General features: G+C 43.7%; 55 protein-coding genes (2 of these 55 cut by a window edge). 47 read left to right on the forward strand and 8 right to left on the reverse strand.

The genetic code is table 11. From position 1 onward, the window contains the following. The 5 genes from OCV54_RS02670 to hisF all read left to right on the forward strand — a co-directional run. On the forward strand, positions 1 to 324 hold the final stretch of the coding sequence (locus OCV54_RS02670; protein WP_055222524.1) for a DNA gyrase subunit A. The gene continues 1,953 nt to the left of window position 1, outside the view; only the last 324 of its 2,277 coding nucleotides appear in the window; the start codon falls outside the window, past its left edge; the stop codon is at positions 322 to 324. Positions 325 to 454: 130 nt separating this feature from the next. After that, entirely contained in the window at positions 455 to 721 is a 267-nt protein-coding gene (locus OCV54_RS02675) for a type II toxin-antitoxin system Phd/YefM family antitoxin (RefSeq protein WP_015534854.1), read from the forward strand. After that, a complete protein-coding gene (locus tag OCV54_RS02680; protein WP_022216562.1) occupies positions 714 to 977 on the forward strand; it encodes a Txe/YoeB family addiction module toxin in 264 nt (87 codons plus the stop codon). The genes OCV54_RS02675 and OCV54_RS02680 overlap by 8 nt, the downstream gene beginning before the upstream one ends. A 79-nt stretch (positions 978 to 1,056) precedes the next feature. Beyond that, positions 1,057 to 1,668, forward strand: a complete 612-nt coding sequence (hisH, locus tag OCV54_RS02685) for an imidazole glycerol phosphate synthase subunit HisH (RefSeq protein ID WP_055222847.1) — start codon at positions 1,057 to 1,059, stop codon at positions 1,666 to 1,668. A 3-nt stretch (positions 1,669 to 1,671) separates the two neighbouring features. Continuing rightward, positions 1,672 to 2,433, forward strand: a complete 762-nt coding sequence (gene hisF / locus OCV54_RS02690) for an imidazole glycerol phosphate synthase subunit HisF (RefSeq protein WP_055222526.1) — start codon at positions 1,672 to 1,674, stop codon at positions 2,431 to 2,433. A gap of 243 nt (positions 2,434 to 2,676) precedes the next feature. Here hisF and OCV54_RS02695 read toward each other — a convergent pair whose 3' ends face one another. Both OCV54_RS02695 and OCV54_RS02700 read right to left on the reverse strand, forming a co-directional pair. Beyond that, positions 2,677 to 3,369 (reverse strand): hypothetical protein, encoded by a 693-nt coding sequence (locus OCV54_RS02695; protein ID WP_055222528.1) that lies wholly within the window; start codon positions 3,367 to 3,369, stop codon positions 2,677 to 2,679. A gap of 3 nt (positions 3,370 to 3,372) precedes the next feature. Continuing rightward, positions 3,373 to 3,846, reverse strand: coding sequence for an RNA polymerase sigma factor (locus OCV54_RS02700; protein WP_055144614.1), 474 nt, complete (start codon positions 3,844 to 3,846; stop codon positions 3,373 to 3,375). A gap of 235 nt (positions 3,847 to 4,081) precedes the next feature. Between OCV54_RS02700 and OCV54_RS02705 the strand changes: the two genes are divergently transcribed. From OCV54_RS02705 to OCV54_RS02755, 11 genes are all read left to right on the forward strand, one after another. After that, complete coding sequence (locus OCV54_RS02705) at positions 4,082 to 5,071, forward strand: IS3 family transposase (protein WP_055222530.1); 990 nt, start codon at positions 4,082 to 4,084, stop codon at positions 5,069 to 5,071. Between the two features lie 85 nt (positions 5,072 to 5,156). Then, positions 5,157 to 6,107, forward strand: coding sequence for a DUF1848 domain-containing protein (locus tag OCV54_RS02710; protein WP_015534858.1), 951 nt, complete (start codon positions 5,157 to 5,159; stop codon positions 6,105 to 6,107). A 35-nt stretch (positions 6,108 to 6,142) separates the two neighbouring features. After that, the gene (locus OCV54_RS02715; RefSeq protein ID WP_055222532.1) at positions 6,143 to 7,144 is read left to right on the forward strand and encodes a hypothetical protein; all 1,002 of its coding nucleotides are present in this window, start codon (positions 6,143 to 6,145) and stop codon (positions 7,142 to 7,144) included. 3 nt (positions 7,145 to 7,147) lie between these two features. After that, positions 7,148 to 8,641, forward strand: a complete 1,494-nt coding sequence (locus OCV54_RS02720) for a hypothetical protein (RefSeq protein ID WP_055222534.1) — start codon at positions 7,148 to 7,150, stop codon at positions 8,639 to 8,641. A 29-nt stretch (positions 8,642 to 8,670) separates the two neighbouring features. Then, positions 8,671 to 9,693 (forward strand): hypothetical protein, encoded by a 1,023-nt coding sequence (locus OCV54_RS02725; RefSeq protein WP_055222535.1) that lies wholly within the window; start codon positions 8,671 to 8,673, stop codon positions 9,691 to 9,693. A gap of 65 nt (positions 9,694 to 9,758) precedes the next feature. Beyond that, positions 9,759 to 11,321, forward strand: a complete 1,563-nt coding sequence (locus tag OCV54_RS02730) for a hypothetical protein (protein WP_156327893.1) — start codon at positions 9,759 to 9,761, stop codon at positions 11,319 to 11,321. Between the two features lie 105 nt (positions 11,322 to 11,426). Continuing rightward, positions 11,427 to 12,797 (forward strand): AAA family ATPase, encoded by a 1,371-nt coding sequence (locus OCV54_RS02735; protein ID WP_262563257.1) that lies wholly within the window; start codon positions 11,427 to 11,429, stop codon positions 12,795 to 12,797. Between the two features lie 161 nt (positions 12,798 to 12,958). Further along, a complete protein-coding gene (locus OCV54_RS02740; protein ID WP_055222542.1) occupies positions 12,959 to 13,354 on the forward strand; it encodes a hypothetical protein in 396 nt (131 codons plus the stop codon). 109 nt (positions 13,355 to 13,463) lie between these two features. Then, positions 13,464 to 13,706 (forward strand): hypothetical protein, encoded by a 243-nt coding sequence (locus OCV54_RS02745; RefSeq protein WP_055222544.1) that lies wholly within the window; start codon positions 13,464 to 13,466, stop codon positions 13,704 to 13,706. Positions 13,707 to 13,890: 184 nt separating this feature from the next. Continuing rightward, complete coding sequence (locus tag OCV54_RS02750) at positions 13,891 to 14,775, forward strand: hypothetical protein (RefSeq protein WP_055222546.1); 885 nt, start codon at positions 13,891 to 13,893, stop codon at positions 14,773 to 14,775. A gap of 375 nt (positions 14,776 to 15,150) precedes the next feature. Beyond that, positions 15,151 to 15,546: a hypothetical protein gene (locus tag OCV54_RS02755; protein ID WP_055222548.1), complete on the forward strand. Its 396-nt coding sequence runs from the start codon at positions 15,151 to 15,153 to the stop codon at positions 15,544 to 15,546. Here OCV54_RS02755 and OCV54_RS02760 read toward each other — a convergent pair. Further along, positions 15,543 to 15,764, reverse strand: coding sequence for a helix-turn-helix domain-containing protein (locus tag OCV54_RS02760; protein ID WP_308936780.1), 222 nt, complete (start codon positions 15,762 to 15,764; stop codon positions 15,543 to 15,545). The two genes, OCV54_RS02755 and OCV54_RS02760, sit on opposite strands and share 4 nt — an antisense overlap. Positions 15,765 to 15,904: 140 nt before the next feature. On the opposite strand from OCV54_RS02760, the gene OCV54_RS02765 reads away from it, so the two are divergent. The 3 genes from OCV54_RS02765 (at position 15,905) to OCV54_RS02775 (ending at position 18,689) form a co-directional block, all read left to right on the forward strand. After that, a complete protein-coding gene (locus OCV54_RS02765) occupies positions 15,905 to 16,363 on the forward strand; it encodes a hypothetical protein (RefSeq protein ID WP_055222550.1) in 459 nt (152 codons plus the stop codon). Between the two features lie 86 nt (positions 16,364 to 16,449). Beyond that, positions 16,450 to 17,406 (forward strand): hypothetical protein, encoded by a 957-nt coding sequence (locus tag OCV54_RS02770; RefSeq protein WP_055222553.1) that lies wholly within the window; start codon positions 16,450 to 16,452, stop codon positions 17,404 to 17,406. Then, positions 17,406 to 18,689 carry a hypothetical protein gene (locus tag OCV54_RS02775; RefSeq protein ID WP_055222554.1) on the forward strand — a complete coding sequence of 428 codons (1,284 nt, stop codon included), beginning with the start codon at positions 17,406 to 17,408 and terminating at the stop codon, positions 18,687 to 18,689. Before OCV54_RS02770 ends, OCV54_RS02775 begins: the two co-directional genes overlap by 1 nt. An 87-nt stretch (positions 18,690 to 18,776) precedes the next feature. Here the strand turns inward: OCV54_RS02775 and OCV54_RS02780 are convergent, their stop codons facing one another. Next, positions 18,777 to 22,997, reverse strand: coding sequence for a 2-hydroxyacyl-CoA dehydratase (locus OCV54_RS02780; protein WP_055222556.1), 4,221 nt, complete (start codon positions 22,995 to 22,997; stop codon positions 18,777 to 18,779). Between the two features lie 214 nt (positions 22,998 to 23,211). Here OCV54_RS02780 and OCV54_RS02785 point away from each other — a divergent pair, with 214 nt between their 5' ends. From OCV54_RS02785 to OCV54_RS02810, 6 genes are all read left to right on the forward strand, one after another. Next, positions 23,212 to 23,547, forward strand: coding sequence for a LysM peptidoglycan-binding domain-containing protein (locus tag OCV54_RS02785; protein ID WP_022216550.1), 336 nt, complete (start codon positions 23,212 to 23,214; stop codon positions 23,545 to 23,547). Positions 23,548 to 23,720: 173 nt separating this feature from the next. Further along, on the forward strand, positions 23,721 to 24,566 hold the full coding sequence (locus OCV54_RS02790; protein ID WP_022216549.1) for a hypothetical protein: 846 nt from the start codon (positions 23,721 to 23,723) through the stop codon (positions 24,564 to 24,566). Between the two features lie 47 nt (positions 24,567 to 24,613). Continuing rightward, positions 24,614 to 26,041, forward strand: a complete 1,428-nt coding sequence (locus OCV54_RS02795; protein WP_055222558.1) for a hypothetical protein — start codon at positions 24,614 to 24,616, stop codon at positions 26,039 to 26,041. 24 nt (positions 26,042 to 26,065) lie between these two features. After that, a complete protein-coding gene (locus OCV54_RS02800; protein WP_015534869.1) occupies positions 26,066 to 26,389 on the forward strand; it encodes a hypothetical protein in 324 nt (107 codons plus the stop codon). Between the two features lie 32 nt (positions 26,390 to 26,421). Further along, positions 26,422 to 27,318 carry a DUF2953 domain-containing protein gene (locus OCV54_RS02805; protein ID WP_055222559.1) on the forward strand — a complete coding sequence of 299 codons (897 nt, stop codon included), beginning with the start codon at positions 26,422 to 26,424 and terminating at the stop codon, positions 27,316 to 27,318. 1 nt (position 27,319) lies between these two features. After that, positions 27,320 to 27,736: a GerW family sporulation protein gene (locus OCV54_RS02810; protein ID WP_015534871.1), complete on the forward strand. Its 417-nt coding sequence runs from the start codon at positions 27,320 to 27,322 to the stop codon at positions 27,734 to 27,736. A gap of 320 nt (positions 27,737 to 28,056) precedes the next feature. Here the strand turns inward: OCV54_RS02810 and rpmB are convergent, their stop codons facing one another. Then, positions 28,057 to 28,242 (reverse strand): 50S ribosomal protein L28, encoded by a 186-nt coding sequence (gene rpmB, locus OCV54_RS02815; protein WP_015534872.1) that lies wholly within the window; start codon positions 28,240 to 28,242, stop codon positions 28,057 to 28,059. 224 nt (positions 28,243 to 28,466) lie between these two features. On the opposite strand from rpmB, the gene OCV54_RS02820 reads away from it, so the two are divergent. The 7 genes from OCV54_RS02820 (at position 28,467) to OCV54_RS02850 (ending at position 36,173) form a co-directional block, all read left to right on the forward strand. Then, positions 28,467 to 28,826 carry an Asp23/Gls24 family envelope stress response protein gene (locus OCV54_RS02820; protein WP_015534873.1) on the forward strand — a complete coding sequence of 120 codons (360 nt, stop codon included), beginning with the start codon at positions 28,467 to 28,469 and terminating at the stop codon, positions 28,824 to 28,826. Positions 28,827 to 28,844: 18 nt separating this feature from the next. Next, on the forward strand, positions 28,845 to 30,536 hold the full coding sequence (locus tag OCV54_RS02825) for a DAK2 domain-containing protein (RefSeq protein ID WP_055222561.1): 1,692 nt from the start codon (positions 28,845 to 28,847) through the stop codon (positions 30,534 to 30,536). A 42-nt stretch (positions 30,537 to 30,578) separates the two neighbouring features. Then, positions 30,579 to 32,615, forward strand: coding sequence for an ATP-dependent DNA helicase RecG (recG, locus tag OCV54_RS02830; RefSeq protein WP_055222563.1), 2,037 nt, complete (start codon positions 30,579 to 30,581; stop codon positions 32,613 to 32,615). A 20-nt stretch (positions 32,616 to 32,635) separates the two neighbouring features. Then, the gene (locus tag OCV54_RS02835) at positions 32,636 to 34,228 is read left to right on the forward strand and encodes a cellulase family glycosylhydrolase (protein ID WP_055222565.1); all 1,593 of its coding nucleotides are present in this window, start codon (positions 32,636 to 32,638) and stop codon (positions 34,226 to 34,228) included. Between the two features lie 104 nt (positions 34,229 to 34,332). Next, on the forward strand, positions 34,333 to 34,899 hold the full coding sequence (gene rsmD / locus OCV54_RS02840; protein WP_055144569.1) for a 16S rRNA (guanine(966)-N(2))-methyltransferase RsmD: 567 nt from the start codon (positions 34,333 to 34,335) through the stop codon (positions 34,897 to 34,899). After that, entirely contained in the window at positions 34,892 to 35,380 is a 489-nt protein-coding gene (gene coaD / locus OCV54_RS02845; RefSeq protein ID WP_022216541.1) for a pantetheine-phosphate adenylyltransferase, read from the forward strand. Before rsmD ends, coaD begins: the two co-directional genes overlap by 8 nt. A gap of 46 nt (positions 35,381 to 35,426) precedes the next feature. Further along, on the forward strand, positions 35,427 to 36,173 hold the full coding sequence (locus tag OCV54_RS02850) for a V-type ATP synthase subunit E family protein (protein WP_022216540.1): 747 nt from the start codon (positions 35,427 to 35,429) through the stop codon (positions 36,171 to 36,173). A 25-nt stretch (positions 36,174 to 36,198) separates the two neighbouring features. Here OCV54_RS02850 and OCV54_RS02855 read toward each other — a convergent pair whose 3' ends face one another. Continuing rightward, positions 36,199 to 36,741 (reverse strand): hypothetical protein, encoded by a 543-nt coding sequence (locus OCV54_RS02855; protein WP_156327894.1) that lies wholly within the window; start codon positions 36,739 to 36,741, stop codon positions 36,199 to 36,201. 115 nt (positions 36,742 to 36,856) lie between these two features. On the opposite strand from OCV54_RS02855, the gene OCV54_RS02860 reads away from it, so the two are divergent. Beyond that, positions 36,857 to 37,102 carry a hypothetical protein gene (locus tag OCV54_RS02860; protein ID WP_133302885.1) on the forward strand — a complete coding sequence of 82 codons (246 nt, stop codon included), beginning with the start codon at positions 36,857 to 36,859 and terminating at the stop codon, positions 37,100 to 37,102. A gap of 63 nt (positions 37,103 to 37,165) precedes the next feature. Here OCV54_RS02860 and OCV54_RS02865 read toward each other — a convergent pair whose 3' ends face one another. Further along, positions 37,166 to 38,410, reverse strand: a complete 1,245-nt coding sequence (locus tag OCV54_RS02865; RefSeq protein WP_055222569.1) for a tRNA(Met) cytidine acetate ligase — start codon at positions 38,408 to 38,410, stop codon at positions 37,166 to 37,168. 290 nt (positions 38,411 to 38,700) lie between these two features. On the opposite strand from OCV54_RS02865, the gene recA reads away from it, so the two are divergent. The 6 genes from recA (at position 38,701) to OCV54_RS02895 (ending at position 44,649) form a co-directional block, all read left to right on the forward strand. Then, entirely contained in the window at positions 38,701 to 39,759 is a 1,059-nt protein-coding gene (recA, locus tag OCV54_RS02870; RefSeq protein WP_022216537.1) for a recombinase RecA, read from the forward strand. Next, positions 39,752 to 40,372, forward strand: coding sequence for a regulatory protein RecX (locus OCV54_RS02875; protein WP_055222849.1), 621 nt, complete (start codon positions 39,752 to 39,754; stop codon positions 40,370 to 40,372). The genes recA and OCV54_RS02875 overlap by 8 nt, the downstream gene beginning before the upstream one ends. Positions 40,373 to 40,446: 74 nt before the next feature. Further along, a complete protein-coding gene (gene rny, locus OCV54_RS02880) occupies positions 40,447 to 42,000 on the forward strand; it encodes a ribonuclease Y (protein ID WP_022216535.1) in 1,554 nt (517 codons plus the stop codon). A gap of 107 nt (positions 42,001 to 42,107) precedes the next feature. After that, on the forward strand, positions 42,108 to 42,662 hold the full coding sequence (locus OCV54_RS02885) for an NUDIX hydrolase (RefSeq protein ID WP_055222571.1): 555 nt from the start codon (positions 42,108 to 42,110) through the stop codon (positions 42,660 to 42,662). 225 nt (positions 42,663 to 42,887) lie between these two features. Next, the gene (xerD, locus tag OCV54_RS02890) at positions 42,888 to 43,766 is read left to right on the forward strand and encodes a site-specific tyrosine recombinase XerD (RefSeq protein ID WP_055222573.1); all 879 of its coding nucleotides are present in this window, start codon (positions 42,888 to 42,890) and stop codon (positions 43,764 to 43,766) included. 34 nt (positions 43,767 to 43,800) lie between these two features. Then, the gene (locus OCV54_RS02895) at positions 43,801 to 44,649 is read left to right on the forward strand and encodes a formate/nitrite transporter family protein (protein WP_055222574.1); all 849 of its coding nucleotides are present in this window, start codon (positions 43,801 to 43,803) and stop codon (positions 44,647 to 44,649) included. A gap of 196 nt (positions 44,650 to 44,845) precedes the next feature. On the opposite strand, the gene aroC is transcribed toward OCV54_RS02895, so the two are convergent. Continuing rightward, entirely contained in the window at positions 44,846 to 45,943 is a 1,098-nt protein-coding gene (gene aroC, locus OCV54_RS02900; protein ID WP_022216531.1) for a chorismate synthase, read from the reverse strand. Positions 45,944 to 46,237: 294 nt separating this feature from the next. On the opposite strand from aroC, the gene OCV54_RS02905 reads away from it, so the two are divergent. From OCV54_RS02905 to OCV54_RS02940, 8 genes are all read left to right on the forward strand, one after another. Next, positions 46,238 to 46,408 carry a hypothetical protein gene (locus OCV54_RS02905; RefSeq protein WP_055144551.1) on the forward strand — a complete coding sequence of 57 codons (171 nt, stop codon included), beginning with the start codon at positions 46,238 to 46,240 and terminating at the stop codon, positions 46,406 to 46,408. 128 nt (positions 46,409 to 46,536) lie between these two features. Continuing rightward, on the forward strand, positions 46,537 to 46,803 hold the full coding sequence (rpsO, locus tag OCV54_RS02910; RefSeq protein ID WP_004851136.1) for a 30S ribosomal protein S15: 267 nt from the start codon (positions 46,537 to 46,539) through the stop codon (positions 46,801 to 46,803). Between the two features lie 305 nt (positions 46,804 to 47,108). Beyond that, positions 47,109 to 49,205, forward strand: a complete 2,097-nt coding sequence (locus OCV54_RS02915; RefSeq protein ID WP_055144548.1) for a polyribonucleotide nucleotidyltransferase — start codon at positions 47,109 to 47,111, stop codon at positions 49,203 to 49,205. 158 nt (positions 49,206 to 49,363) lie between these two features. Then, positions 49,364 to 51,766, forward strand: a complete 2,403-nt coding sequence (locus tag OCV54_RS02920) for a glycoside hydrolase family 94 protein (protein ID WP_055222577.1) — start codon at positions 49,364 to 49,366, stop codon at positions 51,764 to 51,766. A 76-nt stretch (positions 51,767 to 51,842) separates the two neighbouring features. After that, complete coding sequence (locus OCV54_RS02925; protein ID WP_055144542.1) at positions 51,843 to 52,535, forward strand: ClpP family protease; 693 nt, start codon at positions 51,843 to 51,845, stop codon at positions 52,533 to 52,535. Positions 52,536 to 52,594: 59 nt separating this feature from the next. Then, positions 52,595 to 53,476, forward strand: coding sequence for an undecaprenyl-diphosphate phosphatase (locus OCV54_RS02930; protein WP_055222578.1), 882 nt, complete (start codon positions 52,595 to 52,597; stop codon positions 53,474 to 53,476). 21 nt (positions 53,477 to 53,497) lie between these two features. Further along, entirely contained in the window at positions 53,498 to 56,395 is a 2,898-nt protein-coding gene (locus OCV54_RS02935; protein WP_055222580.1) for an FtsK/SpoIIIE family DNA translocase, read from the forward strand. Positions 56,396 to 56,414: 19 nt separating this feature from the next. Next, positions 56,415 to 57,671, forward strand: partial view of a formate--tetrahydrofolate ligase gene (locus OCV54_RS02940; protein ID WP_022216523.1) — the 5' portion only. The gene runs 414 nt beyond the window's last position; the window shows 1,257 of its 1,671 coding nt (coding positions 1–1,257); its start codon is at positions 56,415 to 56,417; the stop codon falls past the right edge of the window.

The following is a 57,671-nucleotide window of genomic DNA, read 5'->3' on the forward strand; positions in this document are numbered from 1 at the left end:
TCCGCATTTGACACCACAAGGCGTGCTGCAAATGCTTCAAAAGTCGGTGATGATATCATATATATCGGCAAAATTTCCGAGGGCGACTTCATAATCGCACAGTCAGAGAAGGGCTATTACATAAGAGTTGACGCAGCGGAGATTCCTGAGAAGGGCAAGGGCGCAGCGGGAGTCAGGCTCATCAACTTAGAGGGTGACGATGTCCTTGAGTCGGTATTTGTGGGAAGCACAAAGGATACCTTCAAGGTTGGAGATAACGAGATAATCTTTACCAGAGTTAAGCCGGGCAAGCGCGGCGGCAAGGGAAGCAAGCTGAGGTTCTAAAGAATTACATGCGAGAGCAGAATATCTATTATAACATAGGCATAAGATAATACAGGTACTTGACGTACAGTTTTCTGTACAGTACAATATAAGTACAGAAAACTGTACATGGATTTGAGGAGGTGTTCTTATGTTAGCTGTTAATTATACAAACCTACGAGACAATATGAAAAAGTACATGGATAAAGTTACAGATGATTATGAAACCATGATTGTAACCCGTAAGGATAATAAAAATGTTGTTATGCTTTCAGAAGAGGCATATAACAATCTGATGGAAAATGTATATGTGATGGGAAACAAAGCAAACTATGACTGGCTTATGGAGTCAAAGACCCAGCTTGAGAAAGGAAATTTTGCTGTTCATGATCTGACGGAGGTATCTGTCGATGAATAAAGTCTTTACTGATAATGGATGGAAAGACTATGTCTATTGGCAGACGGAGGATAGAAAGACACTAAAGAAAATAAATAGTCTGATAGAAGATATATGCAGAAATGGAAATGAAGGCATTGGGAAACCCGAACCATTAACTGGAAATCTGACTGGCTTCTGGAGCAGACGAATAAATGATAAAGACAGAATAATATACAAGATTGACGATACTAATGTATATATTCTTGCTTGCAAATATCATTATAGTGACAGATAGACTAAGTGAGATATGGCCTATGACAACATTAAGAAAGAGTACAATAATGGAAAAGACTCAATATGAAAGGACAAAACAGATGATTTCAATTTTGGATTACGATGCAGGTAACATAAAGAGTGTTGAGAAGGCAGTGCAGTATCTGGGTGAGGAGGCTGTCATCACAAGAGACAGAGATGTGATCATGGCGAGCGACAAGGTGATACTTCCGGGAGTTGGTAGTTTCGGAGATGCCATGAATAAGATCAGGGAGTATGGTCTTGAGAACGTCATCTATGATGTTGTGGATGCAGACAAGCCATTCCTCGGAATATGCCTTGGTCTTCAGCTCCTCTTCAAGACCAGCGAGGAGTCACCGGAGGCAACAGGACTTGGAATCCTGGACGGTGAGATACTCCGTATACCGGATGCGCCGGGACTTAAGATACCGCAGATAGGATGGAATAATCTTGAGATAAATCCAAATGCAAGACTTTTCAAGGGACTTCCAGAGAACCCATATGTCTACTTCGTTCATTCATATTATCTGAAGGCTAAGAATCCGGAGGATGTAGCAGCGTCCACATTCTACTCAACTCAGATCCATGCCTCCGTGGAGCACGGCAATGTATTTGCATGTCAGTTCCATCCTGAGAAGAGCTCAGAGGTTGGACTTAAGATACTGAAGAATTTTATAGAGCTGGAGGTGTAGGACATGCATACAAAGAGAATAATACCTTGTCTTGATGTGAAGAACGGACGAGTTGTAAAGGGCGTAAATTTCGTAAATCTTATAGATGCCGGGGATCCGGTTGCCGTCGGTGCAGCGTATGACAAGGCGGGCGCTGATGAGCTTGTTTTCCTTGACATAACAGCTTCATCAGACCAGAGAAATATAGTTGTCGACATGGTAAGAAGAGTTGCTGAGACTATCTTCATTCCGTTTACAGTCGGCGGCGGAATAAGAACTGTCGATGACATTAAGGCAATACTCCGTGAGGGCGCAGACAAGATATCCGTGAACTCGGCAGCCATAGACAATCCGACGCTTATAGCTGATGCCGCTGACAAGTTTGGCAGCCAGTGCGTAGTCTTAGCAATAGATGCCAAGAGACGTGATGATGGTTCAGGCTGGAACATATACAAGCACGGCGGCAGAATCGACTGTGGAATAGATGCAGTTGAGTGGGCCATGAAGGCCGCAGAGCTTGGAGCTGGAGAGATATTACTTACCAGCATGGACTGCGATGGAACAAAGGCGGGATATGACATAGAACTCACCAGAACCATAGCAGACAATGTGAATATTCCAGTGATAGCTTCCGGCGGCGCAGGAACTAAGGATCATTTCTACGATGCCCTGACAGAGGGCGGAGCTGATGCAGCTCTTGCGGCTTCGCTGTTCCACTATAAAGAGCTTGAGATAGGAGATCTGAAGAGATACCTTCAGGATAAGGGAATTCCGATGAGACTGTAGCGATTTCTATATCAATCTCACGACACAGAATGATCGGAATGGATACCTATTCAGAGATTATTTTCCTAAAAATATATATGATAGAAGAAATAAAGATACAAAATTTTCCTAAGACAAGGTTAAATCATCAAAAAGGGAGAAATATGAGGTAAATATTTGATGATTTATCCCTTTTTGATCGAAAAAGGCTTGTTTAGGAAAATTTTGTATCTTTTGCTTTTTAATATGGCTTATTAGGAAAAATTACTGTTCGATATATGTTGCATTTCCGTCAGCGGCGCTGCCGGATGAATCTGAAAGGTCATCATCCAGGTAAGGATTGCCTGTGTCAACACCCTCAGCATGCAGGGCGTCATTAAGCCATGGGTCGTTGTAGTCTTCAACGTTCATGTTGTTAAATATATATTTTCCATTCTTGTCGAAGAAGAGCTCGCACCAGCCACAGCTATCAGGTGTACCTCCGATGAGGATGACGCTGTGTGAGCCGTCCGTGTTCTTGATCTCATGACGGAAATATTTGTCAGGACCACATTTGTCGGTGATATCTTCCTTGGTATCTCCGAGAACAAGGTAGAGACGGCCGTTTTCAACTTTCGTGTAACCATTGACATCATCTGTAGATACGGTGAACTGTATGGAGTTTCCCTCACTGTTTTCCTCGTATATCACTTCGGTACCATTTGCCAGGTGGAAGGTCTGCTTTATGTAGTCGATGGCTGCTGAGACGGTTGTCCTTGTCGCCGGGATGCACAGAAGAACTGCGCACACGGCAGCGGCGATGGCGGCATATTTGCCGACGCGGGCGAGTCTGTGACCAGATCTGCCGGTTTGAGCCTGTTCGGCAAGCTTTGCCCTGAGATCGTCTTTGTCATCCTGGGGCATGGTCACATTGTCCATGGTAGCTTTGTATAATTCGTTTATATCTTTATTATTCATGATCTATTCCTCCTTTAAAAATTCTTTTAGCTGATCCCTTCCGCGGGATATCCGCATGGAGACTGCTGAGACTGACAAATGAAGCATCTTAGCGATCTCCTTGAATGAATACCCCTCGTAGTAGTGCAGATACAGAGCCGTGCGGTATGTATCGGGCAGCCTGTTTATGGCTGCAAACATTGACTGTTCCTCCATATTGAAGCCACTTGTGAGATCATCGTTTGCCAGCTCTTCATAGCTGCTGTTCAGTCTGTTTGCCGCTGATTTCAAATGGTTTCTGCACATATTTGCGGTCATGGTGAGAATATAGGACTTCTCACAGCCCCTTGATATGTGAGGACTTTTTTCTATAAGCTTGGTATATACATTCTGGACAATGTCCTCGGAATCCGCTATATTGCCAAGAAAACTCATGGCCAGACGGAATGCATTGTCCGAGTAATTGTCATATAGTTCAAGCAGTTGCTGCTGCTTCAAGTGTCATCACCTCCGTGGTTTGTATGTATGAGAGAATCAGGAATCTTGTTCCTTCTCAATTGAGTTCTCATATATAAAACAAATCAAAATATCAAAATAGCACATGGATACGAAAATTTCTATCCCAAAAATCAATATTGAAAATTGCTTCGTAATTTGTACGGGACAAAAATGTACCAGATGTACAATAAGACCTGACATGAGATATTGATTTTACAAAAAAGGAGGACTGCGTATGAGCAAGGCGAAAAGGAAAGATCCGTATCTGAGCGGTCTATTGCAGAAGCTTGCTGAGACCGATAAGAAGATTTCTTTTACACGGCTGAGGTCAGAAGATCTGGATGGCGAGAGTAGGAAAGCAATATACGAATTCATAGAAAAGTATAGTGGCAGGTTTGGCGTGCGCTGGCTTTTGAACGAGTTTGGGCTGTCGCCAAGTGTGTACTATAATTACCTGCACAGTAAAAGAGATGGGTGCAAGGCACAGAAAGATCAGATTTTAGATGAGATCCGTTCTATATATGAAGAGCATAATGGCACCGACGGATACAGAAAAATGCATTATTATCTGCTTCAGAGGGGTTATAATATCAGCCTTGAGACAACGAGAAAGTATATGAACCAGGAACTTGGATTGTGTTCGGTGGTTGGTGCCAGACATCCTCCGTATGAAAAGCGCATGCCTTTTCACATTTGTCCGGATATTTTAAAGGGTAATTTCAAGGCGGGCCGGGTAAATGAGAAGTGGAGCATAGATTTTACATTCATCGCACTTGAAAATGGAAGTATACGGTTCAACTGTGCCATTATGGATCTGTATGACAGGAGTATTGTAGCATCTCTGTGTGGCACTGAAATGACCTCGAAACTTGCTATAAAGACTTTGAAAAAGGCTCTGTCCACAGATGAAGGAATAGATCCACGGCGGCTGATCCTTCACTCTGATCAGGGAAATGAATTTACATCGGAGGAATTCACGACATATTGTCTGGAGAGAGGTATCCGTCAGAGTATGAGCCCTCCGGGGCATCCCTACAGCAATGCACCCATGGAAAGGTATTTCAGCACGTTAAAGAGCGAGCTGATCAACCGAAAAAGCTATGGTAATGAGAGAAATCTGTACGATGCAGTAGATGATTTTGTGGAGAATTACTATAATACGACGCGGCCACATACTTACAACAATAATAAGCCTCCATATGAGGTGAGATATAAGCAGGCATAGATCAAAACACGATATTGATAACAGGCAGGTCATTATATTATACTTAAATCTGTTGACAGATAGGCTATTGATTGGGGGATGAAATATGATACTCAGTGCCAGTAGAAGAACGGACATACCGACATTTTACTCGGAATGGTTTTTTAATAGAATAAAGGAAGGATTTCTGTATGTGAGGAATCCTATGAATGCGCATCAGATAAGCAGGATAGACCTCTCACCTGAGGTGGTTGACTGCATTGTGTTCTGGACAAAGAATCCCATACCGATGCTTCCAAGGCTTCCGGAACTGGATGCGTACAAATACTATTTCCAGTTCACTCTGACAGGTTACGGCAAGGATATGGAGACGAATCTGCCTGATAAAAAGGGACAGCTCATTCCTGCATTTCAGGAGCTTGCCGGAAAGATAGGGAAAAAACGGGTCATCTGGAGATATGACCCGATAGTATTCACGAAGAAATATACGCCGGATTACCACATAAGGGCATTTACACAGATTGCGGAGGCGTTAGATGGCTGCACTGAGAAATGCGTCATCAGCTTCGTCGATATATATGCCAAGAACAGGAAAAATATGCAGGTTGTGGACAGCTATGAGATGAGTCACGACGATCTGGAAGCATTTGCAAAGGCGATAGCGGACATTGCAAGATCACATGGAATGTCGATGGCTACTTGTGCAGAGGTGGTGGATCTGGAGAAGTGCGGAATTGAACACAACTGCTGCATAGACAAGAAGCTCATAGAGGAGATTATAGGCTGTGACATAAAGGTGGCAAAGGATAAGTCCCAGCGCCCTGAGTGCGGCTGCATGGAGAGCGTGGAGATTGGCTCATACAACACCTGTCTGAATGGATGCAAATACTGTTATGCGAATTACTCGCCGGATGCGGTGAAGGCCAACTGCAAATGTTATGATCCCGCGTCACCGCTTCTCTGCGGTTCGGTCGGTGAGTACGACAAGATCACAGAACGAAAAGTGAAGTCACTGAAGCAGACTCAGCTCAGCTTCAGATTTGACGGTCAGGAATAACAGAACGGATAAATATAATTAGGAGGCGTAGATAATTGAGGATATCTGAAAAGGAATGGGAAAACATTGATTTCAGAAAAAAGAAATACAGACAGCTCAAGGCGGCGCTTGATGAGGCTGTCACAGGAAGAGATAATAAAGTATCTGCATTTGTATTGTGCGAAGACGGAAGATACAGCACGGAAGCTCTCGACAGGTTGGTAGATGAGCTGATAAAGTCCATGGATGAGTACGGAAACAGACACAACATGTGGTTAAAGGCTCTGGGGGATGAGAATGAGGCAGGAATGCCTGAGAAGTTCCGGGAATTTGTGTCGGACTATCTGTATTGTATCATTCGTCTCATGATAAGTAATATGGATTGGGTAGAGAAGGTGCTCACATGGCCGTTTGAGGATTCTTTTCAGCAGATATTGTCACATGCCGTGGAGGTGAGAAGGCTTGCAATAAAGTCTGATGTGGCAAAGTTCTGTGAGCTGTGGGGTGAGTCGTATTACTGTGGCAGGGGAGACGGCAGTCTGTTCGATATATTTACACTGGCGTACGAGTCGCTTAAGGATGTCGATATCAGCACAACTTTGACTCCTGAGATGAGGTCTATGGTAGAAAAATTGTGCGGGGAACAGAATGCTGCATACGAGGAGTATCTCAAAGAGGCAGAAGAGGATGTGATGTCTGATGTGGAGATAGATGCGGCTTTGAGTGAACTTGATGAGGATGAAGAATATAATCAATACATGGATGAGATGCTTGAGCGCACAGAAAATAGCGAGAATGAGTTTAAGAGAACATTTATCGATGCGGAGGTGTATTGTCAGCGCTATATCAGGCTCAGGGAGATCTTCTATATGGAGCTTGACGGTGACGAGATGAATCATGCCATGGCTGAGTTCGATGATCTTGTTGAGGGAATGATCGACGTATTCCTGTGCAGGCGTGGAATGTCATTGTATGTCGATGTTAAGGAGTTTGTCAGATCATATACCTGCATAAAGAAGCAGATAGACAGGATAAAAGAGCTTCGTTGGGAGGTGTAGTCTGTGGCTGGATTCAGAGATGATTTTTACTGTAGGGTAGGCCGCGATTATCACGAGCACATGGAGAGTTCGTTCATATATGGATATGTCAGGAGAGAGCGTGAGCAGAACCTCCGGCTTAGAATAAAGGAAGAATTATTCTGCCTTGCAGACACTCCCCTCAGCAAGGGAAGGTACACAAGATTTCTCGTAAGAGCGCTGCTCACAGACAGGAATCTTGTGGCGGGGCTGGATGGAATCATGTCTCTTCGAGAGCTGGTGGAAAAAACCTCGGTGGGTGAGGACTCCATGGAAAACATGGAAAATGGCAGCATCCGTGAGAAGCTTATAGGATTGTCAGAGAGTCTTGACAGGCATCCGGTGCTTGATATAGATGTGGATGTGCTTAGAGCGGTCACAAATGAGATTCTAGTCTCATTTGAATTTGAAGGGGAGAAGAAGAATCCGTATGTTCAGCTCACTTCGCTTTATATGGATCTGTATCACGGAGTTCTGGACAGTTCCGATTATATAAAAGGTCTGCTGGATTTCTTTTCCATGAACAGCAAATACATACCGGGAAAGGCTGATATGGCAGTCCTGCAAGAAAATGCGTTGGCCGTGTGGGGAAAAGACGTTTTTATCGGAGTCAGAAAGTCGGTTGACAAGCTTGCCAGACTGGCGCAGTTTGCGGAGAGTGATGATGTTTTATTTGCCAGGTTTGCTGATTCTCTGATGGAGAGAAATTATGCAGCAGAGCTTACCGAGAGGATTCAGGATGAAATTCTCAAGGTGGAGGTCAACACACTTTTGTATGACGCCGGATTCTCTTCCGATAATGAAACCTACAGACCTCCCAGAAAAAAAGAGAAAAGTATGGAGATACTGGATGCGTATTTCAAGTATGCGGGAGGAAATCCATTTGGCGGACATGATGAATCGGCTATCCCAGGGGACTATCTCACATGGAATGAATACTATGATGCATGCGATGATCTGAAGGATACACTGAACGCAAACAGGAATGACAGAGGGCACCACGATGTGTTCTTGCCAATGTGGCTTGACAGGGAGATCGGCGGTGGTGTGTTCCTGATCGGCAGAAACCGGTTTGAGGAGTCTGCGGGAGTGCGGATAGACAGTAACTGTGAACTCGGCGTGGTGTATTTCCTTGGAGTGGAGGAGGGCCGTGCGTTTGAGTTTTCTGCATTTCAGTCAAGCAGCTATGACAGAGATGCCTTTCCGGGTATGGAGGAGGCTGTCAGTTGGTTTCAGAATTATGATTACAGGGAGGATGCCCTTGAGGAATACAGAAACTGCAACAGTGATGCACCGGTCGGATGTCCTGATGTGTTCCTGAAATTTTTCGGACATACGGCGGCTGAAGAGATACATGAAGATTTGGTAAGTGATGAGGATATAGCTGAGACTTTGGCGGAATTCGACAGGGAGGTGCAGGAAGACAGAAAGAGAGCTGCATTTCACTCGGTTATGAAGAAAAAACATAGGAGTCTGTAAGTTAGGACGGGTGATAAGGAGGAATGATCGTGGATTGGTTTGAGAGACAAAGACTCAATGAGGTCAGCGAAAATAAGAAAAAATACCATGATCTCATGGACGAATTTGAAAAGATCATAAGCGGGAGGTCTCACTCGATCGTCCCATATGTAACAGATGAGAACGGAAAGTTCAGTGAGTCTAAAACGCAGGCCTTCATAGGTGAGTTTTTAGAGCTGATGGATATATATGCCGGTAAAAACATGCTCTGGTTTGGCAGGATAGTTGATGAGAAAGCCCTGCCCGGGCAGAAGAGCTTTTGCAGATATATGAGACTGTATTTGTACCTGGCTGTCCGCATGTCTCTGCTCAAGCTTGACTGGCTGGAGAATAAGATTGAGACGCTTCCCGACGAGTCATTTAACACAATACTTGCAGGATGCAGGAATTTCAATTCTGGGCAGGACAAGGATAATCTGCTCCTGGAATATGAGTGTGATGGTTTTCTGTCGGATTCAGGAGTCATCTCGTGGGGCATTGAGGTGTATTACTGGCTAAGTGACAGCACAGAGGACACATGGATGACACCGGACATGAAAAGAAGGATGGAAGACGCATTTGAGCAGCTTGAGGCTGAGAACGGGGATGTTCGGAGTTCAAATGAATCTCCTGCTGATATTATGGACAGTGATTATGGTATAGGTGGAGATGAAGAAGAATATGAATTCTTTATGGAAGGATGCGGTACCCCATTGAAGGAGAAGCCATTTTTCCATGATCTTGAGCCGTGGAAATATCTTCACGAACATGTGGCGGATGCGGAGACATTCTGCGCACGGTTCAGGGAGTTTATGGCGCTTCTCTATTCAGATGAGGTGCCGTATAGCTATCTGTCCATCATGACAAAGGTGGTCGAAGGGGCTCTTGATATGTATCTATGTAAGCACAACATATCAATATATGGCAATGCATATGACATGGCAGATGCGGTTATCTACATCAGGAAGGCGATGGAGAAGACGGATATGTTGTACAGAATGGAGAGAACATACGGTCCCGATTCTCTGTATTAGACAGAGACAGGATTTTATTATCAGTACAGTAATGGAAGCAGCAGTAGAAAGGACATAAGATAATCATGGCAAATATAGTTAATTTGAAGGAATACCTACGAAGAGTGTTCAAGGATTTAAAGGAATATACTGACGGACTCAGCCCGGAGGAGCTGGAGGAATTTCATGAAAAATGCCGCAATCTGTTCAAAAACGGCGAGGGGGATTACAGTGACAGGTATCTTCTTGCCTACTACGTAATGGAATATGCCAGAGCATATGGATTTGAATTCTCCCGTGCTTATACAGATATACTTGCCAGAATCCTAAAGAGTAAAAAAGAGGTATCGTCGGTGAGCTTTGGATGTGGAACCGGTATAGATTACTGGGGAATGTCTCATGCTGCCAGAGTTATACTGCGAAATGATAAGGTATCACTCAGCTATACAGGAATCGACCCTGCGAACTGGGCATACAAGATATCCGATTCACCGGATATGCCTGCCGGGGATCAGGTAGATATAAACAGTATTCATGATCCTGCCGGCGGGGATGGGTGCAGGTGTTCGGACTTTGGTGAGTATCTAAGTCTTATGGAGAGTGACAGATCAAGGAAACTCCCGGATATATATTTCTTCCCACATTCACTGAAGGAGGTGTGTCTGCACACTGTGCCAGATGGTGGTGCAGAGCAGTACAGGTACAATGCATATCAGTCCATGGCCCGTTTTTCGGGACTGATCGGAAGCAGACTGGAAAAAGGCGAGACTTTGTATATAGCGGTTACATATAGGAGAAAGCCACAGGGACTTGAGCATTATCATGCATATGATACGAGATATGCGACATATCTTGTTGACTGCCTGACCCGCAGGGAACTCAAGGTGAGTCAGTTAAAACCTGGGCATATTACAAGGCCTGGATATCAGGATATGGAAATCATAAATGACACTGAGGAGAATAAAAAATATTACTTCAGATACGAACAGAATCATTTCTATACAGGGAAAAGGTGTGCCGACGGAGAGAAGCTTGAACTGTGGCAGATGGGAAATGATGACTTTGGTTCATTTGACAAGCTGTTTTATGGGGAAGACAATTCACCGGCTATCACGGATGTACAGACATGGATCGATGTGGTCGGACGGAATCTGCATTCCATGGACAATGTTGCAAATATGTGCTATCAGGTGTTTAAGATCAGAGCAAATGAGCACGATGATGCCGCTATACAGAACGCTTACTTATATGGAAATGAAAGTGTAGATATGGTGGAAAAAGCACTAAGGACATTTGAATTTCCTATAGAGAAGGATAGATTGTCACTCAGGGCGATGGTTTATAATCTACATAAACATCTTGAGTCACAGGATATGCATGAGCAGATAACCGATAAGGTGATCATCAACATGGAATCGATTGCAAATGGGCTTATAGATGACGGGCTGCTTCAGGCTGACATTGACGATGACTGCGTAACCTATAATGAGACAGTGCTTGGTAATCAAATGGGAGTTTATGTGTACAAGGACAGAAACGGCAGAAATGCTGTGGGGCTTGACTCATTTGCCCAGCAGTCGGTGGTTGCCAATCTGGTAAGTGGAGGGTATCTCAAGGTCAGATCAGACGGGGATGAGAGACGTTCGTAGAATTTACGAGACAAAAAAATATCGTGTGTATACTCTAAGCATGAAAACAAGACATTTGCTGATACTTCGGAGAAAGAAAGGAGTTTACACATGGATATAACAAATATGAAAGAACTTTATGCAGAACTTATCAAGGCGGCAGGAAGAGGATTCAGAAACAGGAGCATAACCAATCCTGCGGTCGACTTCACCAAAAGGGCAAAGGCTGGGGTCTGTGACTCTATGACGGATGAAGAGTATTATGAGGAGCTTGATAAGGTTGAAGAACTGAACAGGGTTTGGCAGCACAAAACCAGCAAAACGGTCGGAGAATTGCTGCTCACAGCTCTGGAAAACCTGAACATCCGGGACGAGGATGTGGAGGACATTTCAGCTACGCTTATGTGTGCATACAGCAGGACTGACCAGGAGAGCATTCCGTGTGACTCAGATGTGAGTGAGCGGGTAAGTGATATAATATTCGGAAATCATCACGACAGGAGGACTGATGGTGAGACTGAGGAAATAGAGGAGGATATCCTTTATGAAGATGAGATTCCGTCAGAAGCATCCGGACAGGTGAGTCATATATTGAGTTCACCTGCCAGGATATACAAGTACCTTGATCGGAATGTGTACGGCCAGAAGGAGGCAAAGCGCGCCGCTGCCATGCTCCTCTGGAACCATGTGAATGGCAGGAGGCAGAATGTACTCTTTGCAGGCCCTACCGGCTGTGGCAAGACAGAGATATTCAGGCAGCTCGCAAAGCTATATTCGAACATAGTGATCCACAATGCCACCTCTCTGACGGGCACGGGCTGGAAGGGCAATACAAAAGTCAGAAATCTGTTCGATGTGGTGCCTCAGGATAAAATGGGCCACCTTATCATTGTCCTTGATGAGGCTGACAAGATGTTCGAGGATGCGGACGACAGGCATTACAGTTACATAGTCCAGAATGAACTGCTGAAGGTCCTGGAGGGGGACATGGTTCATTTTGATGGCAATCCGTCGAACAGTGAACCAGCTCTTGATATAGATACATCAAATGTAAGTTTTGTGTTCCTGGGTTCCTTCGATTCCATGGTCAGAGCGAAGGATGTGGCTGTGAATAAGAGCAGGGCTATAGGTTTTGGTGCAGTATCGTCTGACGAGTCATTTGACGGATACAGGAGTACATTCACTCAGGAAGATCTGGTGCAGTACGCAAATGTCAGAAGCGAGGTCGCCGGTCGTATAGGCACTATAGTGCAGCTAAATGAGATGACAGAGGATGATTTCTACGCCATCTTAAATGCCAAAGGGATCAGTCCGGTCGATAAGATTGCGGACTATTACGGGGTGCGGCTGAAGATGTCAGCTAATGCAAAGCACAAGCTGGCAAAGCAGGCGGCCGAAAACAGAATGGGAGTGCGATTTATCCGCTCACAGCTACAGAGAAAGCTTGATGATGAGCTTTTTGAGGACTGTAACAGGACGGAGTACACTATTGCTTAGATAAATATAATCAGATATCAGCGGGAGAACTGCAATGCAAATTATGCATTGTGGTTCTTTTTTGTCTGGTCGTTTGCCTGCCGTTGAAAAAACGGAAGAAATATAACTGGTGATATGATTTGTTTACAGGTTAGGTATTTGATTGCAGGAGGTAAAAATATATGCTGTATTGTTTAGAAGCGTTTCTTTTTTGTTTTATTGTCATGTATGCATTTGGCCGCGAGAGGCTGGTAATGCTGTGGAAGATTATGAAGATCACAGCATTGGTAATTGTAGTAATATTTTTTGTGAGAATGTATATTCAGAACCGGCGTATCCACTCTGAAGCTGTCGCAACCGTGACAGAGGTGACAAATGACGATATGATGGGTGGATACAGCCAGAAACTCACATTGGAATATACCTATGATGGCAAAAAGTATGTCGTTGAAGATCTGCAGACAATAAATCTGCAGGCAGAAAAGGGAGATATGTACACGGTACATTTCAGCTACCGCACCCCTGATAAGCTAAAATTCATACAGCCGGATGATAAAGTGAAAAATAAAAGAAAATAGCATTGCCTGACAAAATTCTCCGTTTTTTATACGGAATATCTATGTTGGAAGATTATACTTCGTATATGAGCTTGAGAGTTAGAGGAATATTGCGGAGGTGTAAAAGAGTATGGATGATACAGAGATTAAAATGTACGAAAAAAACTGGGTGAAAATTGCAATATGTCTTGCCAGGATGTACGGAGTAGGTGAATGTCTCAGGCCATTGCCAAATATTCCGTTGGACGAGATGGCAGATATAGTGATTGAGTGGACGGATGAGTATATAAAGTCCGGATGGAATCTGAGTAATGGGGGTGATATAGTAGACTTCTTTGAAATGAAAATAAAAATCTGGACTATGGATATTTAAAATAGTTCCAATATTAGTTATGAAAATGTATGCAATGTAAATACTCAACATATTGACTATGATGTAGTTTGTACTGTATAATAAGAAAATAAGTGTGTGTATTGCATATCCATATAGCACATCAATTATTTTAGTGTGAGGGATACCGTAAATACGGTGCATTATACGAAGGAGGGAATGTAATATGAAAAAGAGTGAGACAGGTTTTATAACCAGAATTGTAACTTTGATTATGGTATGTGTGATGGCATTATCACTGATACCTAATGTTTCGGCAAATGCTGCAACAACCAGTAAGAGCACAGCGTATAAGTCGACCAAGACTATGACGTGCTATCTGGCAGGAAGAGAGAGAAAGACTATCACCATGCCGGCTGATATTGCAAAGATAAGCTTTGGAAGCCAGAGTGCAGTGAAGATGAGAAAAGCATCATCACGCAAGGTTGTTGTGTCAGGAATCCGTAACGGAAAAACAAAGTTTACGGTGATCACAAAGGACAAGAGACGTATAGTATGTAACGTAGTCAGAACTACGAAATTTACAATGAGTCCGTCTAAAAAGCGTGTAATAAACACCAACATAAAGCTCAAGTATGTGAAGAGCTCTAATACAAAGCTTGCGACAGTAAAGCTGGTAAAGAACAAGAAATCCTTTACTGTTACCACTAAGAAGAAGGGTACAGTAAAGATCACAGTCAGATATTCAAACAATAAAGTAGAGACACTTCGTTTAGTAGTGGCTCACCAGCATACATGGAAGACAGTTGTAGATAAGAATGAGTGGGATGAGCCAATCTATGAAGAGCAGGATGTGTATGAGAATCACAGCATATGGCCTGATGGTAGTTATGCTGATGAACTCAGCGACTCTTGTGCAAAACAGAGATGGTGTGCAGACCATTGCATAAGCTGTTTTCCTGACTGTCCAGACCCAGACCCCGCAGGTAGATGTGCACTCAGCATCACTTGGGGTTCTTTTTATGTTCGGACAGACCAGGTACAGACTGGCACAAGACACCATGATGCCATCACACATAAGGAATGCAGTGTCTGCGGTGCCAGACAGTAACACATGAAATAAAGGCTCTGATAGCGATATCAGGGCTTTTTTCATGTTATGCTTTCTTGTGTGGTTTAAAGTTCAGGATAAAAGACATATCTAAAAATTATGATACCAAAATTAAAGAGTAAACCAACTATAGAAAGTGTACCGTTTGATATAAGCAACCCATACTTCCGACAAACTCCTAATGTCGTGCCATAGAACATAGTAACACCAATAACACCTAAAAACGCTATCATAAATATTGAGATATTTACCCTCTTTACCGGTCAACCGATAAAGAGGGTATTTTTATGTAAAAAAAACGGAAGAAAAATAAACGTCTGATATTATGATATAGAAGCTTGAGACATACCAGTATAAGAAAAGGAGGCAATGTTTATGAAGAAATTCAAGTTAATAAGAAGCAATTTATATGCGGAGAAACAGAATTATATCTCAACTCTCAAGATAGAGAATGATGACTATTATGTTGCATTTAATTATTTTTGCGACTATATGGGAGACCTGAAAAATAATGAGCTGGACATGCAGAATCTGGCAGTTGTTGTGAAAATGAAGGTGAATGGCGATGGGATGCCGATGATATATTCATCAACCGAGGATGATATTTTTATCAATCTGTGTCGATATCCAAACAATCTTCTTGATGACGAGGAAATCAAAAAGTTGATCTGCAGGCTGCAGAAAGCCAGGGAGACAAAGAAAGAATTGCTTAGATATGTACAAATGATTGCCAGAGGCGAGTACATAGATGTGGAAAAGGAATTTATCTAGCTGTCAGATTTGACAAATTCAATTATATCGGATACCGGACAGTCGAGAATGTTACAGAGAACATCGAGAGTCTTTGTAGTTATGGCTTCACCATGTTTCATTCTGTGAATGGTATTGGCCGGTATGCCGTGCTTAAATATGAGAGCATATTCAGTGATGTTCTTTTTGTATAGTGTTTCGTAAAAGGGTCTATAAGAAATCATATGAAAAACCTCCATTACTGTTAAAACTATCACATTTCATACAATTAATATGCTCAATAAGTTGACTATAAAACGCAAGCAGTGATATAGGAGGGAAGAAATAATAAAGAAATATAATTGATCTGCAGACATTTGTGACATAGAGGAGGAATATGATGGGTAAAAATACAGACCAGCCTGGGCTGGAACAGTTGGAAAAGGAACGTTTCCGTATAATTACGGACATAATTTATTACGCTGCCGGGCATGTTGACAGGATGGATTTTAAGTATGGGTGCACTCTCAACAGACTTGTATTCAAGGTAAGAGAGTGTATTGATATATATGACCTGGCAGAGGTGATACAGGAGGATATGTTAAATACATATTCCATTGTGATGGGGCTTGTGTCAGACAAATATCTGATGAGTAAGGAAGGTTCAAGAGGAAAGTATGACTGCGTCGTAACGAAAAAAGGTAAAAAGATAGGCATGGGAAGATATACCACGTCGGAAGGTGTTACTAAGATAACACTCAGCAGTGCTGCTGCGGACATGGTGATCAGGAACATCCGGAATGGAAGGTATTTAAATCGACATACTGAAATGGAGAATGACGATAAGGTATGTAAGTAATTAACCGGAAAAAACAGAGAATATGTTTGACATGGACAGATGTAAGTATGAAAATGAATATAAATAATATACAAGGAGCAATATTTATGGGGTATATGGTAGATAAAATGAGAAATATGAGCTTCCGTCAGTACAGCTTTGAGAAAAAGCTGCGCGACATTGAAGCTGAGATGAGCGGCAGGAACAGATCGTTTTTGCCGGAGATTACGGATGTTAATGGTGTAGTCAGCGAGGAACGTATAGATAGCTTCATAGCGGCGAATGTAGATCGTATAGAAGAGTATGGAACAGCCAACAACATGTGGAGAGAAAACGGTTTCAGGTCGGTCACTTCTGAGCACATGCCGGATGTGCTCCGGGAATATCTGAGCGATTTTATGTATCTTGCAATAAAGGTAATATTGACGGAGGATTATCTGGGTGATGAAGAGCTGGTTGAACTGCCGGTGTCGACATTTGAACAGATATACATGATGGCAGAGGAGCTTGGATCAGGTGAGATGAGATATGACGATGTGTTTACCGAGTTTTACTGCGGTGGTGTACAGCGTGCCAATCTTCTGGCATATTGTGATTCTTTATACGAGCTGCTTTCAGGTGAGAAGATAAAAAGCCTGATAACAGATGAGATGCTTGACAGGGCAAATAAGCTCTATGAGAAAGATGTGGAGCGTATCAACGGTTCATATCAGGAAATAGAAGATCTTCCTGAGGAGATAAGAGAGGAAATGGAAGATTGGAGCGAATCGGTAACTGGGGAAGAGATGCCAGAGCTCATTGGGATTTGTGATGTCCAGAATCCTGACGTGTTCTGCACGAAATACAGACGCTTCAGGGAAATATATTTTTCCGATGAACTTCCGCAGGATATCGATCTTGCAAATGTAGTAAAGAGGATGCTCAATATCTATCTGTGCAGCATAAATGCATCGTCATATGGATTTGAGGATGCATTTTCTGACTCATACATTTACATGAAAAGGGCACAGCGCATGGTGAGCTACGCGGCAAAGAAGCACGCAGAAGGCGGGGCGGATGACTGATGAAGGATTTTAAGAGGGAATACTACAAAAATCTCAAAAAAGACTTTGATGAGAAAATAGAGAAGTCCGCAATATTCACATATATAAGGGATGAATACGAGAAAGACATCGATACCCGGGAAGCTGGGGATGATAAAAGAAATTACATAAAACTCCGGAGACTCCAGTTGAGATACGACCGCGGAGAGATCGATATTCCTGGGTTCATGGAGGGATATATCAGAATAAAGCTCAATATGCCGAAGATCAACATGGAAAAAGACAAAGCCGGTGTAGTGTATGGCAACAGGAAGACCATGGCCAGAGTGAAAAACAGACAGCTCATCAGAAGGGGTTTTGACAGGCTGGAAGATGAGCTTGCGGCTGGAAAACGTAAGACAAAAGACAAACTCAAAGCTTTGCTCAAGACTGCCGGTGAAGACAAGGAGTTATTTGACAGAACAGTAAGAGAGTGTTTTCGAGATGACGATGTGGTTCCTGTTTCTCTGGATGAGTCCGATATAGACCTTCCGTGCGAAGATTGCCAGAGCCCCGGCATTGTACAGATGATAACATACGAGATGCTGTACGCCATAATAATGTATGATATAGCCGCCAAATTCTACGACATGGGATTCAGACAGATCAGAAGCGGTGAGGATACAGGCCGTATGGATAACGTCTCAGAGATGGAGAACCTTATTCCAAGAAAGAAGGATAAAAGTCTTGATCTTGTTGAACAGTTATTTCAGACTAAGAGGCTGAATAATCCTTTTTTAGGCAGTTCAGTTGTTGAGCCACAGAGAGATGAGAACAGGCTGGAGGAGGAGAGCACAAAGCTTCTGGACATCCTGAACACAGAGCAGAGAACAGATATATGTATTCCGCTCAAGATAGATCCCGCAACCGGATGTGGTGTATATATACTGGGAAGGGATTATTATACGGACAGAAGCCTCAAGGTCATGGAGAACAGAGCCCAGTATTGTAGATTTGGAATTATAGAGATGGATCCCGGTCTGGCGCCGGACACGATATTTGATATAAGGACCATCGATGATACCGATCCGGATGAATATCAGTCAGTTGTGGACATCTGGAAGACACAGGTGGTAAGTGACGCACATGAGGAACTCAGGGAGCGGAATGGCGTTATACCTGAGGGCTGCTCGGATTACTTTGCGGGATGGTTTTCTGATGACAACGACAACTGGTTTGACAGCCGGATAACCGGTGATGAGAGGATCGCATGTGCAGAACAGTTAAGCAAAGATAAGCAGCGGTTCATGAAAAGATATAATTAAACCTAGGTAATTCATAACGTGAAAAAGGCACATCACATGCAGAAATATTCTGTATGTGATGTGCCTTTAGCGTTATATAACTATCTTTTATTTATTCATATTCTTGTTCGCAGCGGCAAGCATGAGCTTGATTCTGTTGACCTGGTTGACCTCTGATGCACCCGGATCATAGTCGACAGCCACAATGTTGGCGTCAGGGTAGGCCTCACGCAGATGCTTGATAACACCCTTGCCCACGATGTGGTTTGGAAGGCATGCAAACGGCTGAGCACATACAATATTAGGTGCTCCGCTCTTTATGAGCTCGATCATCTCACCTGTCAGGAACCATCCCTCACCATTCTGGTTACCAATGGATACGATAGGTCTTGCATAGGCGGCAAGCTTCTCGATATGGGCAGGAGCCTCGAAACGCTCACTCTTTTCAAGAGCATCCCTTGCAGGTTTTCTGAAGGATTCCAGAACCTTTATAACAGTGTTGCTGACTATGGCTCCCTTCTTGGTCTTGCCAAGGAACTCATAGTTGTAATTGTTGTTGTAGAAGCAGTACATAAAGAAGTCCAGGAGATCCGGCATAACAGCCTCAGCTCCCTCAGCCTCCAGCAGGTCAACAAGATGGTTGTTGGCTGATGGCAGGAACTTTACAAGTATCTCTCCAACAATTCCGACTCTAGGCTTCTTGACATCAAGGAGTGGAAGAGTATCGAAGTCGTGGACGATTCCCTGTATATTCTTCTTGAATACTGCGTTGCTTCCGGTCTTTGTAAGGCTCTCCAGACAAACCTTCTTCCATTTCTCATGGAGTGCATTTGCCGAACCCTTTTCCTTCTCGTAAGGTCTTGTCCTGTACAGACATCTCATGAATACATCACCGTATATCAGAGCCTGCATTGCACGCTTTACGACCTTGTAGCTTATCTTGAAACCTGAGTTCTTCTCAAAGCCCTGGGCTGACAGTGCTATTACAGGTATCTGACCGTAGCCTGCCTTGGAGAGGGCACGTCTGATAAATCCTACATAGTTTGTTGCACGGCATCCGCCTCCTGTCTGGCTCATGATGACAGCCAGCTTGTTCACATCGTACTTTCCTGAAGTGATGGCGCTCATCATTTGTCCGACAACGATCAGAGATGGATAACATGCGTCGTTGTTTACATATTTCAGACCAACATCTATCGTCTCCTTGGTTGCATCCGGCAGGATCTCAATGTTGATTCCCATGCACTTGAATGCAGGTGCAAGAAGATCGAAATGGATAGGAGACATCTGAGGTGCAAGAACTGTATAGTCCTTCTTCATCTCCTTGGTAAATTCTATTCTGTTGATGGCACTGCTTGACGGACATGTCTTGTAGTGCTGTTCATGTCTTGAGTTGACCGCGCTTATGAGGGATCTGATTCTGATCCTTGCTGCACCCAAGTTGCTGACCTCATCGATCTTGAGGACAGTGTATATCTTGCCTGACTTGGTAAGTATATCGTTGACACAGTCAGTTGTTACAGCGTCAAGACCACAGCCGAATGAGTTGAGCTGTATGAGCTCTAAGTTGTCACAGGTCTTGACGTAGTTGGCTGCCTTGTACAGTCTTGAGTGGTACATCCACTGGTCGGAGACAATAAGAGGTCTCTCGACCTTGCCAAGGTGTGCGACTGAATCCTCGGTAAATACAGCAATCTTGTATGAGTTGATGAGCTCTGGGAGACCATGGTTGATCTCAGGGTCCAGATGATATGGACGACCAGCCAGAACTATGCCGAGCATATCGTGTTCATCAATGTATCTGAGAGTTTCTTCGCCCTTAGCACGCACATCCTCCTTGACCTTCTCTGCCTCTGCGTACGCCGCATGTATGGCGCTTCCAATCTCGTCCATTGTCACATCATAGTACTTGGACATCTCACGGTACATACGTTTTACGAGAGCTTCCTCGTTGTCCAGGGCCACAAATGGTCTGATGAATGTTATGTCGTCAGCCTTGAGTTCCTCCATGTTGTTCTTGATGTTCTCTGCATAAGAAGCAACGATAGGACAGTTGTAGTGATTGTTTGCCTCAGGAGTCTCGTTCATTTCATATGGTACACATGGGTAGAAGATGGACTTGATTCCATTTTTCAGCAGCCACATAACGTGTCCGTGTGAGATCTTGGCAGGGTAACACTCTGACTCACTAGGTATGGATTCGATACCCAGGCTGTATATGTTTCTCGATGACTTTGGAGACAGTACAACTGAGAATCCAAGCTTTGTGAGGAATGTGTGCCAGAAAGGATAATTCTCGTACATGTTGAGTACACGAGGAACACCTATCACGCCACGCTTTGCCTCCTCAGGCTTAAGTGACTCATAGCCAAATATTCTTCCAAGCTTATATTCAAAGAGGTTAGGAATGTTGTCTGCGTTCTTCTTCAGACCGACACCCTTCTCACATCTGTTTCCAGTGATGAACCTCTTGCCGTTTGAGAATTTGTTTATTGTAAGGAGACAGTTGTTTGTACATCCTTTACATCTTGTCATGGAGCTCTCATATGTGAGCTTTCTTATCTCCTCGATAGGGAGCATAGTCGTGACAAATCCCTCTTTGTACTTGTTCCTAGCGATGAGGGCAGCACCAAAAGCACCCATGATACCTGAGATGTCAGGTCTTATGGCTGTTCTTCCTGATATGACCTCAAAGCTCTTTAAGACAGCATCGTTGTAGAAGGTACCACCCTGTACCACAATGTTCTTGCCGAGATCCTTAGGATCTGTGAGCTTTATAACCTTGAGCAGGGCGTTCTTGATAACAGAGTATGCAAGTCCGGCTGATATATCAGCCACGGATGCGCCCTCCTTCTGCGCCTGCTTAACCTTTGAATTCATGAAAACGGTACATCTTGAACCGAGGTCTATAGGTGTTCTCGCTGTGATGGCGATGTGCGCAAAATCTGCTATGTCATAGTTCAGTGACTTCGCAAATGTCTCTATGAATGATCCACATCCTGATGAACAGGCCTCGTTCAGCATAACGTTATCTACAACGCCGTTCTTGATCTTGATACACTTCATATCCTGACCGCCGATATCAAGAATGCAGTCGACCTCAGGGTCGAAGAATGCTGCGGCTGTGTAGTGGGCTATTGTCTCAACCTCACCGAAATCCAGAGAGAGAGCCTGCTTGATAAGAGCCTCACCGTAACCAGTAGAACATGAGCCTGCGATCACTGCGCCCTCAGGAAGCTTGCTGTATATATCCTTTATAGCTCTGATGGTGGTGTTAAGTGGACTTCCGTTGTTGCTGCTGTAGAAGTCGTAGAGCAGTTCACCGTCAGAACCGACAAGTGCAACCTTTGTGGTGGTTGAACCGGCATCGACACCGATGAAACAGTTTCCTTTATATGTTGCGAGATCACCGCGCTTTACGGCGTACTTGTTGTGATCTGCCTTGAATTTCTCGTAATCTTCATCGCTCTCAAAGAGTGGCGCAAGTCTCTCTACACCTGAGGAGAGGTTGAGCTCCTGTGAGAGTGCATGTATAAGCTCTGAAAGTGTCATGGATACCTCAGGCTTGGAGTTCATGGCGGCACCTACGGCTGCAAACAGATGTGAGTGTCCCGGATCTATGATGGCATCACCTGTCAGGTTAAGAGTTCTGATAAATGCATTCTTCAGCTCCGGGAGGAAGTGAAGAGGACCGCCCAGGAATGCAACATTGCCCTTGATAGGTTTACCACATGCAAGACCGGATATAGTCTGGTTGACAACGGCCTGGAATATTGAAGCGGCCAGGTTTGGCTTTGTAGCTCCCTCGTTGATGAGTGGCTGTATATCTGTCTTGGCAAATACACCACATCTTGCAGCGATAGGGTAGATGGTATCGTAATCCTTTGCATAGTCGTTAAGACCTGATGCATCGGTCTGCAGAAGTGTAGCCATCTGGTCGATGAATGAGCCTGTACCTCCGGCACAGACACCATTCATACGCTGCTCTATTCCGTTTGTAAAATATATGATCTTGGCATCCTCACCGCCGAGCTCTATGGCAACGTCGGTCTGTGGTGCATAGTCCTGCAGTGCCTCTGATACACAGACTACCTCCTGTGTAAATGGCACATCGATGAGCTGGGCGAGAGCCAGTCCACCTGAACCGGTTATACATGGATTGACCTCGTTCTCGCCGAGGGCATCCTTTGCTTCCTGTACAAGATCTTTAAGTGTTTCTTTGATATTTGCAAAATGTCTTTTGTAATCGGAGAAAAGTATCTTGTTGTCCTTGTCAAGGACAGCAACCTTAACTGTTGTTGATCCAATATCAATTCCTAATGTGTACATAAAACAACCCTTCCAATTTCTTTTGTGTGTTGAATGTGTTTGATTTCGACATTTCTGCCGATAAAGCTACTTTATTATAGTGTAGGGTTTAAAAAAATACAATGACTTTATAAAAACTTAACCATTACCAGAAAATGTAAAAATAAAAGTTTTTTGCAGGTAACTATATCATCGGAGGTGAATATATTATAAAAAAGCCTTTCAGGGGTAAGCTATGAATTTTGATACCTGTAACGGAGTTATCCATGTAGTGAAGAGAGGGGACACACTGTATAAGCTGTCCAGGATATACAAGGTAAAGCTCAGCGACATCATATCAGCAAACCCGTACATCAACGTATACAATATGCAGCCGGGGGATGAAGTGTGTATTCCCGTGATCATGGAGGAAGATTTTCTTATATATACAGTGCAGGATGGAGATACATTTGAGGATGTCCTTAAGAATACCGGAGTATCTCCGGATGATCTGTTCAAATTCAATCCGGATCTCTACAAGATGGCCCTTGCCGCGGACATGGAGATAAAGTATGTGGACTTTCAGAAGTAGATGGATGCACATGGCTGTATGATATCTGTCCTGGCTGCCGGTTTATAGCTGGCAGCTATTTTGCTGTTATCCGCCAGGTTAGAAAAACTTAATTATTCTACTGTTGTAAACTCATTTTTTATATTATATAATTCAAAAGGTGTAGTTTAAAAAAGTATGACAGGAGTTTTTCTATGAATATAATAAGTAAGATCGAGAAGAAGTTTGGCAGATACTCCATTCGAAACCTCACATTATACCTCATCATAGGCTACGGTATAGGATATCTGTTGTTCATGTTCCAGCCAAAGATACTGTTCATGTTGACACTTGATCCGGCGGCGGTAATGCATGGACAGGTGTGGAGACTTTTCACATGGATAATCACACCACCGGTATTCGGTGTCGATATATTCACGATAATCATGCTGATATTTTACTACAGTCTGGGATCTCTGCTGGAACGTACTATCGGAACATTCCTTTATAATCTGTACATGTTCAGCTCCATGCTGTTTACCATGATCGGTATAATGCTTGCACACATATTCTGTACCTATATCATAAGGTATGATTACGCGAGCTCGACTGGTTATTTCGCATATGCATCGACATATTATATATTGATGTCCATATTCCTTGCTATAGCGGTATGCTATCCTGACATGAGCGTGTTATACGCCATGATCATACCGATCAAGATGAAGTATCTCTCGATACTGTATATCGTCATTATAGCGTATTACTTCATCAATGAGACATTTATGGGAAGAGTGAACATAGCCATGTCACTTGTGAGCTTTGTGATATTCTATCTGAGCACGAAGAACTTCAGAAAGTTTTCGCCAAAGCAGATGAAGAGGCGGCGGAATTATAACAGGCAGGTGCGGACAGCAAAACAGGAGAATATCGGACACAGATGCGTTGTGTGTGGAAGAACGGACAAAGATTATCCTGATCTGCAGTTCAGGTACTGCTCAAAGTGTACAGGTAACAAGGAGTATTGTCAGGATCATCTGTTTACCCATACACACAACTAGGATATATGATCAAAGATTTATAAAGAAGATAAAAGAGGAAGTTTATTATGTATAATGAAGAGAAGAAGCTTATAACCGATATACAGAGAAAGAAGGATCTGGACAGGAATCTTGCACTGTTTGCAGGGGTGGCATCGAAAGCAAATTATGAATATGCATGCCACAAATTCACCTTGAATTACCTGACACTCAAGGACATGCATATGGATGGGGATGTCCCTGATGATCCATATATCGCTCAGTGCCAGGCTGTGATCGACAAGCTGATAGGCGACTTTGTTGTGGGAGATAAGACGGTGTGCGAGGATGCTGACATGAAGCTTATCTCGGATGTCAGGAACACCATAACAGCCAAGATGAAGGTGCTCACATCATACACGGATGCATTTGAGATGTATGAGTATATTTTAAACAGGAAAGAATACAGTTATCCGGAGAATGTTGACGAGGAGATACAGAAGGAGCTTAAGGAGCTCGATGAGGCGGGCGTCAGTGACTTTGCAGAAGAGATATACAGATTTGTGTTCGCAGATCAGGACAAGGTTGCCATTAACTCCAAACTGCAGTCCATCATAGGACAGCTCCCGATACGTATGACAAAGAACAGATTCTATGACATTCTGGGAGAAACGCTTGATATATATAATGGAGTGGAGAAGGAGTCTCTTGACCAGTTTATTGAGATGATCGAGAATACTGCTCTCATAAGACTTCCAGAGGGATTTGAGACAGAGTACCCTGAACTACATGAGGCGCTTGAGGTCTTAAAGGCCGGTGATTACACTGCTCTTGATTACGATGGTTACAGAAAGCTCACTGATGTGCTGGACAGAAGTGCAGCATTCCTGAATTCGGTTGTGACTGAATATATGCTCATCATAGAGCTTGTAAACGATCTCTATGTTATGATGCTTGCGCTGGATTCAAAGGAAGGCGTATCTGAGAGCTGTAAGAAAGCGATGACTGTCATAGAGAAGGCTGTCGCTGACGACGGAGAGCATCTTGAGGCTGTATATGCACTCCTTGACGATATCGTCGGAGAACAGGAGCTGGCAGGAGAGCATAAGGTAATGCTTGAGTCCGCTGTGTACGACATCTCAACCGGTTACACCGATGATATTGCCGCAAATGAGCTTCAGGATACATACAGAGATCTGGAGATCATGGATAAGCTTCTCTCGGGAAGTATGTTTGTGGATATAGACAATATAGCTGTGATGGGCGTACTCAATGTGGATACTGATTATATAGCTGCATGTAAGGAGAAGCTGACAAATGAGTTTGCAGATCTGTTTGCGGCCAACTCAATGACAGTCAACAGAGCCATCATGGCAAAGATACTCTCCAACATACCTGTTTTCTTCAACACCACTGATGAGATCAGGGAATATGTAAACGGATCTCTTTCGAGATGCAGGGAAAAGAGTGAACTTCTTGCGGACTATATTGTTATAAAGCAGATGATGGAAGAATAAACTGTTTATTACAGGTGATTGAATATGGTCATTGATGATAAGTTTTATGTTGGTGGAGCCCGGGACCGGCAGATCATAAGGATGGTCAGAGGAATAAGGCGCTTCCATAGAGTAAAATATGTGCCTGGAGTGTTCGTTATCACACTTCCGTTGTTTGGAGATGGGATTCTGGAGATATATGAGTTGAATGAACTCAGGCAGAAGATCTACACTGACATGGGCGATGCTATACATATTGTCGGTGCAGCTCCAAGCAGATTCCAGGCTGTACTGCTTGTCAGGGATATAATAGATGATATATATAAGAAGACCGGGGATGTTGATGTGGAGAGATTTTTTGCATCGTGACCAGATAGTCTCTGGGTCTAAGGGGATGGAGCATGCATATTGTTTGGTTGATATTGAAGATACTGCTCATAGTTATCCTGTCGCTGGTGGGACTGGTAGTGCTTCTTGCACTTCTCGTATTGTTTGCGCCGGTGAGATACAGGGCGTATGTGAAGAAGGATGATGACATATTTGCGAAGTTCTCTGCCAGATGGCTTGGTTTTGTCCTGTGTTTTAAGGTTTTGTATGATTCGGACGGCCTTCGGTACAGGCTGAGGCTGTTTGGCGGAACCATCATGGGCAGCGAAAAAAGTGCCATACCGGAGCCGGAAGAAGAGGTATATTCTGAACCCGGGGAATACAGTCGGGCTGAGACAGAGGAAGAAGCTTCTGACAGTCCGGGATATGAAGACTATCCATCGGTGGAGCCGGAGGACAGGCAGTTTCTTCTTGAGGACAGCGAATTTGAGGAGCCCGTACTGGGGCCGCTCATCAGGCTGGGCAGAAGGATAGACAGTATGGCAAAGACGGTTGTATCGAAGTTCAAAGATCTGTCAGAGAAGTTTGCCAGTCTGAAAAAGAAAAAAGATGGCTATACTAAGCTTGTACACAATGTCAGAACAAAGGAAGCCATGAGAGTTTTCAAGGTTGAACTGATAAAGGTGTTAAAGCATCTTAAGCCCACAAAGCTTAAGGGGCAGATCATATATGGTGCGGATGACCCGGCAACAACAGGTGAGCGCCTGGGGTATATGAGCCTGCTTTTCCCACTATACTATGATAATATAGATATAACACCGGATTTCTCTGAAGCCCGGCTGGAAGGAGACCTGTTCATGAAGGGCAGGATAAGACTTGGAACAATCGGCTGGAGCGTGCTGAAGGTGATCTGGAACAAGAATGTCAAGATAACTATTGCTCGATTAAAAAAGATATCAGGAGGAAATTGATATGGCAAATATGAATATTGAGGGAACACTTGGTTCTATGTTTAAGGGAATGGATGGCTTTATATCATCGAAATCGGTGGTGGGAGAGCCTGTGTATGTCGGTGACACGATCATTATTCCTCTTGTAGATGTCAATTTTGGTATGGCTGCCGGAGCGTTCAATAAGCAGGACGGCAACAAAGCTGCCGGAGGAATCGGAGCAAAGATGAGCCCGTCTGCTGTTCTTGTCGTCTCAGGAGGAAATACGAGACTTGTAAATCTCAAGAACCAGGATGCCGTAACAAAGATCATAGACATGGCCCCAGAGGTCGTAGATAAGATCGTGGGTCTGTTCAAGAAGGACAAGACAGAGGAAGAGAAGAATGTTGACAAGGCGATAAATGATGTCGCACAGTCAGAGGAATCTGTCACAGAATAATAAATATCAGAATATATAATATAAGTAAGATTCAGTGCGTTGGGAAATGCATTATTAAAAAGTCACCACATATAATGATAATAAATCATTATGGTGGTGATTTTTTATCTGGAAAAAATTCACAGGATTTGCGTTTTTTTTCACAGCGGTGGGAGTGGTTATAGGATATTTCATAAGTGGATTTGTGGAATTTCTCATAATCGTTATATTATTGCTGTTATCTTATATATTCTCCTGCAGATAAAAAAATAAGAGTGATGATCCTTGAGGATCATCACTCTTATTTATACCAGAACTGAATCGGTGATATTATGCAAATATTATGCACGCTCGACCTTACCAGATCTTAAGCAAGATGTACAAACATAGATCTTCTTTGGTGTACCATCAACTACAGCCTTAACAGACTTAACATTTGACTTCCACATCTTGTTTGCTCTTCTATGAGAGTGGCTCACTTTGATACCGAAATGAGCACCTTTATCACAAATTGAACATTTTGCCATAATAGCACCTCCTTCAATGAATAAACTAACTTTCTTCCTAAGTTCACAACAAGACATATAATAGCAGATTATTTTTCCATATGCAAGCAAAATATTTATTTTTTATTGGAAATGAAGAAATACTATAGAATAAAATTAGATTTATGCTATAATTGATGAGTAATTGTGTTTATAAGTCGGTAGATATGATGAACACTGGTGACTTTGTTAGAAAGGAGTCGTGTATGAAGGAATATATTAATAGCGATAACGGTAAAGTAAGTATAGATGAGAGTGTTGTTGCACAGGTTGCAGGACTTACAGCCCTTGACTGTTTTGGAATAGTAGGAATGGGAATAGTCAGTGTCAAGGACGGAATTGTAAAGCAGCTCCGCAGAGACAATGTTTCTAAGGGTGTAAATGTACGTTTTGATGAGAATGGTGATATAGTCATTGAGCTGCACATAGTTGTTGCTTATGGCGTTAGTATAAAGGCTGTCACAGACAATCTTATGCAGTCGGTAAAGTACAAGGTAGAGGATTTTACGTCGTTTAAGGTCAGCCATATCAATGTCTATGTTGAAGATGTTAAAGTACTTGATTAGTTTGGAGGATAGAGTAAAGTGAGTAATACGATTGATGCGCTTGCACTGAAGAAAGCATTTATTGCCGGTGCCAATAATCTTGATAAGAACAAGGAATATATCAATGAACTTAATGTGTTCCCTGTGCCTGACGGAGATACAGGAACTAATATGACGCTGACAATCCTGTCTGCAGTGAAGGAGGTTGAGGCGGCACCTGATGATATGAAGTCCATAGCAAAGGCCATGTCCACAGGTTCGCTCAGAGGCGCCAGAGGTAACTCAGGTGTAATTTTGTCACAGCTTTTGAGAGGCTTCAGCAAGAAAGTGCAGGACGCAAGGACCATAGATGTTCACGTTATAGCAGACGCTTTTCAAAAGGCTGTGGAGACTGCATATAAGGCTGTCATGAAGCCTAAGGAGGGAACGATTCTCACAGTTGCCAAGGGCGTGGCGTCCAAGGCAAGGGAGTGTGCTGATGCAGATATGTCCCTTGCACAGTTCTGCGACGAGGTTATTGAATATGGAGATGCCGTTCTTGATTCCACTCCTGAGATGCTTCCGGTTCTGAAGGAAGCCGGCGTGGTCGATTCAGGTGGACAGGGACTCATGGTGGTGCTCAAGGGTGCTGTCGACTGTCTCATGGGCAGAGTTACAGTTGAACTCAGCAAGAACACAGGAACAGTGAATGTGGCAAGAACATCCACAGGCGCAGGCAACGATTCCTTGTCCACAGCGGATATAAAGTTTGGATATTGTACAGAGTTTATTATCAATCTTGAGAAGCCATATGGCGAGGCTGAGGAGGATGATCTGAAGAGCTTCCTCGAGTCTATAGGTGATTCGATAGTATGTGTATCTCTTGATGATATAGTTAAGATACATGTGCATACCAATCATCCTGGTCAGGCATTTGAAAAGGGTCTTACACTTGGATACCTTACTAATATGAAGATAGACAACATGAGGATAGAGCATCATGAGCGTGTTATTGGTCAGGCAGAGCGCGATGAGGCCGAGAAGCAGGAGGAAGAGAGACAGCACAGAAAGCAGGAGCATAAGGAGCCTCGTAAGAAGTATGGATTTATTACGGTATCCATGGGTGATGGTCTCAAGACTCTTTTTGAAGAGCTTGGAGCAGACCGTGTTATAGAAGGCGGACAGACCATGAATCCAAGCACTGAGGATATGCTCAATGCGATCGATGATGTGAATGCCGAGAATATATTTATACTCCCGAACAATAAGAATGTTGTTCTTGCGGCTAATCAGGCGGCAACTCTGTGTGAAGATAAGAATATAATTGTGATTCCAACCGCGAATGCTCCTCAGGGCATAAGCGCCATGATCGCATTCGACAGTACAGTCGATGTGGACGAGAACAGATCTGCCATGAAGTCGGCTGTCAAGAATGTCAAAAGCGGACAGGTAACTTATTCCGTAAGAGATACCTCGATCGATGGAAAGGCCATCAAGGAGGGCGATATCATGGGTATCGGCGATAAGGGGCTTGTCAGTGTTGGAAATGATATAGAGAATGTAACATTTGAACTGATCGCAGATGCGGTCGATGAGGATTCAGAGGTTATAAGCATATATAATGGTGCTGATGTGTCTGAGGAGGATGCGCAGAAGCTTGCTGGCAGAGTGGAGGAGGCATATCCGGACGTTGATGTGCAGTGCTACTATGGCGGACAGCCGATATACTATTATATAGTATCTGTGGAATAACTTTCTGTGTATCTGTGAGATCCGTTGTGAAGAGGTGTATGTATGGAATTGAATGACTCCATAAAGACAATAAAAGGCATAGGTGACAAGACTGCGTCGGCATTTGCCCGGCTTGGGATAGAGACGGTGAACGATCTGCTTCTCAATTACCCCAGGACATATGTCACCTATGAGGATCCGGTGGATATATCAGATCTGCAGGCGGGAAGCAGGCAGTCCGTGAGGGCTGTTGTGAACAGCCGTGCGGAGATCAGAAAAGTACATGGACTGACCATAGTAATATTGTACGCAAAGGATTTCTCTGGGACAATTAAACTTACCTGGTTTAATTGTCCTTTTTTGCGTAATTTCTTTCATATAGGTCAGGAGTTTGTGTTTGTAGGAAATGTGGCTTATAAGGGCGGTATGATGACCATGACGCAGCCGGAATACTACACTGATGATAAATACGGCGAACTTACGCATGTTTGGCAGCCGGTGTACACGGTAACGCCCGGTATAACCTCGAAGACCATACAGAAGGCTGTGAGAGGCGCAGAGGAAGTCATAGACAGGCTTGAGGATTACCTGCATGACAATGTGCTTGATGAGTACCATATTATGGGTATACAAAAGGCTATCCACTCGATTCATTTTCCTCAGGATGAGCAGAAGCTCAAGGGGGCTGTGAAGAGGATGGCATTTGATGAATTTTACAGCTTTATATCAAACCTTCACAGGATAAAAGACGACAATGTGTATGCAGAAAATACATGTATAATAAACTGTGATGAGGAGGTCAGGACGTTTATTGAGAACTTGAGGTTCAAGCTTACCGGGGCACAGATGAATGCGGTGCGTGATATGCTTGACGATATGCGCTCTGAACATGTCATGAACAGGCTGGTTCAGGGGGATGTCGGATCAGGAAAAACCATAGTTGCAGCAGCCGGATTATACGCAGTGGCTGCAAGTGGCTATCAGGGAGTGATCATGGCACCGACTGAGGTTCTGGCGGTTCAGCATTACAAGGAGCTCAGTTCACTGTTTGAGCCATACGGAATATCTGTGGGACTTCTGACGGGTTCCATGACAGCGAAAGAGAAAAGAGAGATGTACAGCCGTATCAAGAATATGGATGTGCAGGTTGTGGTCGGAACACATGCCCTCATACAGGACAAGGTGGAGTATGGAAGACTGGCGCTCGTTGTAACTGATGAGCAGCACAGATTTGGTGTAAAGCAGCGCGAGAGACTTGCGTCAAAGGGAGAAGCTCCGCACACGCTTGTTATGAGTGCCACACCTATTCCGAGAACCCTTGCGATCATCATGTATGGCGATCTTGACATTTCAGTTATAGATGAGCTCCCGGCAGGAAGAATCCCGATCAAGAACTGCGTTGTGGATGAGAGCTACAGGAAGACGGCTCTCGGCTTTATCATGAAGGAGGTCTCACAGGGGCATCAGATATATATAGTCTGCCCGATGGTGGAGGCCAGCGAAGTTCTGGACGATGTTGCAAATGTGACCGAGTATACGGAGGAGCTGAAGAAGTCCATCAGGGATGGATATGGCGCTGACACTTCGGTGGTATGTTTGCACGGTAAGATGAAGGCGGAGGAAAAGAACAGGATACTCCAGGATTTTGCAGATGGTAAGATAAGCATTCTTGTCTCAACTACGGTCATAGAGGTTGGAATAAACAATCCAAATGCCACAGTTATGATGGTGGAGAATGCAGAGCGTTTTGGCCTTGCGCAGCTCCATCAGCTCAGGGGACGTGTAGGAAGAGGAAATCTCCAGTCGTACTGCATTTTCATGAGCGGAAAAAAGGACAAGGATACTATGGAGAGACTGAATGTTCTGGAGAAGTCAAATGACGGCTTCTATATAGCCGGTGAGGATCTCAAGATGAGGGGCCCGGGCGATTTCTTTGGAATAAGACAGAGCGGGGAGCTGATGTTCAAGGTTGGGGATATATACAATCATGCTGACATGCTTAGGGCGGCGCAGGACGTATACGACCGCTATGGACAGGAGATAGATGCGAAACTGATAAATAAAGGGGATGACAGGCTGTACACTATGCCTGTATTATAAATAAAAAAAGGGGGTATACCATGAAAAATAAGAAAACGATAGTTATGGGAATAATTATTGGCATTTTGCTGATAATTATAGCGGTTATGGGATATGTGATCGCTTCGGGAAAGAAAGGTGATTCCGTTAAGAAAGAAACGCTGCAGGAGACTTCTGCAGGCACAGAAGAAGTGAAAAGTGTTGACAATACAGGCGATACAACTGAGTCGTCAGAAAAACAGGATGACCAATCCTTGGATATTGCAGGCGATTTCTATGCTGAGATAGGACATGATACAACGTGGGAGGCAGATGGCAAAAAGTGTGCTACAGAGAGCATCAACATATATAACAACACATCTGCGTCTGCAAAGGATTGGAAGCTTGAGATTACATATAAGGGAACTCCGGCTGTAGATCAGATATGGGGCGGAGAGTACAAGATATCAGGCAAAACAGTGTCAATAAAGGCCGTGGATTACACCCAGGAGATACCGGCTAAGGGCAGTATCAACCTCGGATATAATTTCTCTTCAGATGACATCGTCGTTGAGAAATACGTGCTGTATGTAAATGACACACAGTACAGCGGAGATGGTCTTAAGATGGTAGCTTCAGCGCCTGAGAAGACCGACAGCAATGAAACAAGCGGAGGCGGGAAAAATACAGAATCCGCTGCCACTGAGAAGAAAAACAATACAAATGTTCCGGGAGAGATCCCATTTGAAACACATGGAAAACTTTCGGTAAAAGGAACGGATATAGTGGACATGAATGGAGACAAATATCAGCTTAAGGGTGTCAGCACCCATGGAATCACATGGTTCCCTGATTATGTGAATAAGGAAGCCTTTGAGACTCTGCGGGATGACTGGGGTGCAAATCTTATAAGACTTGCGATGTATACGGATACAGGAGACAGCTACGGATACTGCAGTGGCGGAGATAAGGACGAGATACTTGCTCTTGTCGACAAAGGAGTTAGTGCAGCGACTGAGCTTGGCATGTATGTCATAGTTGACTGGCACATACTAAGCGATAGTGATCCGAATAATCATATAGATGATGCAAAAGAATTCTTTGACAAGGTATCTAAGAAATATGCGGCACAGGAAAATGTCATATATGAGATCTGCAACGAGCCGAATGGTGGAACCCAGTGGAGCAGTGTCAAGTCGTATGCCGAGACCATAATACCGGTCATCAGGGCAAACGACAAAGATGCTCTGATAATCGTGGGAACTCCAAACTGGAGCCAGGATGTCGATATTGCGTCACAGGATCCGATAACCGGTTATGACAACATCATGTACGCAGTGCATTTTTATGCGGCTACCCACAAGGATGACCTGAGAAATAAGGTTAAGACGGCTCTGGACAACGGACTTCCTGTATTTGTGAGTGAGTTCAGCCTGTGCGATGCATCGGGCAATGGAGGTATTGATTACGATTCATCTGACGAGTGGTTCAAGCTTATAAACGAGAATAATCTCAGCTATTCATCATGGAGTCTGTGTAACAAGAATGAGACATCGGCACTTATAAAGTCCGATTCAACAGCCACGGGCAGCTTATCCGATGGAGATCTGTCTGACACCGGAAAATACGTGAGAGACAGAATAATGGGAAAGTAGTGTGAAGATTGGAAGCTTTTCTTGTAATTTGGCAAAAGGCATGGTATAAGAATGTCTGGCAGGAAAAGTTTATGATATACAGTACATATAGATAGGAGAAGAATATGAGGGTTATTGCCGGCAGTGCAAGAAGTCTGAAGCTGGTGACGATTGATTCGATGGACACCAGACCGACAACGGACAGGATAAAAGAAACCTTATTTAATATGCTCTCAAATGATATTCCGGGATGCCGGTTCCTTGACGTGTTCAGCGGAAGCGGAGCTATTGGAATAGAGGCGCTCAGCCGTGGGGCAGCCATGGCGGTATTTGTCGAGAACAGCAGAAAAGCAGTGGAGTGTATCAATAAAAACCTTGCGTTTACGAAGCTTGCCGACAGGGCACAGGTCTTGTCAGCGGATGCAGTTCAGGCAGTGGGGATGCTGGAGAGACAGGGACAAGCATTTGACGTAATATTTATGGATCCGCCATATGGAAAGCTTCTGGAAAAGGCTGTGCTTGAAAGACTTGCAGGTTCACCTCTGATGGATGATGACACAATGGTCATTGTGGAGTCTGATCTTGACACGAATTTTGATTATCTTGATGATCTGGGACTGGAGCTTTATAAGACGAAGAAATATAAGACCAATAAACATACATTTATATATAGGAGACTGGAAGATGAGTAGAGCTATTTATCCGGGAAGTTTTGATCCGGTGACACTTGGCCATTTGGATATAATTAAGAGATCTGCGGAAATGTTTGATGAGCTGATAGTCGGGGTGCTCAATAATACCGCAAAATCTCCATTGTTTTCTTTGGAAGAACGTGTTAATATGTTAAAGAATGTAGTCTCAGATATCCCAAACGTGAAAGTTATGGGTTTTGGAGGACTGCTGGTGGATTTTGCAAGGCAGAACGACGTGAAGGTCATAGTGAGAGGCCTTCGGGCTGTGTCGGATTTTGAGTATGAATTACAGATTGCCCAGAGCAACAGGAAGGTTGCCCCGGATATTGACACGGTTTTTCTTGCGACCAGTATTGAGTATTCGTACCTGAGCTCAAGCGTAGTCAAGGAATATGCGAGCTTTGGTGTGGATGTACATGATTTTATCCCGGAGGAGATCAGGGATACATTGAGAGATCGATATTCGATAGACAGAGATTGACAGACGAAGGAAGAATTTTTGGATAGATTATTAGGAGGAGAAAAACATGGCAAGAAAAGGTATTGAAGAGATGATCAGTGAGATAGAGATATTTATTGACAATTGTAAGTATCAGCCATTGTCATCCAGTAAGATTATTGTGCCAAAGGAAGATCTGGAGCAGATGGTGGGCGAACTCAAGCTCAAGCTGCCTAATGAGATAGAGAGATGTAAGAAGATCATGAGAAACAAGGAGGCTATACTTGCGGATGCAAGAGCCAGAGCTGATTCTATCATCACAGAGTCTGTTGCAGAGGCAAACAGACTGGTTGATCAGAGCCAGATAGTTGAGCTTGCCAACATCAGAGCGAATGAGATAACAGACATGGCGAGAAGCCAGGCTGAGCAGATCATCGCTGAGGCGAATGCGGATGCCAAGGAAGTCAGAGCAGGTTCCATGTACTATTCAAAGGACAAGCTCACAGAGATAAGCCAGTATATAAATGCAACACTTCAGGCAGAGAGAGCGAACTATGAGAACCTCATTAAGTCTCTTGAGGACAATGCGGCAAGAGTTACAGACAATATGGCAGAGCTTGATTCAAGTATAGCTCAGATCAACGGTGTTCCTGAGCAGGTACAGCCAAGTGCTGACGATTCAGCATTTGCTGATGATGACAACACAGATTACAATGTATACGGCAAGACAGAGTATTCATCAGACGACTCTGACGATGAGGATTATGATGACGAGGATTACGATGATGAATATGACGACGAGGATGAGGATGATGAGGAGTTCCTCGACGAGTAATCACGCCAGATGATACAGGATGTATTTACAGACACATCATATAGAAAATGAAACACAGGAAGGCACATACTATTTTCCCTGTTGTGTATTTGATGAAAGACAGCCCGGATATTCTTATCATATCACGGCTTTGGAACAAGGCGGATAGCCCTCCAAAGGCAGTGAGTGAGAGAATGAGGGCTGTCTTTATTTTTGTGGAAATATCCATGCTGTATAATACTGGTACACCGCCGCCTATCTCCAGATATGTGGATATTATGGTGCATGCATCGCCTGAAAAGTAGCTGCACATAAGATTTCCTGCAATAGCAAATATGACCATGTACACACCGATCACAGTTATATTGTGTACCGAGCTGCTTATTATGTCAGAATACGTATTTTCTGGCTTCCCTGAATTGGGGCTCTGGTTGTCTGATGATACCTGGACTGTTGCGGCAGTAAGCAGCTCCGTGGAAGTGCTGGAGCGGTGGGATGACATATATGACAGAGTAAGCGCTATTACAGTATAAATGATCTGTGGAAGATATACAGCCTCGATCAGCCGTGCAAACGATATATATTCCATCAAATGATCCCTGTATATGTAATTGTAAAGAAACATCGGACTTATATTGTTGCACATCGGGAGTAGGCTCTGACATACGTTTTCAGAGATGACCCTCTTTCGGTAAAAGAAAGCTATGATGATCGTGCCTGTGGGAAAACCGCATAGCAGGCCTATTATAAAGATGATCGCATATGCGCAGCATTTTGATACCTGTATCGATCTGAGAAAGCTGGTTATAACACCGGTCAGCAGCATAAAGGGGAGCAGGATAGGTACAATGGATGAGTACCATAGCTGTAACCCCTGGGTGCATCCGGATCTGATGATGTCTGAATTTAAACATGCAAATATTATAATTGAAGCTGTTAGAATTATATAACATACGTTCTTCATATGCCAATTGTATTCATTTTATAGAGCAAATATGATAAATAAGAATATGTCATATAACTATGACAGGTTGTTCAAAATCGGTCTTTATACTGATTTTGTATTTGTTGTATACCATGTTTCTGTATATGTCTGTGGCTTTTATGTCGTATGAGAACATGGACAGACCTGTGGAATCTGTACTTTTGTATATCTCGGCTGAACGGGTTATGATCGGTACCTGCGAAGCCTTTTTCATGCTTTTTATCACGGCACCTGCATCTTTTTTTAGTCCAAGAAGCTTGATGTAGGCTATCCAGCCGTTTTCTTTAAAATGGGAATAGTCATCACATCTCAGGTCTGTGATGGTGTGCAGCAGACCTCTCTGAATGTGCGTGAGAGTATAATTCCTGCATTTAAGTGCTGTTGCGGTCTCAGTAAAGGATAGATTTGTGTCAAGCCTGGAGAGACGGTTGCAGAGATCTCTATCCATGTCAACGATGTCATCCGTGCACGGAGCAAGTATCCTTCGTGCTGACAGGAGATGAGACAGGTCGTCGTCGAACATCGGAAATGACTTTCTGTACGCGTTTTGCAGGATGTTGTAGCAACTGTCAGGAATGTGGCGCCTTAAGCTTTCAACATCACCTGACCGGAGCAGCTCACGTATGGCTGAGGCCGAACAGATGTCGTTGTCGGTGGCAGTGCTGTTGTATTCTGATAAGATCCTTCTGATCGGGACAGGTTTGATCCTGGAGTCTGTCTGTATAAGAGCAGCAATATACTCTATGGCCAGAATGTTGTTCGGGCTTGCCAGGATACGGTCAAGATCAGCGCTGGTATAACCGATAAGGTTCTGGTTCTGCAGATACTCGGAGATGGCGGCTGCTCTGGCTGATCCATATGAGATGCCCGAAGATACGGATTTTTTTATGAATTCCGATACCTGTGGCGGTTCATTGACGGTGAGTTCGGCAATTTTTTGCAGAAGATCCATGTCATCACATTCTGCGCCGAATGAGATATAGTCTATGCCATCAAGAGCGTTCATCATGCAGACTGCGGCATGTGCATAGTCTCTGGCACTTGATGATGCGTATACAAATGGAATCTCGAACACAGCGTCTACACCGCATCTCAAAGCAATCTCGGTTCTTGTGTGCTTATCTGCTATGGCAGGAACGCCTCTCTGAAGAAAATTGCCGCTCATAAAGCATATGACATGTTCGGCACCAGTTAGAAGCTTCGCCTGCTGTATCTGATATTCGTGTCCCTTGTGAAATGGATTGTATTCGCAAACTATGCCTACTGTGCTCATGGCTCCTCCTTGAAATGCGTGTTTTATAATCTGTCACGATTTATAATGCCTTTGTCGGTAAAGTTTATTCTATCTTAATAATTAATGGCTGTAAAGTGTGTTATAATGACGGACATAAAGATGTTAAGTGAAAAATTCAAGATGCGGCATTGTTCTGATGCCGATGATCCCCACATACCAGACAGATATTGATTAATTAAGTGAAGGCAGCCAATTTATGGTTGACAAAGTGGCAATAATCTAATAGTATATTAAAAGATAATCGAACATATGTTTAGGAGGAAAATATAATGGCGAATAATTCCGGTAATGTAAATATTGATGATAAGAGAAAGGCATTGGATGCCGCTATAGCACAGATAGAGAAGCAGTATGGTAAGGGTTCGGTGATGAAGCTTGGCGATTCCAATGCGAATATGAATATAGATGTGATCCCTACAGGATCCCTCAGCCTTGATATAGCACTTGGACTTGGCGGTGTGCCTAGAGGAAGAATCATAGAGGTGTTCGGACCTGAGTCGAGTGGTAAGACGACGGTAGCACTTCACATTGTTGCTGAGATACAGAAGAGAGGCGGAATCGCAGGCTTTATAGATGCCGAGCATGCGCTTGATCCGACATACGCCAAGAACATAGGTGTAGATATAGACAATCTTTACATATCACAGCCTGACTGCGGAGAGCAGGCTCTTGAGATCACAGAGACCATGGTCAGATCGGGAGCGGTTGATGTCGTTATCGTGGACTCTGTTGCTGCACTTGTACCAAAGGCAGAGATAGACGGAGAGATGGGCGATTCGCATATGGGACTTCATGCCAGACTTATGTCACAGGCGCTCAGAAAGCTCACTGCTGTTGTCAGCAAGACCAACTGTGTTGTCATATTTATCAATCAGCTCAGAGAGAAGGTTGGAGTTGTGTTCGGTAACCCTGAGGTTACAACAGGTGGTCGTGCACTTAAGTTCTATGCTTCCGTAAGACTTGACGTAAGAAGAATTGATACGCTCAGACAGGGCGGTGAGATCGTAGGTAACAGAACAAGAGTTAAGATAGTTAAGAACAAGGTGGCTCCTCCATTCAAGGAGGCTGAGTTCGATATCGTGTTCGGCAAGGGTATATCTAAGGTCGGAGATATTCTTGATCTTGCTGTTGCGAACGACATAGTGGATAAGTCCGGTGCATGGTACGCATACAACGGCAATAAGATAGGTCAGGGAAGAGAGAATGCGAAGGCATATCTTGAGAACAATACAGCTATCTGTGATGAGATAGAGCAGAAGGTAAGAGAGGCGGTTGGTGTTGCCGGAGAGTCTGCCGAGAACACTGTAGATGATGGAGCAGATGAGTAGGATCGCAACTGTCACTGATATCAGGAAGATCGATGATAAAAGGTTTTGTCTGTTTGTGGACTATGAGCCTTTTTCATCGGTCTATGCATCGGATATACGAAGATTACATCTTGCCTGTGACGGTGAGATAGAATGGAGTAAACTTGAGGAATTCAGACGGGACTATCTGTTCAAACGTGCCATGAACAAGGCTGTGAACTCCATAAAGTTTTCGGACAAGTGTGAATACGATATCAGGCAGAAGCTTAAGGATCTGTATTACGACGAAGAGATCGTGGATCAGACCATCGACAAACTGAAGTCGTATGGATATATAGATGATTACAGGTATGCATGTGGATATGTACGCAGAAACTCCGCTAAAAAAGGCATTCGTGTCATACGATTTGAATTGCAGGCAAAGCATATAGGCCAGGATATTATCGATCTGGCTGTGGAAGACTCAGACATATCAGATGAAAGCGACAGGATAACATATATTTTACAAAAAAAATACACTGTGGAAGAACTGACTGAAAAGCGTGATAAAGTCTATGCATACATGTACAGCAAGGGTTTTGACAGGCGTAAGGTTTCTGAGTGTATACGAAATATTGTCTCTGATATTACTTGACATAACATCTTAAAAATATTAAACTTAAATAGTTGTATTCTTGTACAATGAAAACTTAATAAGGAGGTGCTCCTGTGAATTCACCAATAGTATGGGGAATAATCGCTGTTGTTGTAGTTGCACTGCTTGTTGCTACATGGTTTATCGCTATTGCATATCGCAAGAACATAGTAGAGACCAAGATAGGAAGAGCAGAGTCACAGGCAAGAGAGATTATTGACGAAGCTCAGAAGACCGCCGAGGCTAAGAAGCGCGAGATACTGCTTGAGGCAAAGGAAGATTCCCTTAAGACACGTAATGACCTTGAAAAGGAAGTAAAGGACAGACGTGGAGAACTTTCACGTATGGAGAAGAGAATTCTTGCACGTGAAGAGAATCTTGATAAGAAGACTGAGGCAGTTGAGAAGAAGGAAGCTAGTTTAGCTAACAAGGAAAGCGCGCTGGACAAGCAGAAGGCTAAGGTTGAAGAGTTACAGGCGAAACGTTTACAGGAACTTGAAAGAATTTCAGGTTTGACCTCTGAACAAGCAAAAGAATACTTATTAAAGACTGTTGAAGATGAAGTAAAGCATGAAACAGCAGTTATGGTCAAGGAATTAGAAACCAGAGCTAAAGAAGAAGCGAACAAGAAGGCGAAGGAGTATGTTGTCAATGCAATACAGAGATGTGCGGTTGATCATATCTCAGAGACAACGATCTCATTAGTTCAGTTACCTAACGACGAGATGAAGGGTAGGATAATTGGTAGAGAGGGTAGAAATATTCGTACCCTTGAAACTCTCACAGGCGTAGATCTTATCATAGACGATACTCCTGAGGCAGTTATCTTATCAAGCTTTGATCCGGTAAGACGTGAGGTAGCAAGAATTGCACTTGAGAAACTCATCGTGGATGGTAGAATTCATCCAGCCAGAATCGAAGAGATGGTTGAGAAAGCGCAGAAGGAAGTTGAAAACATGATGCGCGAGGAAGGTGAAGCTGCTACTCTTGAGGTAGGAATTCACGGAATCCATCCAGAGCTGGTAAGACTTCTTGGAAAGTTGAAATTTAGAACAAGCTACGGACAGAACGCATTGAAGCACTCTGTTGAGGTAGCTCAGTTGTGTGGTTTGTTGGCCGGAGAGATAGGTGTCGATATCAAGGTTGCAAAGCGTGCTGGATTACTCCATGATATAGGTAAATCACTTGATCATGAGATGGAGGGTTCACATGTTCAGATCGGTGCAGATCTTTGTAGAAAGTACAAAGAGTCAGCGCTTGTTGTCAATGCGGTAGAATCACATCACGGTGATGTTGAGCCTGAGTCATTGATAGCACTTCTTGTACAGGCTGCAGATACAATTTCTGCTGCAAGACCGGGAGCAAGAAGAGAGACCTTGGAGACTTATACTACAAGACTTAAGAAGTTAGAGGATATTGCTAATTCTCATAAGGGCGTAGATAAGACATTTGCTATTCAGGCAGGTAGAGAAATTCGTGTAATGGTAGTTCCTGAGCATGTAAGCGATTCTGATATGGTATTGCTGGCTAGAGATATTGCAAAGCAGATCGAAGACGAGCTTGAGTATCCTGGACAGATTAAGGTAAATATTATAAGAGAGTCACGCGTGACAGATTACGCAAAATAAAAATTAGGGTTTGTAGAGATGATCTACAAACCCTTTTTATGATTTGTCATATACAGTTTACAATTCTTATGCATGATAAACTATAAAACGGGAGGTGAGATTAAAAGATGGAAAAATTCAAGAGGATAAAGACGGAAGTGGCATACAGAGCGCATGTGTTTGATGTATATAACGACTATCTTGAACTTCCTGACGGCAGAGATGTTGTATATGATCTGATAAAGCATCACCCGGGAGCGTGCATTCTTCCGGTGAAAGACGATGGATCGCTCATACTGATAAAGCAATACAGGAATTCTATTGATGATATAACCTACGAGGTTCCGGCTGGTTTTATCGATGAGGGAGAGTCTCCTGAAGATGCAGCCAGAAGAGAACTCAGGGAAGAGACAGGGTTTACCGCGAAGGTTGTGGAGTATGTGACTAGAGCAGTTCTGGCTATCGGTACAAGTGATGAACAGACTTACGTGTATATAGGCAGGGAACTTACCAGAGGAATATGTGCATTGGACGAGAATGAATTTATAGAGACCGAGGAGATAGGTCTTGATGATGCACTCAATATGATAAGAGATGGCAGGATAGTGGATTCCAAAACAATAATTGCAATCTACGCATATTGGGGTAAGAAATGCTCCCAAACAAGCAATCACATAATTTGAAACATAGAAAATTCAACTGAAACATTGTCGGAATTAAAAAATGTGAAATATTTTTGAAAAGAATTATGTCAATATCTAGTATACATAATTTGATCGCGCACCGCATTTTGTACTTTTATTAAAAATGCCGTGAAGCCTTGATTTTACTTGTTAAAATAGTGTTTGATTTTATTTACATTTGTATTTATAATATAATTCAGTCTACATAACTAAGGGGATAAATTAGTGGAACAATACATAGACAGATATGTTGATTATTTAAGAAATGTAAAAAAATCCAGTGAGAATACTGTTGCATCATATCGGAGAGATCTGATAAAATTCTACAGGTATTTTGACGAGAAGGGCATAACGAGGATTGATGATATTAATGAAACTTATATCACTTCGTATGTGTTGGGAATGGAGAAACAGGGGATGTCCATGGCTACGGTGTCACGTAACATTGCATCCATAAAGTCATTCTATGCCTATCTCATGAGGGAGAGGATAGTGAATGATGATCCAACGGAGAATATCAAGCCTCCGAAGATCGTGAAGAAGGTTCCTGAGACGCTTACCATAAGTGAGGTGAACAAGCTTCTCGACCAGCCTACCAACAAGACTCCAAAGGAGATCAGGGATAAGGCGATGCTGGAGCTGTTGTATGCTACAGGAATACGTGTTACAGAGCTTGTGACATTGAAACTCACGGATGTCAACATAAAGCTTGGGTTCATTGAGTGCCACGACGGCGACAGGGTGAGGACTGTTCCGGTTGCGGAGGTTGCTCAGAGAGCCCTCAGCAGATATATTACTGAGGTGCGCGATGATATGAGTGGAGGCAGTGATTATCTGTTCTTCAACTGCAAGGGTGCACCTATGACGAGACAGGGATTCTGGAAGATAATAAAGTATTATGCGGCTAAGGCCGGCATAGATAAGGATATAACACCTCATATGATAAGGCATTCATTTGCCTCACATATGTTGGGGAATGGAGCGGATATAAAGTCTGTTCAAGAGATGCTTGGACATGTGGATATTGCGACAACCCAGATATATCTTACAAATAAGCAGAGTAAGCTCAAGGAAGAATATGCAAAGGCATATCCGAGGGCCTAACAAATAACTTATAAACTAAGGAGACAATTAAATCATGGAAAACAATTACTACGTTCCGGCACAGATCATTGAGAATAATCTCAAGGGTGCTGTTGGAAAGGCAAATCTCAAGCTGTACAAGATGATCATGATGGGATTCTTTGCAGGAATGTTCATTGCGATAGGAGCTGAGGGATCAAACCTTGCGGTGCATACGGTGGACAATTTCGGACTTGCGAAGACTCTTGCAGGATGCATATTCCCTGTAGGACTCATGATGTTATCGATTATCGGTGCAGAGCTGTTTACCGGAAACTGTATGATGATAACAGCGGTTATTGATGGTAGGATAAAGCTTGTGCAGATGCTCAAGAACTGGGTTATTGTATATCTCAGCAATATGCTTGGATCAGTTGTGACTGCAGCTCTTATATATGGAAGCGGTCAGTTTGATAATTCAGCAGGCGGCCTTGGCGCTTATACCATCAAGGTGGCTATGGGTAAGACAGGCCTTGATTTTTGCAATGCGTTCATGTCGGGAATAATGTGTAATGTTCTCGTGTGCATCGCGGTTCTCATGTCATCTTCGGCTAAGGATATAATTGGAAAGCTGTTTGCATGCTTCTTCCCGATAATGGTATTCGTCGTGTCAGGTTTTGAGCACTGCGTTGCAAATATGTACTATATACCTGCAGGTCTGATGGCTGCATCAAACAGCAAGTACGTGGACAAGGCATGCGAGCTCTATGGATATACCGCACAGCAGATAAGTGACCAGCTCACAGTGGGACATTTCTTCAGTAAAAATCTCCTCCCTGTAACGCTTGGTAATATCATCGGCGGTGGTCTGATAGTGGGAATTGGACTTTACATCATCAACAAGCCTAAAAAGGTGGAAGAGTAGAATCTGGCGCCAGACTTATAGGCAACAAGGTCAGAATGATGGACTGAATAAATGATGGAATGAAAAATAAGATAGATAAATAAAAAACAGATGTGGCATGATTTGAGGAATCACCCCTGGATCATATCACATCTGTTTTTTATTATTTACATTTTATCGCATTATTGTTTGTCGCAATTTTCAGTTTGTTTGACAATTACTTATAAAAGTCAATTATCTTGTCCATTCTGGATGACATATTCTCAAATATAAGATCAAGGATCGTCAGGGCGGTCATGGCCTCGACGACCACAACAGCTCTCGGCCCAATGATAGGATCGTGGCGGCCTCTGATCGAGACCTCTATGTTATCCCTGGACTTGTTAACGGTTTTCTGTGTGGATGCGATGGATGGGGTCGGCTTGAAATGCGCCTTGATGATTATGTCTGAACCATCGCTCATTCCGCCGAGAATACCTCCGGCGTGATTGGTCTCCTTGTCTACGTTATAACCGTTCATGACAAATGCATCATTGTTATATGAACCTCTTGCAGTGGATACCTCGGTGCCGTCGCCAATCTCGACAGCTTTCACAGCTCCGATGGACATAACTGCCTTTGCGAGGCATGCATCCAGTTTGTCAAATACCGGTTCACCGATACCTGCCGGCATTCCATGCACGATACATTCAACACCAGAGCCTATGGAATCGTTCTCTGCCATGCAGTCTTGAAGAAGGATTGATGCCTTCTCGTAGGCATCCGGGTCCGGCATATTGAGGTCGTTCTTAAGTATATAGTCAGCGTCAAAATTGTTCCTGTCTATATGTACATCACCGATGGAAGATACGTAGGTAGTTATGGTGATACCGAGTTCCTTCAGTATCTTTGAGGCGATCGCACCGGCTGCAACTCTGCCGATGGTCTCTCGTCCTGATGAACGGCCGCCGCCTCTGTAATCCCTGAAGCCATATTTTTCATCAAATGTATAATCTGCGTGGCCTGGTCTGTAATATGTGGCGATATCTCCGTAATCCCCGGAGCGCTGGGATGTATTTCTCACCATCATGGATATAGGAGTTCCGGTTGTCTTTCCCTCGAAAATTCCTGACAGTATCTCTATGGTATCGGATTCCTTTCTAGGCGTTGAGAACTGTGAAAATCCGGGTTTTCTGCGATCCAGAAATACCTGTATATCTTCCTCACACAGTGGAAGACCGGCAGGGCAGCCGTCAACGACAACTCCCAGAGCCTTTCCGTGGGATTCTCCCCATGTGGTGATGGTAAATTTATTTCCTATGGTGGAACCTGCCATAATATATCTCCTTTCAAATGCGGTGAAACCTGCCGCTCTCTATTCGGCAAATGAACTGCAGAATCCTGCAGCGCAAATGTCCACGCGCACTATTATAGCATAGATAAGTTTGTGATAACAAGAAATAAGTTGGGATGCTGTAAAGTGTGAAAGCGTATAAGGCGAATGTCAAACCGCGAATATTACCGGCCGGGGTTGTAATGAAATATGTTATATATTAAAATATCTATGAAATAAATGAAAGAACGAAAGGACACGGCTGAAAGCACAGCCGGACATAAGGTGGTCAAGAAAATGGAGAAATATTATATAGTAAAATCGATAGACGGAGATTACGCAAATCTTGTCGATGAGAATGATCTTGGCGGTGAGACAAAGCTCGTTGCAAGGGCGCTGCTTCCGGAAAGTATAGCGGAAGGAACAAGGCTGCACTATGCATTTTTGCAGTATGAAATTGCGGATTAATTTCCTCTTTACAAAACCAGACACATATGTTATCCTACACAAGGTCAACTGACACTTAGTTTGAGGACACCTCTAGGCCTTTTGCCCGGTGTCAGTCATGTATATTATTTTATAGGAGGATTGTTATTATGATAACAAAAGAGCAGAAGCAGGAAATCGTAGCTAAGTACGGCAAGGATGCAAACGACACAGGTTCAACAGAGGTTCAGATCGCACTTCTTACAGCAAGAATCAACGATCTCAACGGACATTTCAAGGCTAATCCAAAGGATCATCACTCAAACCGTGGTCTTCTTAAGATGGTTGGTCAGAGAAGAAACCTTCTTGCATACCTCAAGAGCAAGGATATCGAGGCATACAGAAAGCTCATCGAGAGCCTTGGACTTAGAAAGTAATTTCTATTCGAGCCTTAATACAATAACAATTATGGGAATCATGTGTACACGCATGATTCCTTTTTATTTGCCCGGACACATTTTTATGGTATCAAATAGTGTAAACAGAGGTGTTTGGATATTGTATTTTTTATATTCGTATGATAAAATTTAAAAGATTGTGGAATGACATATCGAGACTTCTATAAAGAATATCATGGATCATCGCTGAAAGATGGCAAAAAGGTTATAAGACATGGTGTTTTTTATAGTTGTTTCGACGTCTTCCACAATACAAATAAATATTAAATCAAGGAGATTTTGAGATGAGTAAGGAATTCAAGAGATACCAGAAAGAGATCGCTGGCAGAATGCTCACTGTTGATATCAACAGAGTAGCTGCACAGGCAAATGGTGCTGCATTTATCAAGTACGGTGACACAACAGTGCTTTCAACATGTACAGCTTCAGAGAAGCCAAGAGACGGAATTGATTTCTTCCCACTTTCAGTAGAGTATGAGGAGAAGTTATATTCAGTAGGAAAGATACCTGGAGGATTCAATAAGAGAGAGGGTAAGGCATCAGAGAACGCTGTCCTCACATCACGAGTAATCGACAGACCTATGAGACCTCTTTTCCCTAAGGATTATAGAAATGACGTAACACTCAACAACCTTGTTATGTCAGTAGATCCAGAGTGCAGACCGGAGCTGGTTGCAATGCTCGGATCATCTATCGCAACATGTATATCAGACGTTCCATTTGACGGACCATGTGCCATGACACAGGTAGGTCTCATCGACGGAGAGTTCATCATCAACCCAACACAGAAGCAGTGGGATGAGGGTGATCTGAAGCTCACAGTTGCATCTACATCACAGAAGGTTATCATGATCGAGGCCGGTGCAAATATTGTACCTGAGGCTAAGATGATCGAAGCTATCTACATGGCTCATGATATCAACCAGGACATCATCGCATTTATCAATGAGATAGTAGCTGAGGTTGGAAAGCCAAAGCATTCATATGTAAGCTGTGCAGTTCCAGAGGAGCTCTTTGCAGCGATTAAGGAGATCGTTCCTCCAGAGGCTATGGAGGAGGCTGTATTCTCAGACGAGAAGCAGGTTCGTGAGGAGAACATCAGACAGATCACAGAGAAGCTTGAGGAGGCATTTGCAGACAACGAGGAGTGGCTTGCAGTCCTTCCAGACGCTATATACCAGTATCAGAAGAAGACAGTAAGAAAGATGATCCTCAAGGATCACAAGAGACCTGATGGACGAGCTATCAACCAGATCAGACCACTTGCTGCTGAGGTTGACATCATTCCTAGAGTCCACGGCTCAGCTATGTTTACAAGAGGACAGACACAGATCTGTAACGTATGTACACTTGCTCCACTTTCTGAGATCCAGAGAGTTGACGGACTTGACGAGAACGTTACATCCAAGAGATATATGCACCACTACAACTTCCCTTCATACTCAGTAGGAGAGACAAAGGTTTCAAGAGGACCTGGACGTAGAGAGATTGGACACGGTGCACTTGCTGAGAGAGCACTTCTTCCTGTACTTCCAAGTGAGGAAGAGTTCCCATATGCGATCAGAACCGTATCAGAGACATTTGAGTCAAATGGTTCAACATCAATGGCATCAACATGTTCATCATGTATGTCACTCATGGCTGCCGGTGTTCCTATCAAGGCTATGGTTGCCGGAATCTCATGCGGACTTGTAACAGGTGATACAGACGACGATTACATCGTACTCACAGATATCCAGGGACTTGAGGACTTCTTCGGAGATATGGACTTCAAGGTAACAGGTACAAAAGAGGGTATCACAGCTATCCAGATGGATATCAAGATTCACGGACTTACAAGACCTATCGTTGAGGAGGCTATCGCAAGAACACGTGAGGCAAGACTCTTCATCATGGAGACATGTATGAAGCCGGCCATCGCAGCTCCAAGACCAACGGTCAATGAGTTCGCGCCAAAGATCAAGCAGATCAAGATCGATCCAGAGAAGATCGGTGAGGTTATCGGACAGAGAGGTAAGACTATCAACACTATCATCGAGGAGACAGGTGTTAAGATCGATATCGATGATGAGGGAAGAATCTCTATCTGTGGCGTAGAGCAGGCAGGTATGGACAAGGCTATCGAGATGATCAACATGATCGTAGAGCCTCTTGAGGTTGGCAAGAACTACCATGGTAAGGTTGTAAAAGTTATCGACTGTGGAGCTATCGTATCGCTTGCACCTAACAAGGATGGACTCATCCACATCTCAAAGCTTTCAGACAAGAGAGTTGCAAAGGTTGAGGATGTTGTAAATGTAGGTGATGAGGTTGACGTTAAGGTCATCAAGATCGACGAGAGAGCAGGAAGAATAAGCCTGAGTCTCAAGGATGTACAGTAAATAACAGTTCTGAGCTAAACTATAATAAGGATATTTTTTATAAGGGTAAATTTGATGTCTCGAAGCCGGTCTGTCATATGGCCGGTTCCGGGGCATTGTAGTAAATAAAGGCATACATAAACAAACTAAAAAATAAATGCAGATTTAAGGGGAAACATATGAGATACGGTTATTTTGACGAACAGAACAAAGAGTATGTAATTGACAGACCAGACACCCCGGCACCTTGGGCAAACTACCTTGGTTCACCGGAATACGGAGCTATAATCTCCAACAACGCAGGAGGCTACAGCTTTGAGAAGTCAGGAGCAAACGGAAGAATACTGAGATACATATTTAACAGCTTTGATCAGCCTGGAAGATATGTATATCTTCGCGATGATGACACAAAGGATTACTGGTCAGCATCATGGCAGCCGGTAGGCAAGAGTCTTGATGTGTATAAGAGTGAATGTCACCATGGAACGGCATATACAAAGATGTATGCAGAGTATTCTGATATCAAGTCAGAGGTGATGTATTATGTTCCACTTAACAAGACACATGAAGTGTGGAAGGTGAGAGTTACCAACAACTCTGATAAGCCTCGTAACCTTTCAGCTATCGGATACTGTGAGTTTACAAATGACTGCAATTATGAGCAGGATCAGGTAAATCTCCAGTATACACTGTTCATAACCAGAACATATTTCATGGACAACAACAAGATCCTTCAGGTCATCAATGAGAATGTTGAGAAGGCTGAGATCAATGGAAGTAAGGCAAACAAAAGATTCTTTGCACTTGCCGGAAGTGATGTTGCATCATACTGTGGTGACAAGGAGGAGTTCCTTGGAAGATATCACGGCTACGGCAATCCGATCGGAGTTATAAATGGAGATCTTGGCAACAAGCTCAACTACAACAGCAATGCCTGCGGTGGACTCCAGACAAAATTCACACTTGCTCCGGGCGAGTCAAAGGATTTTGCATTCATAGTCGGAATGAAGGACAATGACGCTGCAAATGCTGTCATAGCCGGATACGCAGATCCTGCCGCAGCATGTCAGAAGGAGCTTGACGAGCTGATCGAGTATTGGCATTCAAAGCTCAACAACTTCCAGGTGCACACACCTAGTGATTCATTCAACAACATGGTAAATACATGGAATGCATACCAGTGTTTCATGACATTCATATGGTCAAGAGCTGCATCATTCTCATACTGTGGTCTGAGAAACGGATATGGATACAGAGATACAGTTCAGGATATCCAGGGCGTTATCCACCTTGCACCTGAGATGGCTCTTGAGAAGATCAGATTCATGCTGTCAGCACAGGTTGACAACGGCGGTGGACTTCCACTTGTAAAGTTCACACATAACGCAGGTCATGAGGATACACCGGATGATCCATCATATGTACAGGAGACAGGACATCCTGCATACCGTGCAGACGACGCACTCTGGCTGTTCCCAACTGTATATAAGTATATTGCTGAGTCAGGCAACCTTGACTTCATAGACGAGGTTATTCCATTTGCCAACAAGGATGAGGGTACAGTTTATGAGCATCTTAAGAGAGCGATAGATTTCTCCATGAACAGACTTGGAGATAATGGTATGCCGGCAGGACTCTGGGCAGACTGGAATGACTGTCTGAGACTTGGAAAGAGAGGCGAGTCAACATTTGTTGCAATGCAGCTCTACTATGCGATGACAGTTATCAAGTATTTTGCTGAGATGAAGGATGATGCAGAGTACATAGATTACATCAACAGCATTCAGTACAAGATGGGTGAGACCATTCAGGAGAAGTGCTGGGAGGATGACAGATTCATCCGTGGATACAAGGAAGGCGGACAGGTCATCGGTTCAAAGAATGATCCTGAGGCAAGCATGTGGCTGAATCCTCAGTCATGGGCAGTTATAAGCGGACTTGCCACAAGAAAGCAGTCTGAGATCGCCCTTGAGTCTGTTCACAGGGAGCTTAACACAGAGTACGGTGTGAGACTTATGTTCCCACCATACAGAGAGCATGCATTTGACGGAGCACTCATGCTTCTGTTCAATGCAGGAACAAAGGAGAATGCGGGTATATTCTCACAGCCACAGGGCTGGATAATACTTGCCGAGGCGCTCATGGGACATGGAAACAGAGCGTTTGAGTATTTCAACGAGAGCTCTCCTGCATCCATGAATGATAAGGCAGAGATCAGAAAGCTTGAGCCATACTGCCATGGACAGTTCACAGAGTCTGTTGGAAGTCCATTTGAGGGTCGCGCTCATGTACACTGGCTTACAGGTACAGCATCCACATGTATGGTTGGCTGCGTTGAGGGTATCATGGGTATGAGACCAGACTTTGGCGGAATCAAGATCGCGCCTTCAGTCCCATCAGACTGGAAGGAGTTTGAGATCGAGAAGATGTTCAGGGGTAAGAAGCTCTCAATCAAGGTTCAGAATCCTGATGGACATGAGAGCGGTTTCCAGAGCCTCACATTAAATGGTGAGAAACTTGAGGCCAATTATATCCCTGCTGACAAGCTTGCTGATACAAACGATATCGTGCTTGTAATGTAATGAATATAAATACATTATTTATACCATATTAAGTTAAGAAGGGCTCAGCCCTTCTTAATTTTTGCCCTGATGTGGAATGAGTGGATTGGGGTTGGAAGGTGGTGCAGGCGAAGTGGAATCGGTATCGATCGCTGAGAGGTTAAAACTCACTGACAACATACATGTTATGGATGTTCCAGGTGGAGGTTATATCCTGTTATGTGGAATATATGGAGAGATTGAGGGGCATGACAAGCTTCCTGCCGGTATGAAGAGTACAAGCTACGAGAAGCTGCTTCCGGTGATAGCCCAGGCAGAAAACTGCGGAGATGTAAAGGGAGTCCTGACTCTGATAAATACGGTCGGAGGCGATGTTGAGTCCGGACTTGCCATATCTGAGATGTTGTCCAGCCTGTCAAAGCCGGTCGTCAATATTGTGCTTGGCGGCGGACATTCCATAGGAGTTCCTCTGGCGGTGTCGGGAAATGTGTCTTTTATAGTGCCGACCGCAACGATGATAGTTCATCCAATAAGGACAAATACGGCGGTGCTTGGAGTTAAGCAGAACTTTGAATATATAGAGAAGATGCAGGAGAGGATCATACAGTTCACAGTGGATCACTCATCTATAGACAGGAAAGAACTGGAGAAACTTATGTTTAACACGACAGAGCTGACCAAGGATGTGGGCTCGGTTCTGATAGGAAAACAGGCTGTCGAAAAAAGGGTTATAGACAGGATCGGTGGTATGTCGGCGGCTTTAAAAACGCTGTATGACTTGATTAATTAAGAAAATGATAGTAAAATTCCATAAGATATTGTATAAACATCGATCAAGGGAGGTTGGTCATGAGCTTATTACAGGCAATTTTGATGGGAATAATACAGGGAGCTACAGAATTTCTTCCAGTCAGCAGTTCGGGACATCTGGCTATTTTCAAGAATATTTTTGGAGTGGAGACCGATACGGGTATATTATTTGACATACTGCTCCATTTTGGCACGCTGGTTGCCATATTTATAGTCTACTGGGCAGATATAAAGAAGCTTGTTATAGAGGGACTCAAGATAGTTGGAGACTGCTGTGTCAATCTGGTAAATTTCATAAAGAACAAGACCTCGAAGGAGGGACAGATATATCCGTATAGGAAGATTGTGTGTACGGCATACAGAAAGTTTGTTATGCTCATACTCGTGTCAACTCTTACGACGACGGTGATCGCAGTCCCATTTGACAAAGCTATAGGACATGCGGGAGATACACTTTTGATACCGGGTATCTGTCTGTGTATAACATCTGTTATCCTGTATTTTGCGGACAGACTGCCGGCTGGTAAGAAAAGTGCGGCAAAGGCTACATACAGAAACGCCATATTTGTAGGTCTGGCACAGGCTGTTGCTACGCTTCCGGGAATATCAAGATCCGGAAGTACGATAACTGCAGGCCTGGCATGCGGCTACACAAGAAAATTCACGGTAAAGTATTCATTTATAATGTCGATACCGGCTGTTCTGGGAGCAGTCATACTGGAGATACCTGATCTGTTTAAGTCATCTATTTCAGGAACTGATGTTGTAAATTACATAGTTGGAATGGTAGTTGCAGGTGTTGTTGGATATTTATGTATAAAATTTATGCTTTATACGGTCAAGAAAAAGAATTTTAAGGGCTTTTCCATATATTGTATGATCGCGGGAATCGTGTCTGTAATATGGTATTTTGTTGCTTAAGATTTAGAATAGAGGTAGAAAATGGCTGGTGGTAATAAAAAGTCATACAAGAACAATACATCAAAGAATGGCACGTCCAAAAACGCTGCGTCTAAAAAGACTGTGGCAAAGAACTCTTCAAAAGGCGGATCAAATAACAGGACATCTGCGAAGAAGAATACTGCATCGAAAAAAATATCTGCCAGATCAAAGGCTGCCATAGAACGCAAAGCCCGGGAAGAGGAACTGGCAAGGCAGAAGCAGATGAGAAGTGAGATCATACTCATAGTTCTCTTTGCATTTTCGGTATTTCTGCTACTTGCAAACTTCAGGATCTGCGGAATAGTGGGAGATACCGTATCGGGATTTTTCTTTGGAATAATCGGTTTCAGCGAGTACATATTCCCGGTATATCTGTTTGTGTCGGCTGCCTATCTTATATCAAATGATTTCAGGGGGAAGATCGTCAAAAAGGTTGTATATTTTGGCGTTGTGCTCATCCTGTTGTCCATGGTATTTCAGGCTATATATTCATCGACCTTTGAGTCGGTAAAGGTTCTGTACATGGATGGGTATAAGGACAGATCGGGCGGAGGAGTTATATGCGGAGGAATATTCTTTGCGATAAGGACACTGCTTGGAGTTCCGGGTGCGTGCATAGTAATATTTATAGCTGCGGTTATCATGTTCATTCTCATAACGGAGATATCAGTTATAGACGAGATCAAACTTTTTATAGCATCTATCCGTGAGCGCAGAGAAAGCGATGATGACGAACAGTATGAAGATGAGGAGTATCAAAGTGACAGATATGACGATGGTTATTACTCACATGATGTAAATGATACTCCGGTTCGCAGAGTGAGACCATCGATGGCAAATCTCAATGTGTACAGCAGCGATAAGTCCAAGGATGACAGAGCTTCCGACAGGACTGCTGCAACGCAGGTCAAGCCAAGGAAGACTAAGACACAGAAGAATGTAGAGAGGGAGCCTGCCAGGGATTTCTTTGCCATGGAGGATGTCCACGAGCTCACTCCTGGAGATGGCGCTGTGGATATGTCCTATGATGAATTTAACAATGATATAGAGAAGATCGTCATGACCGACAGAGAGGAGATCGTCAATCCAGTTCAGATAGACAGAGAGGATCCTGTGCATAAACCGGTGCGGAAGCCTGCACCTGTGAAGAGAAGAAAGCCGATGGTCGTAACTCCTGAAGAACCAAAGCTGGCTGCTGTGGACACTGATATGGAGGATGCAGAGATACTTTCATTTACTGATGATGCGGAGGATGTCCTTGCGGGAGCGGTAAATGGCAATATGCATCCAGAGAGTGTGTCAGATTACAATCCGCTCTACGACTCTGCATTTGCGGAGGAGGAGAAGACGGATACCGCGGCTCAAAGCAAAAAGAAGCCGGCGGTACAGACTGAGAGCTCAAAGCAGTATCAGGAGGGAAGAAAATATAAATTCCCAACGGCAGATCTGCTGTCCCAGCCTAAAAAGACGAACAATTCCAACAGGGATGCCCATGTCAGGGAGACAGCCATCAAGCTTAAGAATACCCTCGAGACATTTGGCGTCAATGTAACCATAACAAACTATAGCTGCGGTCCTGCTGTAACGAGATTTGAGATGCAGCCGGAGCAGGGTGTCAAGGTCAGCAAGATACTGAACCTTGCGGACGACATAAAGCTCAACCTTGCGGCTGCGGATATACGTATAGAGGCACCGATACCTGGCAAGGCAGCCATAGGAATAGAGGTCCCTAACAAGGAGAACTCAATTGTGGCGTTCCGGGAGCTTATAGAATCAGATAATTTCAAGAACCTCAAGTCCAAAGTGGCATTTGCGGTTGGTAAGGATATAAGTGGACAGGTCATCGCAACGGATATTGCCAAGATGCCGCATCTTCTGATCGCCGGAGCCACAGGTTCGGGTAAATCAGTGTGTATCAATACACTTATAATGAGTATACTGTACAAAGCTACACCGGAGGAGGTAAAGCTCATAATGATAGATCCTAAGATGGTTGAGCTTGCATGCTACAATGGCATACCACACCTTCTGATACCGGTCGTAACAGATCCAAAGAAGGCGGCAGGGGCACTTAACTGGGCTGTCATGGAGATGACAAGAAGATACCAGCTTTTTGCTGAGCACAGTGTACGTAATATACAGGGATATAATGACAAGGTTGAAAATGCCGTTATAGCGGGAGCTGATGGAGAAAAGCTGACCAAGATGCCACAGATAGTGGTCATAGTGGATGAGCTTGCAGATCTTATGATGGTTGCCCACGGCGAAGTCGAGGATGCTATAGTGAGACTTTCACAGCTTGCCAGAGCAGCGGGTATACATCTTGTCATAGCAACACAGAGACCGTCGGTTGATGTCATAACAGGTCTCATAAAGGCAAATGTTCCATCGAGAATAGCATTTGCAGTTTCGTCGGGAGTTGATTCCAGAACCATACTTGATATGGTAGGAGCAGAGAAACTTCTTGGAAAGGGAGATATGCTGTTCTATCCGACAGGCTATCCTAAGCCGGTCAGAGTACAGGGCGCATTTGTGTCGGATGATGAGGTTACAGCGGTTGTTGATTTCCTCAAGAAGAACAATGGCGTGGGAACATATGATGAGGAGATATCTAAATCAATATCCGGAAATGGTGGATCAGGCGCCACAGCGATAGGTGGGGCTTCAGCCAGTGATAAGGATGAATATTTCGTGGAAGCGGGAAGATTCATTATAGAGAAAGAAAAAGCTTCTATAGGTATGCTTCAGAGAACGTTCAAGATAGGCTTTAACAGAGCCGCAAGGATCATGGATCAGTTGATGGCCGCGGGAGTAGTTGGCCCGGAGGAGGGCACAAAGGCCAGAAAGATCCTGATGACTCAGGAACAGTTTGATGAATATATAGACACTAATTTATAAAAAGCGGAGGATAAGAGCTATGATGACAGACATTGAAATTGCACAGAAGGCTGAGATGAAGCACATAAGGGAGGTTGCTGCAAAGCTCGGAATATCAGAGGATGACCTCGATCTCTATGGAAAGTATAAGGCAAAGCTCTCAGATGAGCTTATAAAGAAGGTTGAGGGCAACGAGAACGGAAAGCTTATCCTCGTTACAGCCATCAATCCAACACCTGCAGGAGAGGGAAAGACGACAATCACTGTAGGACTTGGTGAGGCTATGGGACAGCTTGGAAAGAAGGCGGTTATCGCACTTCGTGAGCCATCACTTGGACCATGTTTTGGAATCAAGGGTGGTGCAGCCGGCGGCGGATATGCACAGGTAGTACCTATGGAGGATCTCAACCTCCACTTTACAGGAGATTTTCATGCTATAACATCTGCAAACAATCTCCTTGCAGCCATGATGGATAACCATATCCAGCAGGGAAATGCACTGAGAATAGATGTGAACAGAATAGTGTTCAAGAGATGTATGGATATGAACGACAGAGTTCTCAGACACACAGTTGTCGGACTTGGAAAGCGTGTCGACGGAGTGCCTAGAGAGGACGGATTTGTCATCACAGTTGCATCGGAGATCATGGCTATTCTCTGTCTTGCAAGTGACATGAAGGATCTTCAGGAGAGACTTGGCAGAATAATCGTTGCATACAACATGGACAATGAGCCTGTGACAGCGGCTGATCTCAAGGCTGTAGGAGCTATGGCAGCGCTCTTAAAGGATGCCATCAAGCCAAACCTTATCCAGACACTTGAGCATACACCGGCAATCGTACACGGCGGACCATTTGCAAATATAGCACATGGATGTAACAGTGTAATGGCTACAAAGACAGCATTAAAGCTTGCAGATTATGTAATAACAGAGGCAGGATTTGGCGCAGATCTCGGAGCTGAGAAGTTCTTCGATATCAAGTGCCGTATGAACAACCTTAAGCCGGATGCGGTGGTTCTGGTTGCTACAGTAAGAGCCCTCAAGTACAATGGCGGAGTTGCAAAGGCAGATCTCGGAGAGGAGAATCTTGACGCGCTTAAGGCTGGTATAGTAAACCTTGAGAAGCATATTGAGAATCTTCAGAAGTATGGTGTTCCTGTTGTTGTAACTCTGAATAGATTTGTCACAGACAGTCAGGCAGAGCTTGACTTTGTCAAGAAGTTCTGCGAGGACAGAGATTGCGATTTTGCTCTTGCAAATGTATGGGAGCAAGGAGGCAAGGGTGGTATAGACCTT

Source organism: Coprococcus aceti (genome assembly GCF_025567285.1).
In the GTDB taxonomy this organism is placed as follows: Bacteria; Bacillota; Clostridia; order Lachnospirales; family Lachnospiraceae; genus Coprococcus; species Coprococcus aceti.

Coding starts and splice junctions, on each gene's coding strand:
- OCV54_RS02675 (WP_015534854.1), top strand. CDS start 455: ATGTTAGCTGTTAATTATACAAACCTACGAGACAATATGAAAAAGTAC.
- OCV54_RS02680 (WP_022216562.1), top strand. CDS start 714: ATGAATAAAGTCTTTACTGATAATGGATGGAAAGACTATGTCTATTGG.
- hisH (WP_055222847.1), top strand. CDS start 1,057: ATGATTTCAATTTTGGATTACGATGCAGGTAACATAAAGAGTGTTGAG.
- hisF (WP_055222526.1), top strand. CDS start 1,672: ATGCATACAAAGAGAATAATACCTTGTCTTGATGTGAAGAACGGACGA.
- OCV54_RS02695 (WP_055222528.1), bottom strand. CDS start 3,369: ATGAATAATAAAGATATAAACGAATTATACAAAGCTACCATGGACAAT.
- OCV54_RS02705 (WP_055222530.1), top strand. CDS start 4,082: ATGAGCAAGGCGAAAAGGAAAGATCCGTATCTGAGCGGTCTATTGCAG.
- OCV54_RS02710 (WP_015534858.1), top strand. CDS start 5,157: ATGATACTCAGTGCCAGTAGAAGAACGGACATACCGACATTTTACTCG.
- OCV54_RS02730 (WP_156327893.1), top strand. CDS start 9,759: ATGGCAAATATAGTTAATTTGAAGGAATACCTACGAAGAGTGTTCAAG.
- OCV54_RS02735 (WP_262563257.1), top strand. CDS start 11,427: ATGAAAGAACTTTATGCAGAACTTATCAAGGCGGCAGGAAGAGGATTC.
- OCV54_RS02740 (WP_055222542.1), top strand. CDS start 12,959: ATGCTGTATTGTTTAGAAGCGTTTCTTTTTTGTTTTATTGTCATGTAT.
- OCV54_RS02745 (WP_055222544.1), top strand. CDS start 13,464: ATGGATGATACAGAGATTAAAATGTACGAAAAAAACTGGGTGAAAATT.
- OCV54_RS02750 (WP_055222546.1), top strand. CDS start 13,891: ATGAAAAAGAGTGAGACAGGTTTTATAACCAGAATTGTAACTTTGATT.
- OCV54_RS02755 (WP_055222548.1), top strand. CDS start 15,151: ATGAAGAAATTCAAGTTAATAAGAAGCAATTTATATGCGGAGAAACAG.
- OCV54_RS02760 (WP_308936780.1), bottom strand. CDS start 15,764: ATGGAGGTTTTTCATATGATTTCTTATAGACCCTTTTACGAAACACTA.
- OCV54_RS02765 (WP_055222550.1), top strand. CDS start 15,905: ATGGGTAAAAATACAGACCAGCCTGGGCTGGAACAGTTGGAAAAGGAA.
- OCV54_RS02770 (WP_055222553.1), top strand. CDS start 16,450: ATGGGGTATATGGTAGATAAAATGAGAAATATGAGCTTCCGTCAGTAC.
- OCV54_RS02775 (WP_055222554.1), top strand. CDS start 17,406: ATGAAGGATTTTAAGAGGGAATACTACAAAAATCTCAAAAAAGACTTT.
- OCV54_RS02780 (WP_055222556.1), bottom strand. CDS start 22,997: ATGTACACATTAGGAATTGATATTGGATCAACAACAGTTAAGGTTGCT.
- OCV54_RS02785 (WP_022216550.1), top strand. CDS start 23,212: ATGAATTTTGATACCTGTAACGGAGTTATCCATGTAGTGAAGAGAGGG.
- OCV54_RS02790 (WP_022216549.1), top strand. CDS start 23,721: ATGAATATAATAAGTAAGATCGAGAAGAAGTTTGGCAGATACTCCATT.
- OCV54_RS02795 (WP_055222558.1), top strand. CDS start 24,614: ATGTATAATGAAGAGAAGAAGCTTATAACCGATATACAGAGAAAGAAG.
- OCV54_RS02800 (WP_015534869.1), top strand. CDS start 26,066: ATGGTCATTGATGATAAGTTTTATGTTGGTGGAGCCCGGGACCGGCAG.
- OCV54_RS02805 (WP_055222559.1), top strand. CDS start 26,422: ATGCATATTGTTTGGTTGATATTGAAGATACTGCTCATAGTTATCCTG.
- OCV54_RS02810 (WP_015534871.1), top strand. CDS start 27,320: ATGGCAAATATGAATATTGAGGGAACACTTGGTTCTATGTTTAAGGGA.
- rpmB (WP_015534872.1), bottom strand. CDS start 28,242: ATGGCAAAATGTTCAATTTGTGATAAAGGTGCTCATTTCGGTATCAAA.
- OCV54_RS02820 (WP_015534873.1), top strand. CDS start 28,467: ATGAAGGAATATATTAATAGCGATAACGGTAAAGTAAGTATAGATGAG.
- recG (WP_055222563.1), top strand. CDS start 30,579: ATGGAATTGAATGACTCCATAAAGACAATAAAAGGCATAGGTGACAAG.
- OCV54_RS02835 (WP_055222565.1), top strand. CDS start 32,636: ATGAAAAATAAGAAAACGATAGTTATGGGAATAATTATTGGCATTTTG.
- rsmD (WP_055144569.1), top strand. CDS start 34,333: ATGAGGGTTATTGCCGGCAGTGCAAGAAGTCTGAAGCTGGTGACGATT.
- coaD (WP_022216541.1), top strand. CDS start 34,892: ATGAGTAGAGCTATTTATCCGGGAAGTTTTGATCCGGTGACACTTGGC.
- OCV54_RS02850 (WP_022216540.1), top strand. CDS start 35,427: ATGGCAAGAAAAGGTATTGAAGAGATGATCAGTGAGATAGAGATATTT.
- OCV54_RS02855 (WP_156327894.1), bottom strand. CDS start 36,741: ATGGAATATATATCGTTTGCACGGCTGATCGAGGCTGTATATCTTCCA.
- OCV54_RS02860 (WP_133302885.1), top strand. CDS start 36,857: ATGATGATCGTGCCTGTGGGAAAACCGCATAGCAGGCCTATTATAAAG.
- OCV54_RS02865 (WP_055222569.1), bottom strand. CDS start 38,410: ATGAGCACAGTAGGCATAGTTTGCGAATACAATCCATTTCACAAGGGA.
- recA (WP_022216537.1), top strand. CDS start 38,701: ATGGCGAATAATTCCGGTAATGTAAATATTGATGATAAGAGAAAGGCA.
- OCV54_RS02875 (WP_055222849.1), top strand. CDS start 39,752: ATGAGTAGGATCGCAACTGTCACTGATATCAGGAAGATCGATGATAAA.
- OCV54_RS02885 (WP_055222571.1), top strand. CDS start 42,108: ATGGAAAAATTCAAGAGGATAAAGACGGAAGTGGCATACAGAGCGCAT.
- OCV54_RS02895 (WP_055222574.1), top strand. CDS start 43,801: ATGGAAAACAATTACTACGTTCCGGCACAGATCATTGAGAATAATCTC.
- aroC (WP_022216531.1), bottom strand. CDS start 45,943: ATGGCAGGTTCCACCATAGGAAATAAATTTACCATCACCACATGGGGA.
- OCV54_RS02905 (WP_055144551.1), top strand. CDS start 46,238: ATGGAGAAATATTATATAGTAAAATCGATAGACGGAGATTACGCAAAT.
- rpsO (WP_004851136.1), top strand. CDS start 46,537: ATGATAACAAAAGAGCAGAAGCAGGAAATCGTAGCTAAGTACGGCAAG.
- OCV54_RS02915 (WP_055144548.1), top strand. CDS start 47,109: ATGAGTAAGGAATTCAAGAGATACCAGAAAGAGATCGCTGGCAGAATG.
- OCV54_RS02920 (WP_055222577.1), top strand. CDS start 49,364: ATGAGATACGGTTATTTTGACGAACAGAACAAAGAGTATGTAATTGAC.
- OCV54_RS02925 (WP_055144542.1), top strand. CDS start 51,843: ATGAGTGGATTGGGGTTGGAAGGTGGTGCAGGCGAAGTGGAATCGGTA.
- OCV54_RS02930 (WP_055222578.1), top strand. CDS start 52,595: ATGAGCTTATTACAGGCAATTTTGATGGGAATAATACAGGGAGCTACA.
- OCV54_RS02935 (WP_055222580.1), top strand. CDS start 53,498: ATGGCTGGTGGTAATAAAAAGTCATACAAGAACAATACATCAAAGAAT.